This window comes from Phytoactinopolyspora limicola, assembly GCF_011320225.1.
Lineage (GTDB): Bacteria > Actinomycetota > Actinomycetes > Jiangellales > Jiangellaceae > Phytoactinopolyspora > Phytoactinopolyspora limicola.
Window position 1 is genome coordinate 171,685 of the sequence record NZ_JAAOEN010000009.1, and the last position, 56,600, is coordinate 228,284.

48 protein-coding genes (1 of these 48 running past the window's edge) are annotated in these 56,600 nt (G+C 67.1%); 32 read left to right on the forward strand and 16 right to left on the reverse strand.

Going from position 1 to position 56,600, the window contains the following annotated elements; translation table 11 throughout:
- Positions 1-1,148 carry the 5' portion of an acyl-CoA dehydrogenase family protein gene (locus G8760_RS20140; protein ID WP_166354506.1) on the reverse strand. Its footprint begins 43 nt before the window's first position, so the window shows 1,148 of its 1,191 coding nt (coding positions 1-1,148); its start codon is at positions 1,146-1,148; the stop codon falls past the left edge of the window.
- Positions 1,149-1,287: 139 nt separating this feature from the next.
- Between G8760_RS20140 and G8760_RS20145 the strand changes: the two genes are divergently transcribed.
- Positions 1,288-1,923 (forward strand): TetR/AcrR family transcriptional regulator, encoded by a 636-nt coding sequence (locus G8760_RS20145; RefSeq protein ID WP_207782534.1) that lies wholly within the window; start codon positions 1,288-1,290, stop codon positions 1,921-1,923.
- A gap of 196 nt (positions 1,924-2,119) precedes the next feature.
- Here the strand turns inward: G8760_RS20145 and metH are convergent, their stop codons facing one another.
- From metH to rfbA, 5 genes are all read right to left on the reverse strand, one after another.
- A complete protein-coding gene (gene metH, locus G8760_RS20150) occupies positions 2,120-5,746 on the reverse strand; it encodes a methionine synthase (protein ID WP_166354510.1) in 3,627 nt (1,208 codons plus the stop codon).
- 161 nt (positions 5,747-5,907) lie between these two features.
- The gene (locus tag G8760_RS20155) at positions 5,908-7,275 is read right to left on the reverse strand and encodes an HNH endonuclease (protein WP_166354512.1); all 1,368 of its coding nucleotides are present in this window, start codon (positions 7,273-7,275) and stop codon (positions 5,908-5,910) included.
- A 517-nt stretch (positions 7,276-7,792) separates the two neighbouring features.
- The gene (locus G8760_RS20160) at positions 7,793-8,374 is read right to left on the reverse strand and encodes a dTDP-4-dehydrorhamnose 3,5-epimerase family protein (protein WP_166354514.1); all 582 of its coding nucleotides are present in this window, start codon (positions 8,372-8,374) and stop codon (positions 7,793-7,795) included.
- A 1-nt stretch (position 8,375) separates the two neighbouring features.
- Entirely contained in the window at positions 8,376-9,386 is a 1,011-nt protein-coding gene (gene rfbB, locus G8760_RS20165; protein WP_166354516.1) for a dTDP-glucose 4,6-dehydratase, read from the reverse strand.
- A 40-nt stretch (positions 9,387-9,426) separates the two neighbouring features.
- Entirely contained in the window at positions 9,427-10,326 is a 900-nt protein-coding gene (rfbA, locus tag G8760_RS20170) for a glucose-1-phosphate thymidylyltransferase RfbA (RefSeq protein WP_166354518.1), read from the reverse strand.
- A 274-nt stretch (positions 10,327-10,600) separates the two neighbouring features.
- Between rfbA and G8760_RS20175 the strand changes: the two genes are divergently transcribed.
- The 20 genes from G8760_RS20175 to G8760_RS20270 all read left to right on the forward strand — a co-directional run bounded on the left by G8760_RS20175 (position 10,601) and on the right by G8760_RS20270 (position 29,346).
- Positions 10,601-11,608: a ParB/RepB/Spo0J family partition protein gene (locus tag G8760_RS20175; RefSeq protein ID WP_166354519.1), complete on the forward strand. Its 1,008-nt coding sequence runs from the start codon at positions 10,601-10,603 to the stop codon at positions 11,606-11,608.
- A 180-nt stretch (positions 11,609-11,788) separates the two neighbouring features.
- The gene (locus G8760_RS20180; protein WP_166354520.1) at positions 11,789-11,938 is read left to right on the forward strand and encodes a hypothetical protein; all 150 of its coding nucleotides are present in this window, start codon (positions 11,789-11,791) and stop codon (positions 11,936-11,938) included.
- Between the two features lie 108 nt (positions 11,939-12,046).
- On the forward strand, positions 12,047-12,904 hold the full coding sequence (locus tag G8760_RS20185) for a phosphotransferase (protein WP_207782535.1): 858 nt from the start codon (positions 12,047-12,049) through the stop codon (positions 12,902-12,904).
- The gene (locus tag G8760_RS20190; protein WP_166354524.1) at positions 12,894-13,799 is read left to right on the forward strand and encodes a T3SS effector HopA1 family protein; all 906 of its coding nucleotides are present in this window, start codon (positions 12,894-12,896) and stop codon (positions 13,797-13,799) included. The genes G8760_RS20185 and G8760_RS20190 overlap by 11 nt, the downstream gene beginning before the upstream one ends.
- On the forward strand, positions 13,796-14,428 hold the full coding sequence (locus G8760_RS20195; protein WP_166354526.1) for a flavoprotein: 633 nt from the start codon (positions 13,796-13,798) through the stop codon (positions 14,426-14,428). The genes G8760_RS20190 and G8760_RS20195 overlap by 4 nt, the downstream gene beginning before the upstream one ends.
- A complete protein-coding gene (locus G8760_RS20200) occupies positions 14,394-14,966 on the forward strand; it encodes a GNAT family N-acetyltransferase (protein ID WP_166354528.1) in 573 nt (190 codons plus the stop codon). Before G8760_RS20195 ends, G8760_RS20200 begins: the two co-directional genes overlap by 35 nt.
- Positions 14,963-15,421, forward strand: coding sequence for an ester cyclase (locus G8760_RS20205; protein ID WP_166354530.1), 459 nt, complete (start codon positions 14,963-14,965; stop codon positions 15,419-15,421). The genes G8760_RS20200 and G8760_RS20205 overlap by 4 nt, the downstream gene beginning before the upstream one ends.
- Complete coding sequence (locus G8760_RS20210) at positions 15,418-16,377, forward strand: 3-oxoacyl-ACP synthase III family protein (protein WP_166354532.1); 960 nt, start codon at positions 15,418-15,420, stop codon at positions 16,375-16,377. Before G8760_RS20205 ends, G8760_RS20210 begins: the two co-directional genes overlap by 4 nt.
- A gap of 10 nt (positions 16,378-16,387) precedes the next feature.
- Entirely contained in the window at positions 16,388-17,512 is a 1,125-nt protein-coding gene (locus tag G8760_RS20215; RefSeq protein WP_166354534.1) for a quinone oxidoreductase family protein, read from the forward strand.
- Entirely contained in the window at positions 17,512-18,354 is an 843-nt protein-coding gene (locus G8760_RS20220; protein ID WP_166354536.1) for an SAM-dependent methyltransferase, read from the forward strand. Before G8760_RS20215 ends, G8760_RS20220 begins: the two co-directional genes overlap by 1 nt.
- A complete protein-coding gene (locus G8760_RS20225; protein ID WP_166354538.1) occupies positions 18,351-18,911 on the forward strand; it encodes a DUF6624 domain-containing protein in 561 nt (186 codons plus the stop codon). The genes G8760_RS20220 and G8760_RS20225 overlap by 4 nt, the downstream gene beginning before the upstream one ends.
- Before the next feature lie 35 nt (positions 18,912-18,946).
- Positions 18,947-20,095, forward strand: coding sequence for a glycosyltransferase (locus G8760_RS20230; protein WP_166354540.1), 1,149 nt, complete (start codon positions 18,947-18,949; stop codon positions 20,093-20,095).
- Entirely contained in the window at positions 20,064-20,951 is an 888-nt protein-coding gene (locus G8760_RS20235) for a phytanoyl-CoA dioxygenase family protein (RefSeq protein ID WP_166354542.1), read from the forward strand. The genes G8760_RS20230 and G8760_RS20235 overlap by 32 nt, the downstream gene beginning before the upstream one ends.
- A gap of 31 nt (positions 20,952-20,982) precedes the next feature.
- The gene (locus tag G8760_RS20240; RefSeq protein ID WP_166354544.1) at positions 20,983-22,446 is read left to right on the forward strand and encodes an NDP-hexose 2,3-dehydratase family protein; all 1,464 of its coding nucleotides are present in this window, start codon (positions 20,983-20,985) and stop codon (positions 22,444-22,446) included.
- Entirely contained in the window at positions 22,443-23,402 is a 960-nt protein-coding gene (locus G8760_RS20245) for an NAD-dependent epimerase/dehydratase family protein (protein ID WP_166354546.1), read from the forward strand. The genes G8760_RS20240 and G8760_RS20245 overlap by 4 nt, the downstream gene beginning before the upstream one ends.
- Positions 23,399-24,511, forward strand: a complete 1,113-nt coding sequence (locus G8760_RS20250; RefSeq protein WP_166354548.1) for a DegT/DnrJ/EryC1/StrS family aminotransferase — start codon at positions 23,399-23,401, stop codon at positions 24,509-24,511. The genes G8760_RS20245 and G8760_RS20250 overlap by 4 nt, the downstream gene beginning before the upstream one ends.
- A 29-nt stretch (positions 24,512-24,540) precedes the next feature.
- Complete coding sequence (locus G8760_RS20255) at positions 24,541-25,773, forward strand: class I SAM-dependent methyltransferase (RefSeq protein WP_166354550.1); 1,233 nt, start codon at positions 24,541-24,543, stop codon at positions 25,771-25,773.
- 11 nt (positions 25,774-25,784) lie between these two features.
- Positions 25,785-27,044 (forward strand): activator-dependent family glycosyltransferase, encoded by a 1,260-nt coding sequence (locus tag G8760_RS20260; RefSeq protein WP_166354552.1) that lies wholly within the window; start codon positions 25,785-25,787, stop codon positions 27,042-27,044.
- Positions 27,041-28,396, forward strand: a complete 1,356-nt coding sequence (locus G8760_RS20265; protein ID WP_166354554.1) for a cytochrome P450 family protein — start codon at positions 27,041-27,043, stop codon at positions 28,394-28,396. The genes G8760_RS20260 and G8760_RS20265 overlap by 4 nt, the downstream gene beginning before the upstream one ends.
- A complete protein-coding gene (locus G8760_RS20270) occupies positions 28,393-29,346 on the forward strand; it encodes an LLM class flavin-dependent oxidoreductase (RefSeq protein WP_207782536.1) in 954 nt (317 codons plus the stop codon). Before G8760_RS20265 ends, G8760_RS20270 begins: the two co-directional genes overlap by 4 nt.
- A 7-nt stretch (positions 29,347-29,353) precedes the next feature.
- Here G8760_RS20270 and G8760_RS20275 read toward each other — a convergent pair whose 3' ends face one another.
- The 7 genes from G8760_RS20275 to G8760_RS20305 all read right to left on the reverse strand — a co-directional run bounded on the left by G8760_RS20275 (position 29,354) and on the right by G8760_RS20305 (position 38,029).
- Complete coding sequence (locus tag G8760_RS20275) at positions 29,354-30,328, reverse strand: zinc-binding dehydrogenase (RefSeq protein WP_166354556.1); 975 nt, start codon at positions 30,326-30,328, stop codon at positions 29,354-29,356.
- Positions 30,329-30,352: 24 nt separating this feature from the next.
- On the reverse strand, positions 30,353-31,171 hold the full coding sequence (locus G8760_RS20280; RefSeq protein WP_166354558.1) for an ABC transporter permease: 819 nt from the start codon (positions 31,169-31,171) through the stop codon (positions 30,353-30,355).
- The gene (locus tag G8760_RS20285) at positions 31,168-32,160 is read right to left on the reverse strand and encodes an ATP-binding cassette domain-containing protein (RefSeq protein WP_166354560.1); all 993 of its coding nucleotides are present in this window, start codon (positions 32,158-32,160) and stop codon (positions 31,168-31,170) included. Before G8760_RS20285 ends, G8760_RS20280 begins: the two co-directional genes overlap by 4 nt.
- An 87-nt stretch (positions 32,161-32,247) precedes the next feature.
- On the reverse strand, positions 32,248-35,115 hold the full coding sequence (locus tag G8760_RS20290; protein WP_207782537.1) for a DEAD/DEAH box helicase family protein: 2,868 nt from the start codon (positions 35,113-35,115) through the stop codon (positions 32,248-32,250).
- 595 nt (positions 35,116-35,710) lie between these two features.
- Positions 35,711-36,436: a GntR family transcriptional regulator gene (locus G8760_RS20295; protein ID WP_166354564.1), complete on the reverse strand. Its 726-nt coding sequence runs from the start codon at positions 36,434-36,436 to the stop codon at positions 35,711-35,713.
- Complete coding sequence (locus G8760_RS20300; RefSeq protein ID WP_207782538.1) at positions 36,436-37,122, reverse strand: N-acetylmannosamine-6-phosphate 2-epimerase; 687 nt, start codon at positions 37,120-37,122, stop codon at positions 36,436-36,438. Before G8760_RS20300 ends, G8760_RS20295 begins: the two co-directional genes overlap by 1 nt.
- A gap of 7 nt (positions 37,123-37,129) precedes the next feature.
- Positions 37,130-38,029, reverse strand: coding sequence for an N-acetylglucosamine kinase (locus G8760_RS20305; RefSeq protein WP_166354568.1), 900 nt, complete (start codon positions 38,027-38,029; stop codon positions 37,130-37,132).
- 210 nt (positions 38,030-38,239) lie between these two features.
- Between G8760_RS20305 and G8760_RS20310 the strand changes: the two genes are divergently transcribed.
- The 5 genes from G8760_RS20310 (at position 38,240) to G8760_RS20330 (ending at position 42,990) form a co-directional block, all read left to right on the forward strand.
- Positions 38,240-39,565, forward strand: coding sequence for an ABC transporter substrate-binding protein (locus G8760_RS20310; protein ID WP_166354570.1), 1,326 nt, complete (start codon positions 38,240-38,242; stop codon positions 39,563-39,565).
- 8 nt (positions 39,566-39,573) lie between these two features.
- Positions 39,574-40,449 (forward strand): carbohydrate ABC transporter permease, encoded by an 876-nt coding sequence (locus tag G8760_RS20315; RefSeq protein WP_166354572.1) that lies wholly within the window; start codon positions 39,574-39,576, stop codon positions 40,447-40,449.
- 3 nt (positions 40,450-40,452) lie between these two features.
- On the forward strand, positions 40,453-41,343 hold the full coding sequence (locus tag G8760_RS20320; RefSeq protein WP_166354574.1) for a carbohydrate ABC transporter permease: 891 nt from the start codon (positions 40,453-40,455) through the stop codon (positions 41,341-41,343).
- Positions 41,344-41,427: 84 nt separating this feature from the next.
- Positions 41,428-42,339: an NADP-dependent oxidoreductase gene (locus tag G8760_RS20325; protein ID WP_166354576.1), complete on the forward strand. Its 912-nt coding sequence runs from the start codon at positions 41,428-41,430 to the stop codon at positions 42,337-42,339.
- 42 nt (positions 42,340-42,381) lie between these two features.
- Complete coding sequence (locus tag G8760_RS20330) at positions 42,382-42,990, forward strand: mycothiol-dependent nitroreductase Rv2466c family protein (RefSeq protein WP_166354578.1); 609 nt, start codon at positions 42,382-42,384, stop codon at positions 42,988-42,990.
- Between the two features lie 32 nt (positions 42,991-43,022).
- Here the strand turns inward: G8760_RS20330 and G8760_RS20335 are convergent, their stop codons facing one another.
- On the reverse strand, positions 43,023-45,185 hold the full coding sequence (locus G8760_RS20335; RefSeq protein ID WP_207782539.1) for a hypothetical protein: 2,163 nt from the start codon (positions 45,183-45,185) through the stop codon (positions 43,023-43,025).
- Between the two features lie 264 nt (positions 45,186-45,449).
- Here G8760_RS20335 and G8760_RS20340 point away from each other — a divergent pair, with 264 nt between their 5' ends.
- The 5 genes from G8760_RS20340 to G8760_RS20360 are packed head-to-tail and all read left to right on the forward strand — an operon-like array spanning position 45,450 to position 51,002.
- Entirely contained in the window at positions 45,450-46,640 is a 1,191-nt protein-coding gene (locus G8760_RS20340; protein WP_166354580.1) for an ROK family transcriptional regulator, read from the forward strand.
- On the forward strand, positions 46,637-47,902 hold the full coding sequence (locus tag G8760_RS20345) for a Gfo/Idh/MocA family protein (RefSeq protein ID WP_166354582.1): 1,266 nt from the start codon (positions 46,637-46,639) through the stop codon (positions 47,900-47,902). Before G8760_RS20340 ends, G8760_RS20345 begins: the two co-directional genes overlap by 4 nt.
- Positions 47,903-47,959: 57 nt before the next feature.
- Complete coding sequence (locus G8760_RS20350) at positions 47,960-49,216, forward strand: ABC transporter substrate-binding protein (protein WP_166354584.1); 1,257 nt, start codon at positions 47,960-47,962, stop codon at positions 49,214-49,216.
- A gap of 2 nt (positions 49,217-49,218) precedes the next feature.
- Complete coding sequence (locus G8760_RS20355; protein ID WP_166354588.1) at positions 49,219-50,163, forward strand: carbohydrate ABC transporter permease; 945 nt, start codon at positions 49,219-49,221, stop codon at positions 50,161-50,163.
- Positions 50,160-51,002 carry a carbohydrate ABC transporter permease gene (locus G8760_RS20360; RefSeq protein ID WP_166354592.1) on the forward strand — a complete coding sequence of 281 codons (843 nt, stop codon included), beginning with the start codon at positions 50,160-50,162 and terminating at the stop codon, positions 51,000-51,002. The genes G8760_RS20355 and G8760_RS20360 overlap by 4 nt, the downstream gene beginning before the upstream one ends.
- Here the strand turns inward: G8760_RS20360 and G8760_RS20365 are convergent.
- The gene (locus tag G8760_RS20365) at positions 50,992-54,156 is read right to left on the reverse strand and encodes an AfsR/SARP family transcriptional regulator (RefSeq protein WP_166354595.1); all 3,165 of its coding nucleotides are present in this window, start codon (positions 54,154-54,156) and stop codon (positions 50,992-50,994) included. The two genes, G8760_RS20360 and G8760_RS20365, sit on opposite strands and share 11 nt — an antisense overlap.
- A 155-nt stretch (positions 54,157-54,311) precedes the next feature.
- Between G8760_RS20365 and G8760_RS20370 the strand changes: the two genes are divergently transcribed.
- On the forward strand, positions 54,312-54,950 hold the full coding sequence (locus G8760_RS20370; RefSeq protein ID WP_166354598.1) for a LysE family translocator: 639 nt from the start codon (positions 54,312-54,314) through the stop codon (positions 54,948-54,950).
- A 310-nt stretch (positions 54,951-55,260) separates the two neighbouring features.
- Here the strand turns inward: G8760_RS20370 and G8760_RS20375 are convergent.
- Positions 55,261-56,600 (reverse strand): DUF222 domain-containing protein (locus G8760_RS20375; RefSeq protein WP_166354600.1); only part of this gene is annotated, 1,340 nt, incomplete at its 5' end.

Consider the following 56,600-nt stretch of genomic DNA (forward strand, 5'->3'; position numbering starts at 1 on the left):
ATCGCCCACCGGTGGGTCTCCGACGGGCCGTCGTAGATCCGGAACGGCCGTACCTCCCGCAAGAAGCGGCCGAGCGGCACGTCGGCGGAGATGCCGAGCGACCCGCATATTTGGATCGCGCGGTCGACTACTCGCCAGATCGCCTCCGCGCAGAAGGTCTTGGCAATCGCCGTCGACTGTGCCGCCGAGCGGCCCTGGTCGAGCTCCCAGCATGCCTGCAGGATGAGGCCACGGCAGGCGGCGATGTCGATCTCGTTGTCGGCGATCATCTGCTGGGCCATGCCGAGGTCGGCCAGCCGGGAGCCGAACAGGTCTCGGCTGGTGGCCCGCCCCACCGCGATGTCTTGTGCCCGGCGGGCGATACCCAGCCAGCGCATGCAGTGGGTCATCCGGGCCGGTCCGAGCCTGACCTGGGCGTAGCGGAATCCCTCGTCGACTTCGCCGAGCACGGCATCGTCGGGCACGACACACTCGTCGAAGAGGATCTCCATGTGCCCGCCGTAGAGGCTTTCGTCCAGCGTCTCGATGTGCCGGAGCTGTTTCATTCCCGGGTTGTCCGCATCGACGAGGAACATGGTGGCCCCGCCCAGGTCTCCCGGCTGGCCGGACGTTCTCGCCATACAGATCGCGAAACCCGCGCCGTCGGCTCCGGTGATGAACCATTTACGTCCGTCGATACGCCAGCCACCGTTGACTCGCTCCGCGCGGGTGGTGAGAGCGCTCGGATCCGACCCGGCCCCTGGTGCGGGTTCGGTCATGGCGAAACACGAACGGATCGCCCCGGCGACGAGCGGGCGTAAGTAGCGCTCTCTTTGATCGTTGGTGGCCACGGCTTCGAGCAGGTGCATGTTGCCTTCGTCGGGCGCGGCGATGTTCAGCGCGAGCGGACCGAGCAGAGAATATCCGGCTTCCTCGAAGACGGGGGCCCGGCTGCGCATATCCAGCCCGAGCCCGCCCATGTCGGTGCCGGCGTGTGGCGCGAGCAGGCCAGCCTCTCGGGCTGATCGTTGCAGGGTGCGCCGGATCTCCTCCGAGCGCACGACGCCGTTGTGTTCGTCCTCGACCGGGAGCACGACGTCTCGGACGAACTGTGCCGTGTGTTCGGCCAGGCGGGCGACGGCTGGCTCGTGGGTGAAGTCGACGGCCACGGATCGGCTCCTTCGGCTAATGGTTATTAGCCAAAAGGCTAGTGTAAAAGACTACGTAGAGCAACTACGTGAAGACCATGGGTGGAATGGGTGCGAGAATCAGGCTAGTCATCGATAGCCGAGCCGGTGAGGGATGGGCATGAGTGAAGCAGTCGAGCGAACCCGATCAGCCCGGATGGCCGAAATTCGGTCCGCCGCGCTGGAGCTGTTCACTCAGCTCGGATATCCGGCGACCACGATGGCTGACATCGGTGCGGCTGTGGGGATGAAGGGGCCAAGCCTCTACAAACACGTAGCATCCAAACAGGACCTGCTGGTGGACATCATGACCAGCACCATGACGGACCTGCTGGACGCGCACCAAGCGGCCGTCGCAACCGCCAACCACCCTGCTGAACGGCTTCGTCGTGCCACCGAGGCGCATGTGCGCTACCACACCAGGCATCGGCTGGAAGCGTTCGTCGGCAACCGGGAGTTGCGCAGTCTGGTCGAACCACATCGGTCGCACGTGCTCTCGTTGCGCGCCGATTACGAGGTAGGGTTTCGCCGGCTGGTCGCCGACGGCGTCGACTCGGGTCATTTCCAGGTGACGTCCACGCGCCTGGCGTCATACGCCATCCTGGACCTCGGGATGGGCGTGTCGTCGTGGTATCGCGACGACGGCGACCTGAGCGAAGACGCCGTCGTCTGGCAGTACGGAGAACTCGCGTTGCGAATCGTCGGACTGTGTCCCGGCGCGAGCGCTGGCACCGTGGTCACGCCGCCGGGGCCGTAAGTGGCGGTTTGACCGATGCCCGGTGATCGTTAGCGGTTCTCCGCCCCAACCCCCGGTGATCGTCGGCGGCATTTGGTCGCAATAGCGACACTGCTACGGCAACGATCACCGGGGAGGAGGGCGGAAATTTGCTGATGATCACCGGGGGAGTGGGGTCGGTGACGTGCCCATGGGTTGGGTTATGGGTGGTGGGCGGTCACTGAGGGTCGTAGGCGAGGTTAGGCCGCAGCCAGCGCTCCACTTCGGCGATGTCGAGACCGCGCCGCTTCGCGTAGTCCTCGACCTGGTCTCGCCCGATCCGTCCCACCGTGAAGTACCGCGAATCCGGGTGCGCGAAGATCAGGCCGCTGACGGCGGCCGCGGGTGTCATCGCGTAAGACTCGGTCAGCGCGAGCCCGACGGCGTCGGCGTCGAGCAGGTCGAACAGATCACGTTTGGGACTGTGATCCGGGCAGGCCGGGTACCCAAGTGCTGGGCGGATGCCGCGGAACCGTTCGGCGTGTAGGTCGCCGATAGCGGGTGTGGCGTCCGGCTCGAACCATTCGCGGCGCGCTTGTAGGTGGATGTACTCGGCGAACGCCTCGGCAAGCCGGTCGGCAAGTGCCTTAACCATGATGGCGCGGTAGTCGTCCTTCGCTTCCTCGTATGTGGCCGCGAGGTCGTCAGCGCCGTGGATCACCACGGCAAAACCGCCCAGGTGGTCACCTTCCGGGGCGACGTAGTCGGCGAGGCTGCGGTTAGGACGGCCCTGCGGCTTCTGCGTCTGCTGGCGCAACATGGGGAACCGCACGCCGGCGTCGTCGAGGATGATGTCGTCTCCGTCGGCGTGTGCTGGCCAGAAGCCATACACACCGTGTGCCCGGAACGAGTTGTCCGAGATGATCTGATCCAGCAGCGTGTTCGCGTCGTCGAACAGCTCCCGGGCCACCGGCTGGTCCAGGATGGCCGGGTACTTGCCTTTGAGTTCCCAGGCCAGGAACAGGAACTGCCAGTCGATCATTTCGCGCAGGGTGGCGATTTCCGGCTGGATGGTGCGTATGCCGGTGAAGCCCGGGGTGGGAAGGTCGTCGAAAGTGATGGCTTCCCGGTTGGCCCGCGCGTCGGCGATCGTCAGCAACGGCACCCGTTGTTTGGACTCGTGCTGTTCGCGGAGTCTCTCCTGCTCGGCACGGTTGGCTGTGTCGAGGTCCTTGGCGCGGTCGTCGTCGAGGAGATCCGACACCACACCAACGACGCGTGAGGCGTCGAGAACGTGCACCGTGGTGTTGTTGTAGGCCGGAGCGATGCGGACCGCGGTGTGCTGGCGTGACGTGGTCGCACCACCGATCAGCAGCGGCAGCGTGAGCCCGCGTCGCTGCATCTCTTCGGCGACGGCGACCATCTCGTCGAGCGACGGCGTGATCAGCCCGGACAGCCCCACGGCGTCCGCGCCCTCCGCAACCGCGGTGTCGAGGATCTGCGCCGCCGGAACCATCACACCGAGGTCGACGACGTCGTAGCTGTTACACCCAAGCACCACACCGACGATGTTCTTGCCGATGTCGTGGACGTCGCCCTTGACGGTGGCGAGGACCACTTTTCCGTTGCCGCGGTCGGCGGTGACATCGCCGGCCAGCCGGGCCCGCTCCTTCTCGGCCTCCATAAACGGTTCGAGGTAGGCCACGGCGCGTTTCATCACCCGGGCGCTCTTGACCACCTGCGGCAGGAACATCTTCCCGGCGCCGAACAGGTCGCCGACAACCTTCATGCCGTCCATCAGCGGACCTTCGATGACGTCCAGGGGTCGGGCCGCGCGCTGACGGGCCTCCTCGGTGTCGTCCTCCACGAAGTCCACGATGCCGTGCACCAGCGCATGGCTGAGCCGCTGCTCGACGGGAGCCTCGCGCCAGGACAGGTCGACGGTTCGTTTGGTGGCCGACCCGCTCACCGTCTCGGCGAACGACACAAGCCGGTCGGTGGCGTCGTCGCGCCGATTGAACAGCACGTCTTCGACAAGTTCAAGCAGGTCAGCCGGGATGTCTTGATAGACCGTCAGCTGCCCGGCATTAACGATGCCCATGTCGAGTCCGGCCGGAATGGCATGGTAGAGGAACGCCGAGTGCATCGCCTCGCGCACGACGTCATTGCCGCGGAAGGCGAACGACAGGTTCGAGATGCCACCACTCGTGCGTACCCCCGGGCAGCGCTGCTTGATCAGCGGGAGCGCGTCGATGAACTCCTTGGCGTAGTTGTTGTGCTCAGCGATCCCCGTGGCGACGGCCAACACGTTGGGGTCGAACACGATGTCTTCCGCAGCGAACCCGACCTTCTGCGTCAACAGGTCGTAAGCCCGGGCGCAGATCGACACCTTGCGCTCCGTCGTGTCCGCCTGCCCCTGCTCGTCGAAGGCCATGACAACCACGCCGAAACCGTGATCGCGGATGTGCCTGGCCTGCTCGAGGAACTGTTCCTCACCTTCCTTCAAACTGATCGAGTTGACGACACCTTTACCCTGCACGCAGGTGAGGCCCGCACTCAGCACACTCCACCGGGAGCTGTCGATCATGATGGGTATACGGGCGACCTCGGGCTCGGTGGCGATCAAGTTGAGGAACGTCGTCATGGCTCGCTCGCTGTCGAGCAGATCGGCGTCCATGTTGACGTCGAGCAGGTTTGCTCCACCACGTACCTGTTCAAGGGCGACGTCGGCGGCAGCCTGATAGTCGTCGGCCTCGATGAGCTTGCGGAACCGGGCCGAGCCGGTCACGTTGGTGCGCTCGCCGATCATGACGAAGCCGGTGTCGGGGCCGATCTCGAATGGTTCCAGCCCGCTGAACCGAGTGGCCGGTACCGGTGCCGGGAGCGCCCGCGGCGAGATAGTGGCGACGGTAGCGGCGATCTCCTTGATGTGTGCCGGAGTGGTGCCGCAGCAGCCGCCGACGATGTTGACCATGCCCGAGTCGGCGAACTCGCGGAGCAGGCCGGCGGTTTCCCCGGGGGTTTGGTCGTAGCCACCAAAGGCGTTGGGCAGCCCAGCATTCGGATGCGACGAGAGATAGCTATTGGACAGTCGGGCAAGCTCGGCCACATGCGGGCGCATCTCCGCGGCACCGAGTGAGCAGTTCACCCCGACGACGAGCGGCTCCGCACCCTCGATGGAACGCCAGAACGCCTCGACGGTCTGACCGGACAGCGTGCGCCCACTCAGGTCGACGATGGTCACCGAGATCCACAGCGGCAGGTGCGGGGCGGCCTCTCGCGCGGCCATGATGGCGGCCTTGGCGTTCAAGGTGTCGAAGATGGTCTCGATCAGCAGGAGGTCGACGCCCCCCTCGGCAAGCCCCCGGATCTGCTCGGCGTACGCGGCCTTGACCTGCTCGAACTTCACCGCCCGATAGGCGGGGTCCTCAACCCGCGGCGACAGCGACAGCGTGACGTTCAGCGGCCCGATCGAGCCGGCGACGAAACGTTCCCCGAACTCGTCGGCCGCCTGGCGGGCTAGCTGCGCGCCGAGCACGTTCATCTCGTGTACGTAAGACTCGAGACCGTAGTCGGCTTGGCCGATGCTCGTCGCGGTAAACGTATTGGTGGTGGTGATGTCGGCACCCGCTGCCAGGTATTGCCGATGCACGTCGAGAACAACATCCGGCTTGGTGAGGTTGAGCAGGTCCGGATCGCCGGTGACGTCGTGGGTGTGGTCGGTGAAACGCTCACCTTGATAGTCGGCCGTGGTGAGTTTGGCGTCCTGCAGCATGGTGCCCCATGCGCCGTCAAGCACGAGGATGCGCTGGTTGAGGAGTTCGCGGAGACGATCCGTGCTCCCCGAAGCTGCGAGCGTATCCATATCTGCCTAGCCACCTTCCGTCGGAAGGCGCCCTTGACTGCGGAGTCCAAGGAGTCGAGCGTGGCGGGTTGTTACCCGTTGCAGCGCCTCTCGACCTGACACCGACCCTAACGACCGGCCGCCGTCGACCTCAAATTCGCGTCCACTGAGCGGGATCGCTTCTAGGCGGCGTGGGGTTGGGTTCCGGGTGCGGGTGGGGGGTGTGAGGTGTATCGGTGTCCGGTGGGGGTGGTGGTTTCGACGGTGTGCCGGTAGGGGTCGACGAGGCGGATGGTCCATCCGGGCATTTGTTTGATGTAATTGCCTCGGGCGCAGGTGCCTCGCCCGTTGGTCGGGGTGGTGGGCCCGCCGTGGGTGTAGGGATGGATGTGATCGAGGTGCCGGATCGGTGCGTCGCAGTAGGGGTCGCGGCAGGTGCCGCCGTCGCGGTAGGTCAACAACCGGGCCAGAGACCCGTCGAAGCGGCGCCGCCGGGGGTCACAATCGACCACGACCCCGGTGACCGGGTCGGTGAACAACCGCCGCAGGAACACCCGGGCTTGGTGCTCGTCACCGCCTTGGCTGTCACCGCGGTGGTTGTCTGCGCCGCGGCGGGTGATGTCGCGGGCGGTCTCGGCGGGGATGGGCCCGTACCCGAGCAACTCCGCAGCCTCACCACCACCACCACTGCCACCGGCGCCGCCGCTGTTGCCGCCGAGCAGTGAGGTGTCGGTCATGACCAGCCCGATTTCGGCGGTGACCGCGTCGGCGCTGGCTTGTCCGGTGAGGCGTTCGACGAGGGTGTCGGCCATGATCTGATCCCGGGAGCGCCCGTCCCCGCCGGCGGCGACGATCGCGTCGGCGTGGCGGCGCAGCGCCGCGTAGGCCGCGACGCCTTGTTCACAGGGCAGCAGCGCGGACACCACGGTCATGGTGTCCGGGGCGGGGCGCACACCGACCCGGCGGTCTTTGCGGGCTCGGGCGGCCCGGGCGACGGCGGCGGCGGGGTCGGCTTCGATGGCGTAGCGCCGGGCCAGGCCTTGAACCCGCCGCGGCCCCACCCCGACCACCTCGCCGGCGAGGCGGGTGTCGACCTGGCGGCGCTGCTCGGGGTCGAGGTGGGAGGTTTCGTTCACGATGATGGTGGCGGCGAATTCGGAGATTTCACCGGTGCGTAGCAGGTCGAAGGTGGCCGGGAGGTGGCAGGTCAACGCCTGGGCCCGGCTGAGTTGGCGGGCCGCGGCCGAGGGTGAGGTTTTCGTGGCCAGCCCGATCTGTTCGGGCACCCCACGGGTGGCGTGGCGCTCAGCGAATCCCATCCCGCGGCGGGCTGCGCGTTGGGAGGTGGCGAACTGGACCATCACCTCGTACTGGGTCGCCGCGGCGGCGGCTTTGAGCCGTTCCAGCCCGGCGAGCAGGTCGATGCGGGCCGCGTCATCAACGACGGTGGTGGGTAGTTCGGCCAGCCGGGACAGCATCGAGGCCAGCTCACCCACCACCGTGTCCCGATCGTCCACGTCCGTGGAACCGTCCACCACCTGCTCGTTCATACGTTCGATTCTACCGCTCTAACAGGCTCCAACACAACCAGTCACACCATCCCAGCCAGCCACCCCACCCCAACCCACCACCCCAACCCACCACCCCAACCAACCAGCCCAACCAACCAGCCCAACCAACCAGCCCAACCAACCAGCCCAACCAACCAGCCATCCGACCGCCCCAAGCCCGGTGATCGAAAACGCGATCCGGTCGCTATAGCGACACAAAACCAGCGACGATCACCGGCACATATGGCAGCGGCCTCGTGGCCCGGGAACCGCACAAACCCGACCCCAACACAACCGGCCACCCCACCCCAACCAGTCACACCATCCCAACCAGTCACACCATCCCAACCAGCCACCCCAACCAGCCACCCCATCCCAACCCACCACCCCAACCCACCATCCCAACCAGCCACCCCACCCACCACCCCAAGCCCGGTGATCGAAAACGCGATCCGGTCGCTATAGCGACACAAAACCGGCGACGATCGCCGGGGTAAATGGCAGCGGCGGGAAAGGCTCATGTCGAGCGGGATATCACCCGCGCGGGAAGGATCCCCAAGGTGAGCGCTTCGGCGAGGGTCGGAGCGTTGGCGTCCCGATCGGACAGTACGGGAGGCTGGTCTTTGGGTAGGGGGAGCGCGAGGGCGGGATCGCGTGGGCTGATGGTGTACTCGAGGGTGGGGTCGTATGAGGAACTACACAGGTATGCCAGCACAGTGAAGTCTTGGCGGGCAACGAATGCGTGGCCGAGCCCTTCTGCCATGTATACGGCGCGGAAGCTGACGCTGTCGAGCTGGACGGCCTCCCATTGGCCGAACGTGGGGGAGTCAACTCGAAGGTCGACGACGATGTCGGTGAGCGCGCCGTGCGGGCAGTAGACGTACCGGGATTGCCCGGGCGGAGTTCGGGTGAAGTGAACGCCCCGGACGGTTCCCCTTCTGGACACGTTGATGTTGGTCTGGGCGACGGTGAAGGGGTGACCGATAGCGGCCACGAAGGCTGGCTCCTGGTAAGGGGCGACGAAGACTCCCCGTTCATCCGTGAAGGGTGTGGGAACGAACTCGTAAGCACCGGAGATCCCTAGCGGGTGGATATCCACTTCATGCCTCCTTCGCCCCGGACCTTCCGGAGCCGCTTGGGGCGTGCTTCAGCGGTTCCCACCAGGGTCGGTTGTCTCGATACCAGGCGACGGTCTGGGGGAGGCCTTCGCTGATCGGGGTGAGGGGCCGAAACCCGAGCTCCGTACGGATCTTGGTGGTATCGACGCTGTACCGGTGATCGTGGCCGGGCCGGTCCGCGACGTGGCACACGGCGTCCCAGGTGAAGCCGAGTAGATCGAGGAGAGACTGGGTGAGTTCGATGTTGGACAGCTCGGTTTCAGCACCAATGTTGTAGACCTCGCCGACTCGGCCCGTGGTCCGGACGAGTTCAACTGCTCGGCAGTGGTCATCGGCGTGTAACCAGTCGCGGCGGTGGCTGCCGTCGCCGTAGAGAGGCACGGGGTTCCCGTCGAGTAAAGAGGTGACGAAGAGCGGGATGGCCTTCTCCGGGTACTGGTACGGCCCGTAGTTGTTGGAACTGCGGGTGACGATGACCGGGACACCATGGGTCCGGTGATATGCCTGAGCGAGCAGGTCTCCGGCTGCTTTGCTCGCGCTGTAGGGGGAGCTGGGTTTGAGGGGGGAAGTTTCGTCGCAGGAGCCTCGCGTGATCGAGCCGTAGACCTCGTCGGTGGAGATGTATAGGAATCGCTCAACGCCGTACTGGAGGGCGGCATCGAGGAGGACCTGAGTGCCGTCGACGTTGGTTCTCACGAAGCTGGAGGCATCAGCGATCGAGCGGTCGACGTGGCTCTCGGCAGCGAAGTGGATCACCTCGTCCACCCTCGCGGTCAACGCGCGGACCAACGTGGCATCGCGGATATCGCCGGGTACGAACTCCAGGTGAGGCGAGCCGATGACGGGTTCCAGGTTGGCCAGGTTCCCGGCGTAGGTCAGCTTGTCAAGGACGACGAGGTGCGCACCAGCGAGGGACGGGTATTGTGCGGTGAGCGCGGAGCGGACGAAGTGGGAGCCGACGAAGCCGGCGCCACCGGTGATGAGGATGCGCATGGGGGCGTACTCCTGGCGGCTGTTCGGTGGTGGTCGACCATCATGAGGCGGCGACATGGACCAGCGCCCGGGGGTCTGTGGTGGGGAGATCCATCAGGTAACGGCCGTATGCCGAGTTCGCCTGCTGCTCGCCGAGGCGGTAGCAGTCCAGGGCGCTGATGAATCCCATGCGCCACGCCACTTCCTCGAGACAGGCAATCCGGACACCTTGGCGTTCTTCTAGCATTTGGACGTATTCGCTGGCCCGAAGTAGCGATTCATGTGTTCCGGCGTCCATCCAGGTGAATCCGCGGCCGAGGTTGACCAGCGAAGCGTGGCCACGTTCCACGTAGGCCTGGTTGACGTCGGTGATCTCGAGTTCGCCTCGGTCCGACGGCTTCAGGCGGGAGGCGATTTCCACCGCATCGTGGGTGTAGAAGTAGAGTCCGGTGACCGCGAGGTTGGACGATGGCCGGCGTGGCTTCTCCTCCACCGCGATGAGCCGGCCACTCTGGTCGAGTCTGGCGACACCGTAGTGACGTGGATCCGACACCGCGTACCCGAACAAGACGCAGCCATCAACCGTGGCGGCTTGTTGTTGGAGCCGCTCAGAGAAGCCTGGCCCGTGAAAGATGTTGTCTCCGAGGATCAGGGCGAGATTGTCGTCGCCGACGTGCTCAGCTCCTATGATGAGCGCCTCGGCCAGCCCGTTCGGGTCGGTCTGGTGGGCGTAGCTGAAGTGCACACCGAGCCAGGATCCGTCGCCTAGGAGCCGCTGGTACAGGGGTTCGTCGCGCGGTGTCGTGATGATCAGAATGTCGGAGATCCCGGTGAGCATCAGAACGGACAGCGGGTAATACACCATCGGCTTGTCGTAGACCGGCAAGAGTTGTTTGGACACTGCGACTGTGATGGGGGAAAGCCGAGTACCACTGCCACCGGCCAGTACTATCCCTTTCACCTATACCTCCACGCAGTCAAGATCTCGGCAAAGACCTGCTCACCGGCAGATGCATCGCAGATGGTTATGGGCGCATATTCCGCTGTGATCGAAGATCCGTAGGGCCGCTGCGATAAACGTAGGAGGTGCCGCCGGCAGGTGTCGAGCGGACAAGTGGTACGGGTTGACCTTCAAGATAGTCATCTAGAGGATGAATGGCAGGGCTGGAGGCAGGGTCGGTGGGGACCCCCTAGGCGGCTTGTGCGAAAGCCATGAGCAGGGGGAAGGACGGCAATTGAGTAAGCAGCACAAACATTGGCGCGGCAAGGTTGCTGGCGGCTCGCCGCAAAAGGTTGACAGATCAACTCAGCTAGTAGTGGTCGATCAGTTGGCCGGGCCGGTTTTTCCTAGAGTAATGGGAGTTTCCGAAAGTCATGCCAGGCTCCTGGCTGAGGTGTTTGACAGGTTGCCGCCGGTGCTCGTCCAGAGAGATACGCTGCGGATTATCGACGGTATGCATCGGGTGCGTGCGGCGGCTATTCTTGGGCAGTGTGAAATTGAAGTAGAACTATTTGACGGTACCGAGGAAGAAGCCTTCGTTCGAAGCATAGCCGATAATATCTCGCACGGAATGCCGCTCTCGCTTGCTGATCGCCGTAACGCGGCGCTGCGGGCGTTGGCGTCGCAGCCCGAATGGTCTGATCGGCGAATCGCCGAACTTGTCGGCCTCTCCGCCAGTACCGTCGGCGCGTTGCGCGGCACCAGTTCGCCACGGGAGAGCGTCCAGGCCAGGGTGGGGAAAGATGGCCGCGCGCGGCCGTTGAACTCGGAGCATTCCCGGCGCCGGATTGTGGAGATCTTGAAATCCAGTCCTGGCGCTTCTCTGCGCCAGGTGGCTCGGGCGGCCGGAGTTTCGCCCGCCACGGTCAGAGATGTTCGGGAGCGCCTGGAACGTGGGGATGATCCGGTCCGGCTTCAGTCGAACAACGCGCCATCCGTTGCGGATGATGGCGCATCCGGGGATCGGCCGACGGCGCACACCACAAGAATAGACTGGAATGCGCTCGACCGGCTGAGCCGAGATCCCTCTGTAGTAAACACAGAAATCGGCCGGCGAGTTGTCAGGTTTTTCCATGCGGTACGGCGGATCGACTCGGATGAGCTGCTGCGAAGTCTTCCAGAACACTCTTACCAGGCCGTCTCTGAGACAGCGAACGCCTGTGCCAGTCAATGGCAGCTTCTTGCTGGTGAGCTGGAGAGAAGGTCGCGGATAGTGGACTCCGCTGAATATCGACGCGATTGATCCGTATCGTGCCAAGGCGTGATGTGTTGTGTTCAACCGGGTGAAGTGGTCAGTTGAACGGTGCCAACTCGGTGAATAGATACGCATGTGTGGCATTGGGATCTTGACGGAGATATAGATCCGGGATTCTCTAGTGGAGACGGATCCGTCGTCACGTTCACCCATGAAGGAGGGCCACCAATGGTCACCAAGGAAATGGAACTAGAGGACGTTCTCGGAACGTTGCTGGAAGGCGAGACGACTGAGTCGATCGCCGATCTGGAGATCGACCCGATCCAGATGCCAGTTGCCAAGAGTTCGATCACTTACACGATCGTTATTCACTGCTGATCGGGTGCGGCGGGCGCTTTTTCGCGTCCGCCGTCCGGTTCCGCCATTCTGAGGTGCCTTCCCACTGAGGAGTCTTTGCGGTGCCGTTTGCGCAAGGAAAGGGAAATGATGTCGGTAGTTCATAGCTGGGCGGTCGTTACGGAGGTCGCCGAGGTCGATATCGCGTTGGCAGCAGCGCAGTTGACCACGGTTAATGGAATGCCGATAGCTCCGGCTGTCATGGGGGACAACGATGGGCGGCCGGAGTTGTCCTACATTCCTGGGCCGCGGCTGGACGTCTTGGTGCAGAAGGACTCAGAACCCGGCGGTTGTTTGGGGACGGTTGGCCGGGTGCTCGCGGCACTCCACGGCGCCCGGCCGCCGTCGAGCCTTGGTCCCGCCCGGATCGAGGCGCCTCCATGGGAGCCGTTGACCCCATCGACGTGGTTAGGGCTTTCAACCGTGCAGCGGAGGTTGGTCGGTGTACTCCACACCGACGATCCCGTGCGCGAGCAAGGACGACGTACCCGGGATCAGCTACTCGACGGGATCACGTGGATTCACGGTGACGCCCGGACGAACAACGTCTGTGTCACCCCCGCCGGCCAGCCGCGGCTGATCGACTGGGAGGTGGCCGGCATCGGCCGGGCCGAGGCTGACCTGGGTGCGATGTCCGCGTCGCTCATGGCGGATGGACTCCTGGCGGTGACGGCGCCGGCCGGGCCCGCCGCGAAAGCGGCCCTCACCAGGGCTGTCACGGTGGCCACTGGCCGTATCCGCGCGGTTCTCCGGGGTTATCGCGCGGGCACCGCGCAGCGCCTGGACCCGGAGCTGCTCGCGGCGGCCGTTGGATGTGCCCTGCTCACTAGAGCATTCATGCGCACCTCCGTGACGAGCTGGGACCGTCTGGCGAAGGCGCAGTACGAGATTGGGCGGGGTCTCTTGCTTGATCCGCGACGGTGGAGGGCGATTGATCATGACGCCTGAGTATCCCGGGCTGCTGGAGATCGATGCCCTGGTGGCCAGCGTGTTGCCGGAGCCCGACGACCGGCCCATCGGCGCGGCGGTGAGGGACCATCTCGTCGAGCAGGTGTATACCGTCGTGCACACCCGCAGGCCAGCGACCGAAGGCAGCTTCTCGGCGAACCGCGCTGAGTTCGTGGAGATGGCCCGCGAGATATCCCAGCAGCTGTCCGGACTGACCTACCGGCAGCCAAGTATGCGGCTGGTTCAGGCGCAGGAGGACAGCGTAGTCGTCCGTTGTCCGGCGGGTGTCGAATTCCGTGTTTCGCCTACTGATATCGAGCCGGAATACCTGGGATACGTGACTTTGCAGGTGAGCGGGCTGGCTTGTCCGGCGGAGGGCCGGTGGCTGCATTGGCGCGGGCCGGACGTGTCGGGCGCCAACCTCGACGCCCGGATCTATCTGAACCTGGGGGTGGAGTCGGCGGTGCCGTCGTGGGCGGCGATTGTGCGGGCGTTGGCGGCCGAGGCGGTGGAGTTCACCACGAAGCTGGGCGGCTCCCGCACTATGTTGCGCCGGGCCGACTCGGCGGTGATCTACGTAAACCTGGCCCAGCTGCCGAGGGTCCTGCGGCTGCTGACCACGCTGGTCTCCGAGAGCGACGTCGAAGAGCCGGTTGCCGGGTTCAGCTACCGAGTGTCGCGGGGGATCGGCGTAGCCCGAGCGCCTGTCGGCTCCAACGGGGCTGCGTCTGCGAGCCGACCCGCGTCGACGCTGGTCAGCGTCGGTCTTCATTGGGCGAATGTGCTCGTCTCGCAATGGTCCGCTTCGGGATCCCTGGAGGAGATGTACGCGGAGCTGGCTCGTTCGTGGGAGTCGATCGAGCTTCACCTGCGGACGGCGGGAGCGGGCGTATGAGCGACGGGTTACCAGGATCGATCGGTGTCCGGAAGGTGCTGGTGATCGGCACCGGAGCGATATCGGTCTGTCATCTTCCGACGTTCGTCACGTTGCTGCGACAGCACTACCGGGTGGACACCGCGGTCTGCCTGACCGAAGCAGCCAGGGCCATGGTGTCGCCAGCCGCGTTGGAGGTGCTGAGCGGCCGGCCGGCTATTCCACCGGGTTGGTCGGCCGGTTCCGGTCCGATCCACGTGGAATGGGCGCAGTGGCCCGACGCGGTTCTTGTGTGGCCGGCCACCCTCCACTTCCTTGCCTCCTGTGCACTAGGACTCACCGCCGACGTTGCGACCAGCATCGCGGTCGCGGCCACCGTCCCCGTGGTATTCGCGCCGTCGTTGGCTATGGGGGTGACAGCCAGTGGTCCATACCGACGCGCCGCGGCGGCGCTGCAGGCAGACGGCCGGCATCTGGTTGGCCCAATCGCCGGCCACGGCGTGTGGACCTGGCAACTCAGCGATGGCGCGTGTGCACCACCGGATGCGGTCCTGCGGGAACTGGCCCGGATCTCCAGCGGACCAACCGAACCCACTCACCACGCGAAGGAACATCATGACCACCACCGTGTCTCGCGTACTTCCCAGTGAACTCGCCGTCCGTCCGATCACCGAGACCGATCAGGACGTCGTCGACGCGTTCTTGTCCGCCGACCGCATTGGTGAGATGGCGGACTCTGGATTCACCGCGGCCGACGACGAGACGAGGCAGCACATCGTCTCGTTCATCAGCGCGGGCACGGCACGCGGCTGGTTTGTTGAACTGTCTGGTTACGGCCCGCTATGTATCCAGCTCTATATGCCCTTCGGAATCCCGGGGGTGTGGAGTGGCGACGTGATCAACGGCGTCGAGGCCGCCCGGGTCGGCCGGCGTGGCGTCGGAACCGCATGTATGGCGGTTGTGCTGGATGAACTGTTCGGCGGACCGGATGTACACCGGCTGATGGGATTCGTTTCGGTGACCAACGAGCCGTCGCTGCGAATGTGCGACCGGCTCGGCTTCACCCGCGAAGGTATCGCCCGTGACCAGATGCCTAGCCCGGACGGACGGGTGGACGCGGTGATGATGGGGTTGCTGCGCGACGAGTGGCAGGGCGCTGCCGCGATCGAAAGGCGCCTGGTCGGATGATGAGGAGAGCTGCCCAGCGGACCGACCGTCATGCCTTCGTCGAAAGATTCGTCGACGACATCTGGAACCACCGTCGCTTTGAGCGGCTTCCCCAGTACCTCCATCCGGACTACCGGCAGGTCGACGAGCGATCCGAGGTGATCATCCGCGGGTACGACGAGTTCGCGCGAGCGGTGCGATCGATGCTGGAACTCATCGAACACGCCCGGATGCGGGCGACACATGTGGTGAGTTCGGGCGCTGACCTCGCCTACCGATGGGAGCTGGTCGGGTGGGTTACCGATGCCGAAGTCCTTGGTCCGGCGTTACGGATCATGGCGGATCAGGTTCCTGAGTTGCGGCTGATCTCGGTGAGTGGCACGAACATCGCGCGGATGGTGGACGGGCTCATCCTCGATGAAGTCAACGAACTCGATCAGCAGTCCGTGGTGCAGCAGATGGGGTGGTGGCAATGAGCGCCGCGTCCTGGTCCGGGTTTGGTGTCATGGGCCTCGGAATGTGCCTGCCCGGTCCTGCGCTGGGAAACCGAATCGTGGCTGAGCGGTGCGGAACCAGCCCGGAATGGGTGGCGGAACGGACCGGAATAATCAGTCGGCACCATAGGGCGGCAGGCCAAGGCACCGCCGATCTAGCGGTGAGCGCCGCGGAGGCCGCCATCGCCGACGCGCAGGTCCGGCCGGACATGGTGGTGCTTGCCACCGTGACGCCGGACCGTCCAGTTCCGGCGACGGCCAGCGCTGTGCAAGACCGGCTGGGGCTACACGGGGCACCCGCCGTCGACGTCAACGCCGCCTGCTCCGGTTTCGTGTACGCGGTGACGATGGCGTGGGGGGCGATGGCCACGGGTATCGCGACCACGCCGTTGGTGATCGGCGCGGACGTGTTCACCCGGCATGTCGATCCCGGTGACCGCCGCACCGCTCCACTGTTCGGAGATGGGGCCGGAGCGATCGTCCTCGGTGCGGTACCACCTGGCTTCGGGATCCTGGCCGTGGAGCTGTGGGCGGATGGTGCGCTGCAGGAACTCGCCCATGTGCCCGCGCCCGAGGCGGGTTCACCCTCCTGGTTTCACATGGACGGCCGAGGTGTGCGCGACGTGGTGCTGGACATGGGGCCGAAGCTGCTCGACTCGGTGCTGAGCGCGGCCGACCTACCGATAGATCAGCTTGACCGGGTGATCGTGCACCAGGCGAACCCGAAGCTGGTCCAGACACTGGCTGAGTCGGTGCGGCTCGACGACCGCATCGTGCCGTTGTTCGGAAAGCGCACCGGCAACACGGCGTCGGCGTCGCTGCCGGTGTCGCTGGCCTTCGCCCATCGGGAACGGCCACTTCAACGGGGCGCGTACGTCGCCCTGGTCGCGGTGGGCGCCGGGATGACCGCTGGTGCGATGCTGATCCGCTGGTATTAGGAGAGATGCGGTGAAAGTACTGCTTTGCGACGAGGTGCGGACTGACGAGCCGCCGGGACACTGGCGGGAATGGGCTCGGCACTCGGTACGTGGCACACCACTGTGGTTCGGCCTCACCGACGTCGAGGACACCCCGTTTGATCCAGCCGCGGATCACAACCGAGAGTACGTTCTAGTGCGGGTGCTTGGGTTCTCCCTGAACTACCGGGACACCTCCCTGATCTTGGGTGAACAGCCGGAGATGTTGTTCGACCGGAGTAGGGGAATTGGTTCCGATTTCGTCGGTGAGATCGTCGCGACCGGATCATCGGTTGCGCACCTGGCAGTGGGGGACCGGGTGATCCCCACCATGGACTGGCCGCCCACACCACCCGACGCGGTTTCCGCCGGTGTGCTGACCAATAGCGCATCACGGGAACTACAGCGGCTCCACCATTCCCGCCTGCTGCCGGTACCGGAGACGATGACCACCGCTGACGCAGCGGCTTTCTCGGTTAGTGCGCAGACCGCGTGCGCGATGTTGCGCCGCGCCGAGGTGGCTGCGGACAGCACTGTGCTGATCACCGCCGCCACCTCGACCACCAGCGTCTTCGCGGCCAGCGCTGCTTCGGGTCGCGGCGCCCGGGTCTGTGCCTTGTCGCGGCGGGACCAGCGCTACGACAGGCTGCGCGGGCTCGGTATCGAGCGGGTCTTCCATCCGGACAAACCCGACGACGTCATTGCGCTGGCCGCCCTGGCCCGCGAGGTACAGGGCTTCGATGTGGTCGTGGATCCGTTCTGCGACAGCTACCTGCTGCCCGCCATGAAGCTACTCGGATTCGGTGGGCGTTATGTCACCTGCCGGCTTATGGGTGGCCCGCACGAACACCCGGAAATGCCAGGGTTGTCGTCGGGCACGCTGATGCAACTGCTCACCAGCATGGTGGCGAAGAATGCCACCATCCACGGTCAGTGTCTCGGCCAGCGCGCCGATCTCGAGGCCGCCCTGGCCGACTACGCGGAAGGTCGGCTCGAGGTGGTGCTGGACTCGGTCCATTCCGGTGCGCAACTCGGTGACTTCGTCCGGCGCAGTTTCTGCGGTGACCGTTTTGGCAAGGCGGTCTATCTGTACGCCGCCGACGCGGTGGAGGCGTGATGTTCGACAAACGTAGCCTCTTCGGGCCATTCGCGGAGATCGAGCGGCTCGCACTTCCGGAAACCACACTGAGCACACCGTTCGAGGGGTTGCTCGGGCTTTTCTACACGACCCTCGTGACCCGAGCCCACGACGATAGCTCGTGGTTCGCCGACCACGCGGGACCACCAGGAGCGGCAGGTGCACTCGACCTGTGTTGTGGCGGCGGCCGTTCAGCGCTTGAGCTGGCCAGGAAGGGTTGGCAGGTCACCGGAGTCGATCAGTCGGCGACCCAGCTGGGTGCGGCCCGGCGGCTGATGCGTACCGCGGAGTCCGAGGTGACCGATCGGATCTCCCTCGTCCGCGGCGACATCCTGACCCTCGACCTCGACAGCACCTTCGACGTCGTGGTGATCGGTGGGCTCAGCATGACACTTTTCGAGCCTGAGCAGCGGATGAAGACCTATGCCGCCGTGCGTCGGCATCTCGGTGCCGGGGGCCGGTTCCTATTCGACTACATTCCGTACCACCCCGGTGAATCCGAACGTGAAGCGGTGATCGCGTTCCCGATCCGTTCGCAGGGACGTCGGGGTTTCGTTTTGGTTGGTGCCCGGCGAGACCCAGTTCAACAACGGCAAGTCACCAACATGTACGCGGAGCTGGTGGGCGCCGAGGGTGGCACCCAGCGCACGCTGACCGGTTTCGAGTTCCGGCTCGACGAACCCGCGCAGCTGATGGCTGAGCTGGCCGGGAACGGGTTCAGGCTCCGGCACGGCGAGCGGTGCGTCACCGACGAGGGCGACGCGGACGCGGAGACGCCGTTCGGGTCCCGCGAGTACGTCGTGGCGGAGGTCGCGGGATGACCACTACGCCGACGTCGCCGGAGCTGGCCGCGGAGCTCCGCCGACGGGTGGAACTCGACCAGCGGGTGCGGGCCGACGGCGGCGACACCGCGGAGAAACTCGCCGTGTGGCGCCGGGTCGACGACGCCAACGCGGCATGGATGTGGACGGTTCTCCGCACGACCGGATGGCCAGGCCGCCACCAGGTGGGCAGCCAGGGGGTCGCTGACGCCGCGTTGCTGGTGCAACACGCCGACCGAGACCGTCTGCTCCAATGTTTCGGGCTGCAGCAGCTGGTGGAGGCGGTGGACGGGGGCCAGGCGGATGCCTGCCACGTGGCATACCTGATCGACCGGATCCGTACGCATCGCGGCCGGCCGCAACGGTACGGAACCCAGTACACCCGGGCGGCCGGAGGTGGCTATCACATGCTGCCGGTTGATGATCCGGACGGCCTGGAGGACCGGCGGCGCGCTGTAGGGCTTGGCTCGGTCACGAGGTTCGAGCAGGAACTGGTCGCGTTGCATGGCGCTGCGGTACTCGCCGGGACAGCGCAGCGCGCTGGGGGAGCACGATGACGGCGGGTGGCGGGCCGGCCGGCAAGGTGCTGGCGGTGAGCAGTCCGGCTCTCGGCCACCTCTACCCGATGGTGCCGACCCTGTGGGCGCTGCGGGCCGCCGGATGCGACGTCCGGGTGGCAGTGCCTGCGTACTTCGCCAGAGCGGTATTGCAGACCGGCCTGGCTGTACTGGCATGCACCCAACCCGCGGCAGAGAGTGTCGTCGTCCGTGACGAGGACTGGACCGACGAATTCACCGAAGATGTCCGCACCCTGCGGCGGTTTGCCCGCATATCCGAGGCCATGGGGCCAGAGCTCGCCGAGATCGTGGCGTCGTGGCGGCCCGATCTGGTGCTCTCCGATCAGATCGACCTGGCCGGGCGGCGGACCGCCGCGGAAGCCGGCGTGACTTACGTCGAACACCGGTGGGGTTTGTCGTTGCCCGACCGGACGCGCAGCATGGCGGCGGCACAGGTGTTCGGCGATTCTTGGCAGGACTGGCCCGGGCTTGGCCGGCCCGCCGCGTTGACCGTGGATCCGTGCCCGCCGTCGTTCCAGATACCGGGTGCGCGGCCTGGAGTACTCACGCGCTACCTGCCGTTCAACGGCCCGTCGTTGCCACCCCAGTGGCTGGCGAGCCCGCCGCACGGCAAGGCGCGCATCCTCGTGACGTTCGGCACCGTCTGGCTCGAAGGCGGGCAGCAGACGGCGTTGCTGGACGCCGCGGTGAACGCCGCGCTGAGCGCCGGCGCGGAGGTCCTCGTGGCCGCGGACCGAACGACAGTGCCCCGGCGGGTCGTGGAGCGGGTGCGCGCCGTTCGCTGGATTCCGGTGGGGCTCGCGGCGCACCACTGCGATCTGGTGATTCACCACGGTGGATCCGGCACGACGTTGTCCGCCATGGCCGCCGGCACACCACAGGTCCTGTGTCCGGGCTCCTTCGACGAGCTGGACAACGCACGCCGGTTGACCGAGCTGCAGGCAGGAGTGTCCGTGCCCGGCGCGGCGCCGGAGCCGGATGCGCTCCTGACTCAGGCGGTGACCGACGTACTCGGCCACGCCGAATATCGCGTCGAGGCGGAGCGGCTACGTGCCGAGATAGCCGCCACCCCGGCGCCGTCGGTCACCGCCGGCATCATCACCGAACTCATCACCCCGGAAAGGAGCCGCCATGTGTACCCACACCATGCCCGGCCTGCGTGACTCAGAGATCCAGCGGTTCCGGGACGACGGGTTTCTGTTCCCCGTGGATGTGCTCACCGAGGTCGAAGCCGCCGAGCTTCTCGACGACGTCCACTCCCACATCCGCGACTCTCGGGCCGAGGGGGAGCTGGCCGCCTCCCTGATGTACGGACCCAAGATCCACCTGGTGCGGCGCTGGGCGGACAGGCTGACCCGGCATCCCCGGCTGCTCGCCGTCGCCGGCAGCCTGCTAGGGCCGGACGTGATGGTGTGGGGCACCAATCTCTTCCTCAAGGAGCCCAACGGCCAGTCCGACTTGGCATGGCATCAAGATGCGTTGTCATACGACCTGACTGGGACACAGGAACGAGCCTTCCGGGTCTGGCTGGCGTTGACCCCGACGGGGCCGGAGAACGGCACCCTGCGCTTCGCCGCCGGCACCCACCGGCTTGGTGTGTTGCAGCACCGCCGGAGTGCGCAGCTATCGGATCGCCAGCGCGGTGACGAGGTCTGCCTCGATCTGGATGGCTACGCCACCCATGATGTGGTGCTCCGGCCAGGTCAATGTTCGCTGCACAACATGCTGATCGTGCATGGGTCCGGGTTCAACCGAACACGGCAGACCCGGATCAGTGTGGCTATCGACTACATCGCCACCTCCGTACGGCCGGCCGGTCACCGGCCCGATAGTGCCCTGCTGGTTTCCGGGCGGGATGAACATCGCAACTTCGAACCCGAGACCAGCCTGGCCGAGCTTCCAGCTGGGCGGGCCGGGGAGGAGTTCGAGCGTGCGGTGGCGATGCGGTTCGACCGGGTCAGCTCGGCGATGCGGGCGCAGCAGAAAGCCGGGCTGATTGTGCCGGACCCTCAGCGGTGACGTGGCTTCGGGAGCTGAAAGGAGCAGCACGGTGACATCCTTCCCAGCTTTGTCCCGCGACGACGACCGCCAGGTGGATGCCACCCGGATCGCCCGTGCCGTCCGCACATCGAGCGGCACCACCCATGACCTGGATGAGATCGGCCGCTGGATCGATGAGCAGCGGCCCGGAATGTCGACCGACGCCGAGATCGTCCCGCTGGGGCAACTCGCCGGATGGCGGCTCGATCCGGCGTCTGGTGTGCTTGGCCACCAAAGTGGCCGGTTCTTCACGGTCGAGGGGCTGCGGATCTCTATGCCGGGCAACGCGGTACCCGAATGGGATCAGCCGATCCTCAACCAGCCGGAGATCGGCATCCTGGGTCTGCTGGTGCGGGAGGCAGGTGGGGCTCTCGAGTGCCTGGTCCAGGCCAAGGCGGAGCCCGGAAATCGCAACGGTATTCAGATTTCCCCCACGGTTCAGGCAACGTCGAGCAATCAGGCCCAGGTGCATGGTGGTGCAGCCATTCCGTACCTCGAGTACTTCGTCGACGCCAGGCGGCACAGGGTGATCACGGATGTCCTGCAGTCCGAGCAGGGCGCCTGGTTCCTCGGCAAGCGCAACCGCAACGTCGTGGTAGAGGTGGACGACCCACTGGAGCCGCTGCCCGGGTTTCGCTGGCTGCCGGTTGGCCTCCTACACCAGTTGCTCGCGGTGGACGATCTGGTGAACATGGACACCCGCACCGTGCTGTCCTGCCTCCCGTTCGCCGCCTCTGATGTCGCTGTCCGCCGGGAGGCGCCCGGCTCAGGGTTCCCCCGGTCGGTTCTGCGTTCCGGTGACGAACGTTCCGGGTGTCTGATCCCCACGGGAAAGATCCTGAGCTGGATCACTGAGCGACGGTCGGCCTGCCGGATCGAGCGCACCCCGATGCCGCTGACGGAGTTGTCCGGCTGGCGTTTCACCGATGCCGCGATCGTGCACGAAACCGGGCAGTTCTTCGAGGTGATCGGCGTTGACGTCCACGCCACCGGACGTGAGGTAGCTCGGTGGTCGCAACCGATGCTGGCCGCTAGGGGCACCGGGCTGGTGGCGTTCTTGGTGCGGCAAATCTCCGGAGTGTTGCATGTGCTGGTCCAGCTGCGCCGCGAGCCGGGAATTCCTGGCGGCGTCGAGCTGGCCCCAACGGTCCAGTGCACGCCGGACAGTTACGCACACGTGCCGGAGCTACCCCGCCCGCCATTTCTGGACGAGGTCCTTGGCGCGCGGCCGGAGCAGGTTCGGTTCGACACATTCCTGTCCGACGAGGGCGGCCGGTTCTTCCATACCCGCAGCCGCCATTTGATCGTCGAGACCGATATGGCGTATGACCACCCGGACTACCGCTGGATGGCATGTCATCAGCTCGACGCCTTGCTTAGGCACAGCGACTACATCAATATGCAGGCCCGCAGCTTGCTTGCCTGCCTGCGCAGCCAGGCGGTGTCCGACGGGCCGCGGTGGAGGCGCGGATGAGGGCCGTCGCCGGCCGCGGTAACCGGCCGCGGGTAGTTGTGTTGGGAGCTTCCGGCCCCGTGGGCTCCGCCGTAGCGGGAGCGCTGGCCAGCCGTGGGATAGCGCTCCGGCTCGTCGCGCGTCGCCCCTGTCCACCGCCGCGTGGGGCCGCCGCCGACGTCCGTGCCGTCGACCTTACGGCCCCCGGAGCGCTTGCTGGCGCCGTCGCCGATGTCGACGCGGTGGTGCACCTGGTGGCGTATACCACCGACGCCCGGTCCTGGCGGATCGCGTTGGATGACCCGGCAGGGTACCGGGTGAATGTCGAGCTGGTCGACGAGCTCGTCACGGTGCTGGGCCGCACCCGGCCGGCGGCGACGGTGGTGCTGGCCAGCACCACAGCGCACACCGACGCACCGGCGTCGGCCTACGTGCAACAGAAGATGCACGCCGAAGACCTCCTCATGGCGGCGACCCGGGCCGGTGTGCTTCGCGGCATGGTGGTGCGGCTGCCGACCATCTACGGACTATGTCCCGGGGAGCGGATACGGGACCGGGGGGTCGTGGCGACGGTGGCCCGTAGGGCGCTGGCCGGTGCGCCGATCACGATGTGGACCGACGGCCGTGTCGACCGTCATTTCCTGCACAGACGGGACGTCGGTGCAGCTTTCTCCGCATCGCTGCGGCATGCCGGTGCGCTGGTGGGTGGCTGCTGGTCCTTGGGGGCCGACGAGAGCACACCGCTCGCCGAGGTCTTCTACGCCATCGCCGACCTGGCGGCCACCCACACCGGGAAACCGCCCGTGCCCGTCATCAGGGTTGAACCGCCAACAGGAGCGGTCGCCGAAGACCTGGTCGGCGTGGCCGTCGACAGTTCGGCCTTCCGGACGGTCACCGGCTGGTCCCCTCAGGTCCCGTTGCGTGAAGGACTCAGACGCACAGTGGCCGCCCTCGCGGCTGAGATGGAGGAACAGTGAGCACCCGAGTCTGGACTTATCTGCCGGAGTATGAGCAGGAGAAGGACGACATTCTGGACGCGGTGCGGACGGTGTTCGAGTCGGGGCAGCTCATCTTGGGCAAGAGTGTGCACGGATTCGAGCAGGAGTTCGCCGCCTACCACGGGATGGCACATTGTGTTGGCGTCGACAACGGAACCAATGCGTTGGTGCTCGGCCTGCGGGCCCTCGGGGTTGGTCCTGGCGACGAGGTGATCACCGTCGCCAACACCGCGGCCCCCACCGTCGTCGCCATCCAGGCGATCGGCGCGGTCCCCGTCTTCGTGGACATGACAGCCAGCGACTACCTCATGGATGTCGAACAGGTCGGGGCCGCGATCACGCCGCGGACCAGTTGCCTGCTCCCGGTTCACCTGTACGGCCAGTGTGTGCCGATGGCTGCGCTGCGGACCCTGGCGCACCGCCACGGGCTAACGATTCTGGAGGACTGTGCGCAGGCCCATGGCGCGACCCATCATGGTGAGCGAGCTGGTGCCATGGGAACGGCGGCCGCGTTCTCGTTCTATCCCACCAAGGTGCTCGGCGGCTACGGCGACGGCGGAGCGACTCTCACCGACAACGGCGACGTCGCACACCGCCTGCGCCGCCTGCGGTACTACGGGATGGACGAAGGCCGGTACTACGTCGTCGAAACGCCGGGCTACAACAGCCGGTTGGACGAAGTACAAGCGGAGATCTTGCGCAGGAAGCTGACCCGGCTGCCGACCTATCTCGAGGGCCGGCGTCGGGTAGCCGAGCGCTACGCCGAAGGCCTCCGAGACACGGACCTGATCCTCCCCTCCGTGAGCCCGGGAAACCAGCACGTCTACTACGTCTACGTCGTGCGCCATCCACGCCGCGACATGATCATGGCCGCGCTGCGTGAGCGCGGAATCGACCTCAATGTCAGCTATCCCTGGCCGGTACATCTGATGAGCGGCTTCGCCCACCTCGGCTACCGGCCCGGATCGCTTCCGGTGACCGAAGCGGCGTCGGCGGAGATCTTCTCCTTGCCGATGTACCCCGCCCTGCCGCCAAGCACACAGGACACGGTGATCGCGGCGATCCGCGACGTGTTGGGCGTGCGGTGAGTTGCGGTGAGAGTGAAAGGAGCGCAGCCGTGAACCCATCCGAGAGCTTCCGCTGCCGGATCTGCCGCGGCCCGGTGTGGCAATTCCTCGACCTAGGGCGGCAGCCGATCTCGGATGCCTTCCGAACTGCCGGAGATACCGATCCGGAGTTCTTCTTCGACCTCGCGGTGGGCCGGTGTGCGGCGTGCACGATGATCCAGCTGACCAATGCGGTGCCACGGGAGCGGATGTTCCACGCCGGCTATCCCTATCTTTCGTCGGGATCGGCGGTGATGCGGGAACACTTCGCCCGGACCGCGGCGTCGTTTCTCGAGACCGAGCTGCGTGATGACGGGTCCTTCGTGATCGAGATCGGCTGCAACGACGGAGTCATGCTCGGCATGATCGCCGAGGCGGGCCGCCGCCATCTCGGGGTGGAGCCATCGGCCGGGGTAGCGCGGATCGCCGAGGACGCGGAGGTACGGGTCCGCGTCGCGTTCTTCGAGGAGTCGACCGCCCGAGACATAGTCGCCACTGAGGGCCGGGCCGACCTGGCCTATTCGGCGAACACGATCTGTCACATCCCCTACCTGGACTCCGTATTCCGGGGTTTGGACGCGGTGCTCAAACCGAGTGGGATCTTCGTCTTCGAGGATCCGTATTTCGGAGACATCGTGGCCAAGACGTCATACGACCAGATCTACGACGAGCACTTCTACTACTTCACGGTGCGATCGGTGCGGGAAATGGTCCGCCGGTTCGGCTTCGAACTCGTCGACGTCGCGCCACTCGCCGTGCACGGCGGCGAGCTCCGGTACACCGTCGCTCGGGCCGGTCAGCGCACCGTCACGCCGGCCGTCGCGGAGTGGCTGGCTGCCGAAGAACGCGCGGGCCTCGCCGAGGCGATCACCTGCTCCCGGTTCGCGGCCAACGTCGGGGCGAACCGTCGGGCCCTACGGGGGCTGTTGGAACGTTTGCACGAGGCCGGCCACTCGGTGGCTGGCTACGGAGCCACCGCGAAGAGTGCCACGGTGACCAACTTCGTCGGGATCACCCCGGAGCTGGTGTCGTACGTGTGTGACAGTACCCCGGCCAAACAAGGCCGGCTTACCCCCGGAGCGCACCTGCCCGTGCTGAGCCCGGAACGATTCCGCGAGCCGTATCCGGACTATGCACTGCTGTTCGCCTGGAACCACGCCGAAGAGATCATGGCGAAAGAACACGAGTTCCGGGACCACGGGGGCCGGTGGATCACGTACGTCCCGGACGTCGCCATCCGGTGAGGACGTCGGCCATGCGGGTGTTGTTCGTGCCTTATCCAGCCAGAACCCATATTCACCACCAGGTCCCGCTGGCCCGGGCGTTCCTCACTGCTGGGCACGACGTCCGGGTGGCGGTACAACCCGAATGGATCCCTGACATCGTGGCGGCAGGACTTCCGGCGGTCAGAATCGGCGATCCGATGGCGTGGTGGAAGATATTCGACAACCTCCCTTCCGCCGACCCAGCGGTGACCGGGCTTGACCTCAGCGAGTTCCGGCCCGGTGGTTGTTCATTCCAGTATCTGTACACCCGCTTCACCGTGATGGCCACGTATCCGCTGCACGAGGTGAGTGTTCAGCCGGTGGTGGACGAACTCGTCGCCGTCGCTCGGTCCTGGCGGCCGCACCTGGTGCTGTGGGACGAGGCGATGTTCGCCGCACCGATCGCGGCCCGGGCCTGTGGTGCGGCCCATGGTCGGCTGTTGACCAGCCTTGATCTGCTGGGGCAGATGCGCGTCGACTTCCTGGCTATGCTGGCGTGCCAGCCTGCCGCACGGCGGCACGATCCGTTCCGGGAGTGGCTCGGCTGGAATCTGCAGCGGTTCGGGTGTTCGTTCGGCGAGGACGTCGTCGTTGGGCAGTTCTCGTTGAACACCCATCCACCGTCGTTGCAGTACCCGCTGCCGAACCAGCTACAGCTCCGGTACGTGCCTTACTACGGCGGTGCGGAACTGCCCCGGGATGGTCAACCCCCCGCCCGTCGCCGCCGGGTGTGCCTGACGTTCGGCTTGTCCTTGCGGGACGCCACCGGGACCGACGCAGAGAACGTCACCGATCTGCTGGACGCGGTGGCCGGGGTGGACGCGGAGGTGGTGGCCACCCTGAACCTGGGCCAAATGGACCCCGCACCCGTGGTACCGGGAAACGTCCGCATCGTCGACTTCGTGCCGATGAACTCGCTTCTTCCGACGTGTGCGGCGATTGTCCACCACGGTGGCGCTGGCACCGGTCTCTGTGCGGCGCTCCACGGTGTCCCGCAGATTCTGATCCCCGATGGATCGTGGGACACAACACCCCGCGCCGAGGCGATGCGCCAACTCGGCGCCGGTGGACACCTCCGGCGGCAGACCTTCCGGCCCGAGGATCTCCGGGGCGAGCTGAACGCCGTCCTCGATGAGCAGGCCTATGTAGCCGGCGCGGCCACCCTGCGTTCGGAGATGTTGTCCGCACCGGCCCCAGCTGAACTCGTGCCGAGGATTTCCGAGTTGACCAGGAAGTTGGGTACCTCGTGACCGGATCGGATCGGGGCGCCGCCACAGCTCTGGCCGGGTTGGGCCGGCACCTGATGACCCTACGGAGCTTGCAGTGGATGGTGGGCGAGTCGGGGGACCCTTATGCGCTGCTGCTGCGTGGTGACGCCGGGCAGGTGCCCGTACTCCGCAACCGTGGTCCGGTGTGGCGCAGTGAGCTGGGCACCTGGGTGATCACCGAGGTGGACCTGGTGGCTCGGCTGCTCAGCGATCCACGGCTGGGGGCGCGGCATCGGGGGTGCTCCGGTCCCCAGGTACATCCGATCCAGGGCGGCCGCTGGCGTCGTCCGTCGTGCCATCCGCTGCCACTGGAGGGTGCGGCGCTTACCCTGTCGGGCGCGGAGGTTAGCCGCGTCACCCACCTTGCCGCGGCGGTATCAGCAGACGGGGCGGTGCCGACAGTCGGGGCGGCGACGACAGACGGGGCGGCGACGACAGGCGGGGCGGCGACGACAGACTGGGCGGCGACGGCGGAGCGGGTATCGGCCCAGCATGCCGACCGACTGACCGGCGCGTCGGAGGTGACGGTCGACGGCAGTACCGAGGTGATGGCCGGCTTTGCCCGGCCGGCCGCCGGCCAGACCCTCGCGGTGCTTCTTGAGCTGCCGGCGGCGTTGTCGGAACAGCTCGCCGAGGTCGGCGCCGACCTCGCACCGGCTCTCGACGCCGGGCTGAGTCCGCTGTGGCTGGACACCGCCGCGCGGGTGGTGGTTGCCGCGCCCCGAATCCGCCGGCTGGTGACGGATGTCGTCGGGAGTGGTGCGCCGGGCGGCGGGCTGATCGAAGAACTCCGCGGGGCGGCGCGAAGTACCAGGCTGGATGTGGACGACGTCGGAAACGCCGTGGCTTCGTTGGCGGTCGCCGGAGTCGAGATGGCCGTGCAAACCGTCGGGAAGACCGTGGCGCGGTTGCTCACGACGAACACCTGGAGCCCGGAGTTGGTCGAGGGCGCGGTTGAGCACACCTTGCGGTACGACCCGCCGGTGCGGCTGGTGAGCCTGGTCGCGCAGGAAGCAGTGGAGGTAGCGGGCGGGCAGATCGGCGCCGACGATCACGTGGTGCTTCTGGTGGCCGAACCCGAGCATCGAACGGCATCGGCACGGGCATCGGCGCCCGGGTCGGCATCGGGTCCGCCGCCGCTGTGTCTGAGTGGGGGACCGGCGGTGGGGCTGGTCGCGGGTTTCGTCCGATGCCAGGCGACGGCGGCGATTCGGGTGCTGGCGACCCGGTTTCCGGAGGCGGTGCTGGCCGGAGACGTCGTGTACCGCCCGTTGGCGCCGGTCACCGGTGGCCTGCTCGAACTGCCGGTGATCCTGGGAAGGAGTGCTCGGTGAGGTATTCGATCTTCTTACCGGTGATGCCAACCAAGCTGGAACAACTGCTGCCGTTTGCCGGCCTCGCACAGTGGAGCCGAGCTGAGCGGATCTGGCTGGGCCACAACCTCACTGTCGACACCCATCAGGTGTTCAGTGGTATCGCGGCGGCCGGGTTCCGGATCCCGATGGGGGTAGGGGTGACGCTGACCCCGATGACGCATCCGTTCGCCGCCGCGCTTCATGCACGTTCCGTGGCGGCGATCTCCGGACATCCGTTCGTTGCCGGGTTCGGACCGGGCGCCCCGGAAGTCCAGCGGGCCGTCCTGGGCGCACCTTATCGACGTCCACTCGTGGCTATGCGGGAGTATGTGACCGCGGTTCGGGACTTGCTGGCCGGAAACGCACTCGACGTCGAGGGAGACTACATCGTCGGGCGGCTGCGGCTACCTGTGGTCGCCACGTCACCGGTGGAGGTGGGGTTGGGGGTGCTGCGGCCGGGCATGGCGAAACTGGCTGGTGAGGTTGCCGACGTCGCGATCACCTGGTTGACCCCGGCCCGGTACGTCCACGACGTGCTGCTGCCGGCCATGCGCAAGGGCGCCGCCGAGGCCAGCCGGCCCTGCCCACGTATGGTGGTGATCATCCCGGTCTGCTGCACCGAGAGCGGCCGGGACGTCGCGGAGGTGGTGCAGGCGACGTGCGGGCTGCACCTCGCAGCACCGCACTACCGCACGATGCTGCTCCAGGCTGGAATCGAGGTGGCTGCGTCGAATCCGGCGGTGACCGCCGAACGGCTGCTGTCCGGTGGGGCTTTCCTGGCCGGCACGGCGGACGAGTTGGCTGGGCAGGCGGCCGAGTTCGCGGCCGCGGGGGTGGATGAGCTAGTGCTGAACCTCAGCGGCGTGCAGGATCGGTACGGAACGCGGGCCACCCTTGCCGACCTGGCCACGATCTTGTCCGTGGAGTGAACGGCCGCTAGCCGCCAACCGTAAAGACGATCTTTCCGAACACTTCTCCACGAGCTAGGGCGGCGAAGCCGCTGCGGGCGTCCACCAGGGGGACAACCCGGTTCAGTGGCGGATATACGCCAGTCTGGCCACACAACCGCACCAGGTCCTCCAACTCGGCGCGGGTGCCCAACTTTACCCCGATGATCGACAGCTGTTTCATGAAGATATGGCGTAGGAACGCAGCCGGCATCGCGCCGCTGGTTGCCCCGCTGACCACGATCGATCCGCCGGGACGGGTGGCCTGGATCGAGTGTCTCCAGGTGTCCTGGCCAACCGTCTCCATAACCGCGTCCACCTGCCTGGGCAGCCGCGTTCCGGTGGCGAAGGCGGCATCGGCCCCCCGTCTCAGAGCGTTCTCTCGCTTGATTTCGCTGCGGCTGGTCACCCAGATCCGGTGTCCGACGGCGGTGCCGAGGCACACCAACGCGGTGGCCACTCCGCCGCCCGCTCCCTGTACGAGCACCGTGGACTCGGGGGGCAACCGCACCGCTGTGAAGAGCATCCGATACGCGGTGAGCCAGGTGCCGGGCAGGCAGGCGGCGGCCACGAAGTTCAGGTGGGTGGGCTTCGGAATAAGGCAGTGCCGAGGCACGGTCACCAGCTCGGCGAAGGTGCCGTCGTGGCTTTCGCTCAGCACCCGGTGCCGCGGGTCGAGTGTCTCGTTGCCCGGATAGGTCCGGGCCTCGTTTATCACCGGGTAGACGATCACTTCGTTGCCTTCGTGATCGATCCCCGCGGCCTCGCTGCCAAGGACTACCGGTAGCCGCTGGCCAGGTGGTGTGACACCACGCAGCGTCCAGAGGTCATGGTGGTTGAGCGATGTCGCCTTGACCCGAACCACGGCCCAGCCGGGTGGCGGGTCGGGATCCCGGTACTCACCGAGACGAAGGTGGTCAAGCGGCCGCCCGGCATCCGAACCGGTGGCAAACACGGCGAACAACGCATCGCCCTCCCGTCGTCCGGGTCAATCCGCGTTCTTCTGGAACCGCATGACGGCCAAGGGAATGCAGATGGCGAGGATCACCAGCGCGGAGCCGACGGTGGCGAGCACCGGGTTGGCGATAGGCCAGGTGGTGTCGCCGAACGGCACACCCGGGTTGCCGAACAGGTCACGGCAGGCGGTGACGGCCGCGCTGACCGGATTCCAGTCGGCCACCACCTGCAGCGCTTTCGGCATCCCCGCGGTGGGCACGAACACGTTGGAGATCATCACTATGGGTAGGGCTAGGGTCATCAGCCGGGTTGCCGTCTCCTCGGTGTCCACCAGGCTGCCAAGGAGGGCGCCGAGCCAGGAGACCGCGTAATAGAACAGCAGGATCAGGCCGAAAGCGCCCAGAGTAGGGCCGATTCCGTTGTGTGCCCGCCAGCCGAAGATGAGCCCGACCGCTGACATCACCACCAGGCCGACGATCCCGATCAGCAAGGTCGCGGCGGTCTGGCCGAACGTCACCGCCCAGCGCGCCATCGGCATCGAGCGGAGCCGGTCCATGACACCGAGGCTGTTGTCTCGGGCGATCGCGGTGAGTGTGCTGAGCGCGCCGAGCGCTGCACCCATCACCAGCAAGCCGGGCATCAGGTACTCGATGTAATTGTCACCACCGTCGATCGCGATAGCACTACCGAAGATGTAGCCGAACAGCAACACCATCATCACCGGCACGGTCAGCTCGGCGATGATCTGGCCGGGTTTGTGCCGGAGTTTGCGTAGGTTGCGATTCATCACGGTGACGCCATCGGCCAAGCCGCTGGCCAGGGTGGACGCCCGCGGGAGGGTCTGTGTCATCGATGGTGGCTCGCTTCCAGATCGGTTGGCGCCGGGGTAAGGCCCTGGTGGCCGGTCAGTCTCAGGAACACCTCGTCCAGGCTGGGGTGGCGGATCCCGACGTCCAGGACCTCGATGCCGCTCGTGTCGAGATGCCGGACCACCTCGGGCAGGGTGATGGCGTTGGCGGCCACGGCGATGCTGATGGTCCGGCGGTCCGGGTCCACATCCGGCTCGGTGTTGTTGGCCGCGATGGTCGTCAACGCCGCCGCTGCCTCGGTCAGGTCTTGGGCCGGTTGGAGAACGACGTCGACCCGGCTTCCGATGCGCGCCTTGAGGTCGCGCGGGGTACCACGTGCGACGATGGTGCCGGCATCTATCACCGCGATCTGGTCGGCCAACAGGTCCGCCTCTTCGAGGTACTGCGTGGTCAGCAAGACAGTTGTGCCGCCGTCGACCAGCGCCCGGACGGTGTCCCAGATCTGCAGCCGGCTGCGCGGGTCCAATCCCGCCGTCGGCTCGTCGAGAAAGAGGACCTTCGGGGAGATGATCATGCTGGCGATCAGGTCGAGGCGCCGCCGCATACCTCCGGAGTAGGTCGTGACCAGCCGGTGGGCCGCGTGGCTCAGGGCGAACTCGTCGAGGAGTTCGTCGGCGCGCTGACGGGCCTTGCGACGCCCGAGACGAAACAGCCGGCCGAAGATGTACAGGTTCTCCCACCCGGTGAGGTCCTCGTCGACCGCGGCGTACTGGCCGGCCAGGCCGATCTGATGCCGGACCTGCTGTGCCTCGCGCACCACGTCATATCCGGCCACCCGAACCTCACCGCCGTCTGGGCTGGTGATGGTGGCGAACACACGTATCGCTGTGGTCTTCCCCGCGCCGTTGGGGCCGAGCAGGCCATAGCAGCTACCCGGCGGGACGACGAGATCCACGCCGGTCAGCGCGTGAACCTTCCCGAATCGCTTGGTCAACCCGTGTGCCCAGATCACCGCGTCCTGGGCCGTCATATGTACACCTTCGCCATGGACCTAAGTAGAAACCTTGACGCCACGACAAGGTCAAGCGGTGAAGCCGCCCGACAGGTGAGGGTGTCGTCAGCTCCACGCCACGCGGAGGCGAGTGGTCGCCGCGAACGGGCTCTGGCCGCGGTGGGTGGCCAGGATGCCTTCCCCTTCCGGGGTGGCGGTCCGTACTGGGTCTCCGGCGCTGACCCACCACCGCCACGACGACACGAAATAGGCAACCCGCGCCGCGTTGACCGCCAAGACCGATGGAACGGCGTGGTAGACGACGGCGTTGGCCGGGCGAGCGTCGTCCAACCAATCCCGGCCTGCGCTCCGCAGCACATCGTCGTCGTCTGGTAGTTCGGGTGCGATGTAACGAGGAACGACGTACCGGGGTGTGGTAAGCGGCGCTAGGACCTCGTCGAGTGCGGTGGTGAACAACTGCGACGTGGCGGTGTCGACGCCGTCGAGCACGATCCGGTACGAGCCGTCGGGTTCCACGGTGGTCCCGACGCCGGCCGAGCCACGTGAGGACAGGCCGGCGTTGTTCAACGCGTCGGCGACCGCGCAGGCGAACGCCAGCGGTTCGGGGCCGCGACCCAGGTCCGCGAGCCGCCGTCCACCGGCGAGGAGGATCCGGTCGCGTCGCCGTCGCCAGTCCCACCACGAGAGCGCGGCGCCACCCACCGCGAGGCCGGTCAGCCACCAGAAGCCGGCAACCACCAGCGCAACCGTGAGTCCGCAGGCCAGAACGGTTGCCGTCACAGGTCGGTACAGCGCCGGTAGCCGTAGCCACTCCGGCCGGCGGGCAGCGGTGGGGCCAGGCACGGACGACGGCACCGTGGGCCGGGCGAGGGGGCCCGGCACGATCCGTCGGCGGTCCTCCCGAACCGGCAACACCCGGATCGTATGGACCAGTTCGTCGCGGTACGGCTCGCCGATGTTCCACAGGGTGCGTACCCGGGCGCGGTCCGCGGCCCGGTCCAGCATGCCGGCGTTGCGGTCGTCGAACTCCGTCACCGGTGGCGGCTCGTAGGGGGAGAGCGTCGGGTCGACGTGGCCGACCCCGGACGAGATCTCCCCGGCATCGGTGACGCCGAAGTAGCCGTGGTGTTTGCGGACGAACCGGTCCCAATCGCTGGTGCCGCCCGGGTGTTCCTCGGAGACACACACCACGGTCCATGTGTTGGCTACCTTCTCCGGCCAGGTGGGATCGACCCGCAGGGCACGGCCACGGGTCTGCACCACCGACGTCGGTGTGGTGGCCGTGGTCAGGTCGACGAGGGTGTTGACCCCCTGGGCGTCCCAGCCCTCACCCAGTAGGGCACGGGTACCCACCAGGATCCGGGCGCTCCCGGCCTCGAAGAACCGAGTGACCAGCGGCACCCACTGCCGTGATCGCCACCGCCCCGTGAGTTCTACCAGTCCCGTCGAGCCGGGCGGGATCTCGTCGAGCTCGATACTCGGCGCCTGCTCTGCGACGAACGCGGCAAGCTTGCGTGCGGTGTGAGCGCTCGCCGCGACCGTGCGGCCGGTGACCAATACCGGTTCCAGGGCCGCCGTGCGGTGATCGGCGAGCAGGTTCGAGAGCACCAGGCGCGCGGATCCGGCCTGCGCGTCGAGCACACCCTGCAACCTGGCCGGCAGGGTGGCGGTCGCCCGTTCGTGGTCGCACAGGATCAGCGCACGGAGGCGGTCCCGCAGGGTGTCCGACTCGGCGGCCAGGATCTCCACCGTGCCGGTGGTCTTCGCCTCGCTGCGGGCTAGCACCCGGTCGACGGGGGAGCGGCCGCGCCGGATACCGCGCCTGGTCAGCTGAAACCCGACACTGGGGAGCGCGGTGCGCATCTCCTGCAGCAGGGTTTCGTCCCGTGGGTCCGATGAGGGCAGTAGGCAGCCCCGGACGTAGTCGTTGAGCAGCGCCACCCAATCGTCGGCGGTGGGCCGGTGCCGGTGTTCCTCGCGGAGGACCGCCCCCTCGGGGAGCTCGAGGAGCCCGGCGTGGTGGAAGCGCAGCGCCGCGGCGGCGAGGTCTTGGTCGCTGCGCTCGAGCCGAGACCACTCGAGGCTCAGCGCTTCGGCGCCGGCGGGGACGTCGTCGTCCGTCTGGATCTGCCGGCTGACGAATCGTTGGTCGAGCCAGGTGAGGAACCCGGTGCTGGCGGTACCGGGTTTCAGCAGGTCGGTTTGGAGCTCGGCGAAGCGTTCGGCCTCGCTGGCCAGCCAACCCGCCTCGGTGGGAGTCGGGGTGGTGAACCAGGCGAGTTCGGCGAACGGCGCCAGGTGCCCTTCTCGGACCACCGATGGGATCGACGTGCTGTATAGCGGGGTGCCGAACAGCTGGTCTACCAGGGCCGCTTGGTCGGAGCTGAGGGTATCCGGGGGAGTGCCGGTCAGGCCGATGACATTGGCGTTGGGTAGGTCGTCGAGGAGTTCGGCCAGCAGCCTGCCCCAGACCTCCAGGAGGTGGTGGCATTCGTCGAGGACCAGGGTGATGGGGCCGGCCTCTTCGAGCGCGGTGACCAGCGCCCGGCCATTGGGGTGCAGGCGATCCAGCAGACTGCCGCCTCGTGGCCGCCTGCCAACCTGGGCGACGTGGGTGTGGCCTTCCTCGTCCACTTCGGCGTCCGGGTCGAACGTCGCTAGCGACTGATAAGTCAGAGCGGTGACGGGTGCCGACAGGTCGCGGCTGGTACCGGCCGGGATGGTGGCCGGGGTGAACGTGCGCCACTCGGCGAGCCACTGAGCCTGGATCGCGGTGTTTGGCCCGAACACGACGATCGGCTGGCCCAGCCGTCGGCCCGCTTCCAGGCCGACGACGGTTTTACCGGTGCCCGGTGGCAGTACCACCCATGCCCGGGTACCGCCGGCGTTCTTGGCGGTGCCGATGGCGTCGAGCGCGTGTTGCTGGTGGGTGCGTAACGGAAACGGGTAGTGGACCGAGTTCCATGCAGGCACGGCCACATCATCGCAGAACGCGACGCCGAGGTGCTCAGCCCGTAGGCCCGACCTCTTGCTGGTTTCTAATGACGGATGGCGGGGCGTTTCTGACTGCTATCCGTCATTAGAAACCAGGACGTCCCGAGCCGGCCGCACCTGGTCAGGCCGACCAGATAGATGGTGCCTGGAGGTTGGCCCGGTACACATTGACCCCCGCAAGCTAGCGTTCCGGTCCGGTGCCACAACCGCCGGCGGGTCACCAGGATCACCGCGAGGATGGTGACCACGATGCCGATGGCGTCGGCCCACATCATTTCAGAGCTGGTCAGAAGCCGCCGTGCGATCTCTTGCTGGCTTCTAGTGACGGATGGCGGGGCGTTTCGGGCTGGTACCCGTCATTGGAAGCCAGGAAGTCCTAGACGGGGTCCAAACACGAAGCGAGGCCAGGATGCTGACCACCATCATGTACGTGACGGTCTACGCCACCGATCCGTACCGCGTGCTGGTTGACCACCGTGGTCGGCCGGATCAGCTTGGACCTGCTGAGATCTCGTCGAACCCCCGAGCGGGCGCCTGTCGATTTCCCTGTCCGCACCGGCTTGAGCGCGGTGGGTTAGCGGCCGTCGCGCCGGGCCGAGAGCCGGAAGTCGTAGCGGTCGCCCCGGTAGACCGACTCGGTGCGCTCGATCAGTCGGCCGCGCTGATCGCTGCTGACCCGGTTGACCAGCAAGACGGGGCTGCGCGGCCGGACGCCGAGCAGGTCGGCCTGGGCTTTCTTGGCAAGCGCGGCGGTGATGCGCTGCTCGGTGTTGGTGATGCTGATCCGGCCGTGGGTGCGGAACAGCTCGTAGATCGAGCCCGTCAGTGGTAGTTCCAGCAGGGTGGGGAAGAACGACGTGGGGGTCTGGAAGGTCTCCAGGCACATCGGTACGTCGTCGGCCAACCGGATCCGAACGATCTCGAAGACGGTGCGGCCGTCGTCGAGCTCGAGGTCATGGGCGGTGTCGGTGTCCGGGGTGATCTCCCGCGCCGAGATCACCCGTGACCTGGGCGTCAGCCCTCGCGCCTCCATGTCTTCGGTGAACGAGGTGAGTTTGTCGCCCTTGGAGATGTGCGGCCGGGCGACGAACGTCCCTTTGCCTTTGATGGAGTAGATCCGACCGGCGGAAGTCTGAAGTTGCAACGCCTGCCGAAGGGTCTCCCGGCTCACCGAGAACGTCTCGGCCAGCTCCAGTTCCTTGGGGAGCAAGGTGTCCGGCTCCATATCCGCGATCATGGCGGTGAGCTGGTCGTTGATCTGCAGGTATTTCGGCGTACGGGTCCGGCGTTCGGTGCCCATCAGGCCTCCGGGTGGTTCTTGGCGGTATCGACGAAACGTTGGGTGGACAACCAGGGGTTGGTGATCGCGGTGCCGATGACGGCGGCGTACGCACCCGCGTCGAGCACCGCCGTGAGGTCGTTGGTGGTCCAGATCCGGCCCTCGGCGATGACCGGGCGATCGCTGATGGCGACGAGGTCGGCGATGAGATCGATGTCGACGGTGTCCGACTGCCGGTGACCGGTGTATCCGGACAGGGTGGTGGCGAGGACGTCCACGTCGCATCGCAGGGCGAAGCGGGCCGACTCGACGGAGTCGACGTCGCCCATCACGGGCCGCTCGAGGTCACGGTGGATCCGGTCGACGATGGTGTCCAGCGTCTCCCCGCCGGGGCGCGGCCGCGGTGTGGCATCGAGCGCGATGATGGCGGCTCCGGCGCTGGCCAGGTCGTGTGCGTCGCCGAATGACGGGGTGATGAACACCGAATCGTCGCCGTGTGTCACCTTGCGGATGCCGATCACCGGGATGGAGGTGGCCTGGACGATCGCGGCGACGTCGGCCCGCCCCTCGGCCCGGATGGCGACCGCTCCGCCGAGTTCGGCCGCGGCGGCCATGGCGGCCATGTGCTGAGGGCCGCGTAACGGAGAGTCAACCGGCGCCTGGCAGGAAACGATCACGCCGCCGCGAGGGATCAGGCTCTCGAGCATCGTTGGGTCATCCATCCTCTCGTTCGATCGTGGAGACGAGTGCCGCGATCTCTGCGGGAATCTCATCGTGCAGCAACCGGGTCACCCCGTCGAGTGGGGTGCCAGCGGCGGGAATCACACGTGCGTGGGGGAGGGCATGCCGAAGCTCGCCGATGAGTGGTTCGACGAGGATCGGTCCGGCGTCGAACAGCGCGCCGACCCACGAGACCTGCACGTCGGCAGGGGCGTCAACCGCCGCCGCGCCGGCCACGATGGTTCTGGCCAGCAGCGCACCGGCCTCGTTCCAGATGGCTCGGGCCACCGGATCCGCGTTGTGTGCCGCGGCGGCGACGTCGGGGCAAAACCGCGCGATGTCGGCCGTGGGTGTGCTGCTGTCCTGCACCGTGCGCGGTAGCGAATCGAGCTCCCCGAACCGCTGGGTGGCCAGCCGGGACAGTTCGGTGGCCGGTCCACGCCTGTCCCGGTGTCGTAGTGCGGCGGCCAGGCCAGCGCGTCCGATCCAGTAGCCGCTGCCGTCGTCGCCCAGCAGGTAGCCGACCCCGTCCACTCGTGCCGAACCACCTGGCCCGGTCGCGAGCGCCACACTTCCGGTTCCCGCGGAGAGGACGACGCCGTCGGAACCACGCAGTGCGCCGAGGTGGGCCGTGGTGCCGTCGTCGGCGACGAGTAGCCGGTGCACTCCGTAGGCGTTGCTCCACCGGGTGAACACCGTGGTCAGGTCTAGTTGCCGGCCATGCAGCCCGGTGGCCCCGATGGCCACGGAGTGGAGTCCGGCATCGGGTGACAACCGTTCGGTCAGGTGGTTGATGAGGTGCGTCGATAGGCTCTCGGCAGGCGCGCTGCCAGGGCCGACGCCGGGCAGGTTGATGACGGTGGGCTCGGCGGATCCGTCGTTGTCGATGCGCACGCGGCACCCGGATTGCCCCAGGTCTATCGCGAGGCGTCGTGGCTTCGCTGCCGGTCTCGCCGCTGGGTCGGCCAACGTTCGCTCCTTCGTACCCCGGGTCTTGACGTCCCTGGACGTTATCAACTACGGTCCCACAAGTCTAGACTTGATAGTTACAAGTCTAGACATCAAGCTTCCGCGGATACGCGGAGACCCCCATGAGGAGTGAGTATGAGCAAGCGGTCGCGTGCAGTCAGTGCTGCGTTGATTACCGGCGTACTCGTTGCCGCGTGCGGCGGAGGTGATAGTGACTCGGCCTCCGACGGCACCGTCAAGATGGTCCTCTGGCCCGGGCCCGAAGGTGAGGCGATGCAGCAGGTGGTCGACGAATACAACACGGGCCAGGGCCAGACCGACGGCGTGCGGGTCGACATGACCCTGCTCAGCCGCAGCGACACCTTCTCCAAACAAGCCACCCTGATGTCGCAGTCGTCGTCGGAGTTCGACGTCTACTTCACCGCGAGTTACCTCATCGCCCAGCATGCCCCCTATCTCGAGCCGCTGGATGTCGACGTGTCGGACTACTTCCCGGTGGTCACCGAGTCGCTGACGGTCGAGGACACGACCTATGCGCTTCCGCTCGACGTCAGCAACCACTTCCTGATCTACCGCACCGATCTCATCGACAGTCTCCTCGACGACGAGTCCGCGCACGACGTCTACGGCGACCTCGCGGAGCAGCTGATCGGTCAGCGCATGACTCCGAAGCACCCCGATGAATGGGACTGGGACGACATGATCGTCGCGGCCGCTTACTTCACGCAATCGCACAACCCGGACTCGCCCACCCGGTACGGCACCGCCCTTCAGGCGCGGAACCTGCTGTTCAACACCATGATCTGGAACAACGTGTTGTGGTCGGAGGGTGGTAGCTGGCTCGATGACGGTGGCGCTCCAGCGCTGTCCAGCGACGCCGGGCGGCGCGCCGTCGAGGTCTACCGGACCATCTATGACAAAGGCCTGACCTCACCGGACTCGTCGCAGGCGGAGTTCCCCGAAACTCAGGCGGCGCTGACGTCGGGTAGTGCCGCGTTCGCCATCCAGTGGTCGGCCGCCTACGCCGAGCTGGACGACCCGGAGCAGTCGCCGGAGACGGCCGGGCGGATCGGGATCGCGCCGGTTCCGGGGCCGGAGCACCGGACTCATGTGCACGCCCTGGCCGTCGGCATCAACAAGGACTCCGACCGTAAGGACGCCGCGGCGGCGTGGCTGGAGTACCTGGCCACCGACGAGGCGATGAGCGCCTACGCCGCGGCGGGCGCCATCCCGTCGAACCCGTCGATCCTGGAAGCACACGCCGATCAGAACCCGATCTTCCCCTACATCGCCGATCACCTGGACGAGTACGGCTACTCGCCGCCGGCGCTGCCGCGCACCTACGACATCTACGTCGCACTAGCCGACACCCTCAGCGCCGCCTGGGTGGGGCAGGGTGATGTCGACGCCGCGCTCGCGGCCGCCGACGATGCGATAGCCCAGCTTGTCGACGCGGGCTGAGCGGACGTATGAGTCAGCTGGTACGGCCGAACCGGGCCAGCCGGTCCCGGTGGGTACTGGGAGCACCGCTGCTGATCTTCCTGGCGGCGGTGGTGCTCTTCCCACTCGGTTACGGCCTGTTCGTGGCCGGCCAGGACCGGTCGTTGCTGAACCCCGACCCGTCCTGGATCGGTCTCGACAACATCGCCGCGGTGGTGCAGGACAGCTCGTTCTGGCGGGCGGTCCGGTTCACCGTCATCTACACCGTCGTGGTGACCTCGGTTGAGCTGATACTGGGTTTCCTGCTCGCGCTGCTGTTCAACCGGCGGTTCCCCGGGAAGCGGCTGCTGCTGAGCCTGACGATCCTGCCGGTGATGATCGCTCCGGCGCTGATGGGCATCATGTTCCGGCTGCTGCTGAACCAGGACATCGGGCTGGTGCCCTCGGTGCTGAGCGTGTTCGGCTGGGAGATCTCGCTGTTCGGCACCGACGCCGTCGTTCCGATGTTGTTGCTGCTGGATGTGCTGCAATGGACGCCGTTCGCGTTCCTGCTGTTCTACGCGGGTATGCAGTCGGTTCCCGACGAGCTGTACGAGGCGGCCTCGATCGACGGGTCCGGCTACTGGAGATCGGCGCTGGCCATCACCGTGCCGCTGCTGCTGCCGGTGGCGGTGGTCACGGCGTTCCTACGGGGTGTCGACGCGTTCCGCACGTTCGACGTCGTCTACGTCCTCACCGGCGGCGGGCCAGGTGACTACACCACCAACGTGAGCATCTACATCTACAAGGCGTTCTCCAGTGGCAACTTCGGTATCGCCGCCGCGGCGTCGGTGGTGGTCTGCCTGATTCTGTTGCCCGTTGTGCCCGTCGTCGTCCGGCGACTGGCGGATCCGGCAAGGAGCTGAGAAGTGGCGCTGGAAACCATCTCCGACGGTCGCGGGACGACGGTGACACCGCCGCGCACACCGGTGGTACCCCGTCGCCGACGGCGGGCCTGGGGCGTCACCGCCGCGGTGTCCGCGATCGCCGCCGTGCTCAACCTCCCGTTGTTCTTCGCCCTGCTGACCAGCTTCAAGTCCGACGCGGACATCGCGCGGTCGGCGTTGCGGGTGCCCGACACGTTGACCCTGGAGCACTACGCCAACGCGATGGGCCAGGCGGGTTACGACTTCCCGCGGTACTTCCTCAACAGCACCCTGATCTCCATCGGCACCGTGGTCACGATCCTGGTGATCTGCGTGCCCGGTGCGTACGCCATGGGCCGGCTGGGGCTGGGCCGGGGGCATCTGCTCAAAGGCATCGCCGCGTTGCGGCTGATCCCGGTGATCTTCTTCGCGGTGCCGTTCTTCCTGCTGTTCAGCCGGACCGGGCTGTACGACACGATCCCCGGGATGGTCACGGCCAACACGTTCATCTCGCTGCCACTGGGCACGTTGCTCGTCATGAGTGCCATCCGGGAGGTGCCGCACGAGATCGAGGAAGCGGCGAAGCTCGACGGTTGCTCGGACTACCGGATCGTCGCCCGAATCGTCCTTCCGCTGCTGGCGCCGACGCTCGCGGCGGTGGCCGTGCTGGTGTTCATCACCGCGTGGTCGGACTATCTGTTCGCGGTGATCCTGACCTCCAGCGAGGCCACACCAGTGACGGTGGGCGCGGCGAACTTCGTCACCAGCACCGGGATCCGCTGGGGAGATATCTCGGCGACGACGGTCCTGTCGGTGCTGCCGCCCTTGGTGTTCGCTCTGTTCGCCCAGCGCTACCTGGTCCGCGGGCTCTCGGCGGGGGCGATCAAGGGCTGACCTCACCTCGGAATGCGACCACCTTGACATCAAGTGGACTTGATGTAGCAGGGTGGCCGGTGCGCCCAAGGAGAGGAGAATTCGGTGAAGGTCGCCTACGTCACGACCCCCGGGGGCCCGGAGGTGCTCGAACTACGCGAGCAACCCGACCCCCAGCCCGGCCCGGGACAGGTACGGGTCCGCGTCCGAGCCGCGGGTGTCCAGCCGATCGATCTCGCGATCCGATCCGGATGGCGGCCGGGGTATGTCACCGATCCGCTGCCACCGGTGCCGGGTAACGAGTTCGCCGGGGTGATCGACGCGGCCGGCGACGGTGCCACCGAGTGGCAGCCGGGTATGGAGGTGCTGGGCTTCAACTTCATGGGCTGCTACGCCGAGCAGGTGGTGGTGGGGGGAGACCAGATCGTCCACAAGCCGAAGACGATGCCGTGGGAGGTGGCCGGTGGGTTCACCGCTGGTGCCCAGACCGCCGAAATGGCCTGGGAGGAGCTGGCGCCGACGGCCGATGACGTCGTCCTCGTGCATGCCGCGGCCGGCAACGTCGGTGGGTTCGCGGTGCAACTCGCCCGGCTCCGTGGCGCCCGGGTGATCGGCACGGCCCGCCCGGAGAACCACGACTACCTGCGGGAACTCGGAGCCGAGCCGGTCGACTACCGCTCCGGCCTCGTGGATCAGGTGCGGGCGCTGGCGCCTGGCGGAGTGGACGTCGTGCTGGACGGTGCCGGTCGCGAAGCGCTCGATGCGACGGTGGAGCTGGCCAAGGACCTGAGCCGGACCCGCACCCTCTACGAACACGAGCGGGGCCCGAAGGTCGGCGTCGCCACGTTGTCGGGGGCCCGCTCGGCTGCCCGGCTGGACCGACTCGTCAGGTTGTACGCCGATGGTCGTCTCACCGCGCTGGTCCGCTCCACGTATCCGCTTGGTCGGGCCGCCGACGCCCACCGTGAACTCGAGGCCGGGCACGGCCGTGGCAAGATCGTGCTCACCATGGCATAGCAGGTCCGGTGGCATAGCAGGTCCGGTGGCATAGGGGGTTCGGTGACGTCGGGGCAACAGCCGGGGCAAGAGTGGACGGTCGACTTCTGGCTCGACCCCTCATGTCCGCTCAGCCGCAATACGGCTCGGTGGATGGTCGACGTTGCGGCACGACGTCCGGTCGTGGTGCGGTGGCGGGTCATGAGCCTGTCCATACTCAACGCGGACAAGGACGTCGACCCCGAGGGCGACGAGTCCGGGTATTTGTGGATTCCGGCCCGGGTTGCCGCAGCCGTGCAAACCGAACATGGGTCAGCCGCGTTGGGTGCGTTCTACGACATGTTGTGGACCGACGCCGACGGATCGCAACGGGAGTGGATCGGCGACTTCGACGACGCTTTACGCCGGGCCGGCCTACCGACGACGCTGGCCGCTGCCGGCGACGGCACCCACTACGACGACGCGCTGTTGGCATCCCACCGTGACGGCATCGGGCAGGTTCAGGGTGAGGTCGGAACACCAATCCTCGCCCTCGCCGGCCCCGGCCGCCCGCCCCGGGCGATCTTCGGGCCGGTCCTGGCGGACGTGCCCGGGCCGGAAGATGCGCTGCGGCTCTGGGAGGCGACGGTGCTCCTCACCGCCGTCTCCCAGTTCCGCGAGCTGAAGGCCTGACCGCGTTCTACAGCCGGGCTGACCGGGTGACGTCAGGCCACGATCATGGTGCCGCCGTGCTGAACATGATCGGCCTCGTCCGGCAGCGCGGCCCGATCGACCCCACGTTCCACGCAGTTCGCGTGGAGCAGGTGGGAGCCGTCGCCGAACGCCCCGGACTCCAGCCGGAGCTGTCCGCCGGTGAACGACGAGCCGACGCTGACGTAGCGGTTGGTGCCCGCCTCCAGCCGCACGTGCGCGACGTCGTCCGATCCAGCCGTACTGACCACACCGGACAGGTCGAGCGTGAGGACACCGTCGCCGTCGCCACGGGACACGAACACCTGCGTGGAGTTGGCGCCGCTGATCCGACAACCACCACCGATCCGCACGGATTGATCGTCATCGGCCAGCGCGGTGATCCCGGTGTCACGGAGCTCGCCGCCGGTGATGGTGAGGTCACCGGCCACGGTGCACGGCGCGGATTCGGCGGACCCGGCCAGGACGGAGTCGGTGACGTGGAGCGGTCCGCTGCCGCTGAAGGTGTGCCCGTCGAGACCGCGCAGTTCGCTGCGGACGATGTGCACGGGCGCCGACACGTTGGCCCGGATGATGTCGCTGCGTTCCCGCAGCCGGAACGTCGATCCTTCGATGATGTTCGCCCGGGACGAGAGCGAGGATGCCTGCGAGATGATCAGCGTGTCGTCGGCCTGGCACCCGCGTAGCTGGACGCCGTCGGCGTTGACCCACATCATGCCGGAACCCGACAGGCCGGCCTTACCGATCACCTGGACGTCCTCGAGGGTCAGGTCGGTGACCCGGACGCGGGCGACGAACCACGAACACACGTGTTTGCGCACGGTGATCCGTTTGGCCGCGGAACCCCACGCGGCGCCGCTGTTGGCGAAGGTCATCAGCCCGGAGTTCCCGGTGTAGACGAGGTCGTGTTCGTACTGTCCGTGGGTGACGAACGGGCCTTGGTCGTCGCCGTCGCCGTGGCAGTTCTCCACGTAGCAGTACGCGGACGCGGTCCAGTCGTTGAGGTGCCGGGCGTTGGACGTCGTGCAGTCGACGACGTGCCCGTACAGGCAGTAGATCTGCTGCGTCAGATACCCGGCGCCGCCCCAGGTCACCGAGGCGGGATTGGTCAGCGTGCATTGTTCGGTGCGGAAGTAGGTGCACCAGCGGCGCTGGATCACCGGCCAGAACGTTCCCCAGGCGTCGACCCCCGAGACGTCGCAGGAGACCGCGTATTCATAAGCGATCGGGTGTGACCCGGTGAACTGGTCGCCATCGGCGACCCCCTCGAAGCGCATGTCGCGGATGTGGACCCGCTGCACCGGCTCGATCCTGGTCCAGGTCAGGGTCCGTCCCGGTTCCAGCTCCCAGCCGTTCTTGTAGTTGACCCGGACGTGGGTGCCGTCGACGATCTCGGTGATCATCACGAGCCGCTGTAGTTCCCGCTCCCAGCGTCCGGCCAGCGCGTCGACCTCGAGTGCGTACCATTCGCCGACGGCGAACGCCGACGAGTCGGCGACCTCGAACACGTCGAGGAGGTCGGGCATGGTCGCGGTAAGACTGACCTGCTGGACGTCGTCGGTGACGTCGCCGCGGAAGAACATCACCGCGGCGAACGGGTCGTTCTCGGGTGCGTCTTCGATGCCGTCGGTGGTGACGGTGTGCCCGCCGAAGTCGAGGACGAGGTCGCTGCGGGTGAACGTATGCCGGCGGACGAAGTTGAGGTCGGTGTGTGCCTCGATCCGGTGCACGGTGGCGTCGCTGACCAGGGCGTCGAGGGCGTCGTCGGCGGGGGAGTCCGGCCCGGTCAGTCCGAACCAGCGGAAGTCGGCCACGCCGGAATGCAGGACGTGCCACCGGCCCTTGGCCGGACTGGAGTCCAGGGCGATGACGGTACCGCCGTTGGGTTCGGCCGTGCTGGCCGCGTCCCAGCGGATCAGCCGGTGGCCACCGTCGCCGGCGTCGTGGTGTCCGTCCACGTGCATGAGCGTCCCGTCATCGAGGCGCTTCGGGTCGAGTGCGCTCAGCTCGGCCACGGTGGGCACGTGCTGAACGGGCTGCCCGGTTTTCGGCGGTGCGGCGGCGGCGGGCTGACTGGCCAAGGTGCCGCCGGCGACGGCCAGTCCGCCGAAGGCCGAAGCCCGCAGGAATCGCCGACGGCCGGTCGACTTCGGGTGACTGGAGACGTTCTGGGTCATGCGTCGATCACCTCTCACGTGCGGTGGGGGTCGATCGGTGGAGCATTCGGCTATAGATGCGGCCGACCCGATGCCCAATTTTCGTGGACTTCATGAAAATAGCCATGCATTCGACATCGGCGCAAGTCCCATTTTCGGTGATCATCAGCAAGGTTATGGCGATGTAACGGTGCGAGCTTGGTGTTGATCGTCGAGTGTCGGGGCTTGACGTTGGATTAGTTTTCATGAACTCTATGGATATTCAATCCGACGACGGGAGTAGCGATGAAACGGCAAGCGGCTGGCGTCGACTTGAGCCGGCTCCGGCGGATGAACGCTCTCAGCGCCCTACATGCGGTGCGCGCCGCCGGGATGCCGCTGACGTTGACCGAGCTTGCCACCCGGACCGGGTTGTCGCGCGCATCAGTTGAGGACCTCGCGGCGGAGCTGCTCACCCAAGGCTGGATCGCCGACGTCCCGCCGGCCGCCGGCACGGTCGGTCGGCCCGCGCGGCGAGTCCGTTTCCGGTCGGAGGTCGGATACGTCGCGGGTCTCGACGTTGGACTTCACCATGTCCGTGCGGCCGTATCCGATCTCAGCGGCAACGTCCTCGCCGCGACGCACACCGCTGTCCAGCCGGAGACGCCAAGAGAAGAGCGGCTGGCCGCGCTCGACCACGTCCTGGCCGAGTGCATGCACACCGCGGGAATCGACGCGACCAGCCTCTGGGCCATCGGCGCGGGAACCACCGGCGTTGTCGACCCGGCCGGAACCGTCACTCTGTCCAACCTGGCCGCCGGCTGGACCGGCGTCGACCTGGCTGGACATCTGCGCACCCATTGTCAGGGGCCGGTTGGCGTGGAGAACGACAGCCGGGTGGCGGCGCTGGCCGAACACCGCAAAGGCGCCGCGCAGGACATCTCCGACGCGGTCTACGTCCACGCCGGTCTCCAGGTCAGCGGCGCGCTGATCATCGGTGGCCGGATCCATCGTGGATTCGGTGGTGCCGCTGCCGAGATCGGCTTGCTGCCGATGGCCGCCTGGGAATCCGCGCCGGACCACCTCACCCGCAGCCCGGCGGTACCGGATGGTGCCGCCCCGCAGGACGCTGCCGGGCTCGTGCTGGCCGCGGCCCGTCGGGGAGACACCCAGGCGATCCTGTCGGTGGACCGTTTCTCATCCGACCTCGCTGCCGGAACCGCCACCATGGTGGCCACCCTCGACCCAGAGATCGTGGTGTTGGGCGGCGGACTGGCGAGGTCGGCCGACATCCTGCTACCGCGGCTGGAAGCCGGGCTGCGGTCGATGTGTGTCCGGGTTCCCGAACTGCGCCCGTCGCCGCTGGGAGACGAATGCGTCGCGTTGGGTGCGGTTCACCTCGCGTTGGACCGGGTAGACCAGACGCTCTTCGAAACCGACGGGGAGCTGCGGTCGCCCGCGGTTCCGGCGGTCGCGGGCCACAAGGCAACCACATGAGCAGACCCGAACCGGTGCGGGTGGCGTTCGTCGGCGCTGGCCACCGTGGCCGGGCATACAGCCCCTGGGTGCGCGAACATCCCGAGCGGGCCCGCATCACGGCGGTGGCCGAGCCGCGGACCCATCAGCGGTCCATCGTCGCCGCGGACAGTGGCGCCGCCGAGTTCTCGGACTGGCGCGAGCTGCTGGCCGCGGAGAATGGTCGGCGGCTGGCCGACGCGGTGGTCATCACCACCCAGGACCGCCACCACGTCGAACCTGCCCTCGCGTTCATCGAGGCGGGATACCACGTCCTGCTCGAGAAACCGGTAGCCCCGACCGAGGCGGAATGCCGGGAGGTGCTGCGGGCCGCCGACGGCGCGGACGTGTTGTTCGGCGTGTGCCACGTCATGCGGTACACCCCGTACACCGACCTGGTGAAGTCCGTCGTCGACAGCGGCGTCCTCGGCGACATCGTCGACGTCCAGCATCTCGAGCCGGTCGGCTGGTGGCACGCGGCCCACTCCTATGTCCGCGGGCCGTGGAGCCGGGAAGCCGAGGCGACCCCGATGCTGCTGGCCAAGTCGGTCCACGACCTGGACTGGCTCACGTATGTCACCGGCCTCGGGATCCGGACCGTCGCCAGCTTCGGATCGCTGCGGCACTTCCGGCCGGAGAACCGGCCCGACGGCGCCACCGAGCGGTGTCTCGACTGCCCGGTGGAATCGTCGTGCCCGTATTCCGCGCCCCGGCTTTACCTGGGCACGCTACGGGAACGTGGACCGGTCTGGCCGGTCGACGTGATCACCGACGCCGACGACGAAGCCGGCATCATCGACGCGCTGCGCACCGGACCGTTCGGCCGGTGTGTGTACGCCGGCGGCAACGACGTCGTCGACCACCAGGTGGTCGCCATGGAGTTCGACGGCGGAGCAGCCGGCACGTTCACCATGACCGCGTTCAGCGAACAGACCCATCGCCAGACCCGGCTCTTCGGCACCCACGGGTGCCTGGAAGGCGACGGCGAACAGGTACGTGTCGTCAACTTCCGCGACGGCTCGGTCCGCCACACCGACGCGGGAATCCGGGACGGCATGAACGCGGGGGAGGGACACGGTGGCGGCGACGCCGGCGTGATGGAGGCCTTCGTCCGCGCGGTAGCCACCGGCGATCCAACGTACATCCGCTCCGGTCCACTGGAGTCACTCGAGAGTCACCTCGCCGTCTTCGCGGCGGAGAAGTCCAGGAAGAACGGCGCCGTGGTGCAGGTCCCGCAGCCGTAACCGGTGGACAGCCACCACACCCATCATCCGGTGTCACCAGACATGAGGAGACCGATCATGAGACGACGCACTACGAGACTTGGCGCCCTGACGGTGGTGTCCGGCCTCCTGCTCGCCGCGTGCGGCGGCGACGACGCGGCCACGGGCGACGGCGGCAGCGGCGACACCCAGGAGATCACCATGTGGATGTACCCGGTGATCTTCGACGAGGCTGACCACAGCGCGTTCTGGGACGAGCAGGTCGCCGCGTTCGAGGCGGACAACCCCGACATCGCCGTCAAGGTCGAGATCTACCCGTGGGCGAACCGGGACGAGGCGCTCGGGACCGCACTCGCCGGTGGCACCGCCCCCGACGTCGTCTATCTGATCCCGGACCAGATCCCGCAGTACGCACACACCCTCGCACCCGTCGACGAGTACCTCGACGACACGGCGCTGGCGGCCTACCGGCCCAACGCGGTGGAGTCGGTGAGTATGGATGGGCAGCTGCTCGGCGCGCCGATCCTGATGAGCATCAACCCGCTGGTGTGCAACAAGGCGGCCTTCGACGACGTCGGCGCCGACTATCCAGAGAGCTGGGACGACCTGCTCGCCCTGGCGCCGAGTTTCAAGGACGCCGGGTACGACGTCACCAACTACTGGGGATCGGTCGACGCAACCCTCAACACCTCGTTCTACCCGCTGCTCTGGCAGGCCGGCGGCGACGTGTTCACCGACGACGGCTCCGCGGTGGCGTTCAACAGCCCAGCCGGGGTCGCCGCGCTGAGCCTGCTCGTCGAACTCGCCGACGGAGGTTACGTCGAACGGGATCTGCTCACCACCATCCCGGCGTTCGAGCAGACCAACACCGCCAAGGGGCAGATCGGCTGCACGTGGCAGCAGGTTCCCGCCGACCTCGAACCGTTCTGGGGTGAAGAGAACATCGTGGTGCTGCCCCCGCTGCGCCAGCGGGAGAGCATCGCCTACGGCACCGTCGGCGCGTTGTCGATCATGGCCGACCCCGGCGACGCCGCTGCCGACGCCGCCGGCCGGTGGGTGTCGTACGTCAGCAGTGAGGCAGTGACCAGCGAGTACGTCGTCGCCTCCGGCTACTTCTCGCCGTACGCCCTGGACGACTCCCTGTATGCCGACGACACCCGGTACGCGGAGATGGAGACCCACCTGGATGCCGCCACCGCGGGGACACCACACGAACATGCCCGCCAGGTGATGGGCCTGCTCGCACCCGAGATCCAGGCTGCCCTGACCGGCCAGAAGACGCCCGAGGCGGCGTTGGCGGACGCCGAGAACGCGGCCGCGAATCTGTTCGACTAACGATGACCACCACACACCCACACGATTCCCGGACCCGGCCGGTGACGCCGTCCGATGAGCCGTCGCGGGCTCGCACCGCGCAACGGGTGCTCGCCCGGCGCGAGGCACGCATCGGGCTGCTGTTCGTGTTGCCCGCGTTCATCGTGTTCCTCGCGTTCCGGTTCGGGCCGGCGATCGCCAGCATGGCGCTCGCCTTCACCGACTACACGATCGGCGCCACCCCGAACTGGCTCGGGCTGGAGAACTTCCGCCGGATGCTGGACGATCCGGTGTTCTGGAGCGCGCTCAAGGTCACCGTGATGTTCACGGTCATGACGGTGCCGGTGTCGCTGGCGATGTCAGTAGGTATGGCGCTGCTGGTGCGGCGGGCCTTCCGCGGGGTCGGCCTGTTCCGGTCGATCTTCTTCCTGCCCGTCGTCACCAGCCTCGTGCTGGCCGCGACCGTGTTCACCTGGATCTTCTCCAGCAACGGTCCGTGGTCGTCGTTGATGGGACGGCTCGGCCTGCCCGAGGAGACCTGGCTGGGCAACCCCAACCTGGTGCTGCCGGCGCTGGTGGTCGTGGCGGTGTGGTCGCGGTTCGGCTACGGGATGTTGATCCTGCTGGCCCGGCTTCAGGACGTGCCCAGGGAGCTGGAGGAAGCCGCGCTCACCGACGGCGCGAACGCTTGGCAGCGCTTCCGCTACATCGTGTTTCCCCAGCTCCGGCCGGCGCTGTTCTTCCTGGCCGTCATCGAGACCACCGCGTCGTTCCAGGTGTTCGACCTGGTGTACGTGATGACCGGTGGCGGCCCCGCCCGGGCCAGCTACACACTCGTCTACGAGCTGTACGAACAGGGTTTCCGGTACTTCAACCTCGGCTATGCCAGCGCTATCGGGGTGGCGTTGTTCGTCATGACGTTGGTGGTGGCGCTGATCCAGCGCTGGGTGATCGGGAGGGACCGATGAGGCGGCGGGCATACCAGGCGCTGGAGCCATCGCGGCGGGGCAAGGTGGCCCGCGGCGCGCTCCTGGCGGTGGCGAGTGTGGTGACGCTGTTCCCGTTCTACGCGATGGTGGTGCTCAGCCTCAAACCGGCCGCCGCCATCGAGTTTCCGGGGAGCCTGCTGCCGTGGAACCTCGCCACCGAAGCATACGACCGCGTGTTGTCCGGCCAGAACCTACTGCAATGGACCTTCAACACCGCGGTGTACTCGCTGGTCAGCGTGGTAGGTGTGCTGCTGATGTCGGCGATGGCCGGATACGCGTTCGCCAAGAAGCGCTTCCCTGGCCGGGAGGCGATGTTCTGGACGTTCATCGCGATGGTGATGGTGCCGTACCACGTGACGCTGATCCCGACCTTCGTGATCATCGCCCAGGCCGGTGGTGTGGACACCTACTGGGGTCTGATCTTGCCAACGCTGGCCAATGCCCAGGCGGTGTTCCTGATGCGGCAGTTCATCGGTGGCCTGCCGGACGAACTGTTCGAGGCGGCGAAGATCGACGGTGCGTCCGAGTGGCGGATGTTCACCACCATGGTGCTCCCGCTATGTAAACCGATCCTGGCCACCTTGGGCACGTTCGTCTTCCTATGGCACTGGAACGACTTCCTGTGGCCGTTGATCGTCGGCCGAAGCAACGACATGTGGACCTTAACCGTCGGTATCGCCTCGTTGCATCAGCAGAACGTCCCGCTCAACGTGGTACTCGCCGGGTCGGTGGTGGCGTTCGTGCCGATCTTCGCCGCCTACCTGGTGGGGCAGCGGTACTTCCGGGAGGGCGTCACCATGTCCGGTATCAAAGGCTGACGTCGAGACTGGCGAGCTGCGCGCGCATGGCAGGGGCCGTGGCCTCTTCCTCTTCGGAGTGCTCCGTGCCGAGGTCGGCGAGGATGTCCAGTGCCTGCACCCAGTACTGACGGGCCAGTTCGTCGCCGCCAAGAGCGCGGTGGGCCCGGGCCAGGCCGTCGTAGGCGCGGACCTGGTCCAAGAGCTGGTCGAGATCGACAGCGAGGTCGAGCGCCTGTTGATGGTAGATGAGCGCCTGATCGGCGTCTCCGTCGGCGTGGTGGAGACGGCCCAATCCTTGCGCGGCCTCGAACTGCCAATTGCGGTTCCCGACCAGGCCCGCTTGGTCGAGGCCCTGCCGGAAACAATCCACCGCCTCGCGGCGGCGGCCCTCCCGCCGGTGAACGTCGCCCAGACACATCAGGGCGCGCAGCTCGTTCACGGCGTCGCCGGTGCTCCGCACGATCCGCAGCGCCTGCTCGTAGTGGTCGAGGGCGAGCTTGGGCCGGCCCAGAACCCGGTGGATGTGGCCGAGGCCCAGCAGCGCGTTGGTCTCGCCGGAACGACCGCCGATTGACCGAGCCTTCTCGAGCGCCTCCTGGCCGTGGTCGAGAGCCAGCTCGCACTGGTTGAGCTGGCGGTAGATGTCCGCCATAGCGGTGAGGGTGTCGACCTCGCCGATGAGATCACCGATGTCGCGAGCGATCCGCAATGCCTGGTGGTAGTGATCGATTGCCTGCTCGTGTCGGCCCAGCAGCCGGTGCAAGTGCCCAACCCCTCGCACGATGTCGAGTTCAGCGGCGCGGTCACCCGCGGCCGCGGCGATGTCGGCCGCCCGCTGGTAGTGATCCAGCGCACGCTCGTGATGACCGACGGCTCGGTGGGTATGGCCGAGACCGCGCAACGCGTCGAGTTCAGCCGCCTGCTCGCCAAGGTCCGACGCAAGATCGAGAGCCTGCTGATGACGGTCGACGGCCGCCTCGAATTGACCCAGGAACCGGTGGGCGTCGCCGAGCCCCAGCAACGCGTCCAGCTCACCGCGGCGATGGTGGGCAGCGCGGGCAGCTGACAGCGCCCGTTCGTGCAGGGCCATCGCTTCGGAGTGGTGGCAGCTCGTGTGCAGGTGCCGGCGGAGGATCCCCGACAGGTCTATGACGTGTGACGTTACGTGCCCTTCCGGGCTGCTCCGGGCCACCGCCATGAGGTTGGGCAGCTCGGTGTCGAGCCAGGTGGTGGCCTGCTCAGTGGTGGTCAGGGCGGGGATGGCGACAAGTGGATCCGGTGGGGGAGCCGGCGGACGCCGATCACATTCATGGGGATAGGCGACGTCCATGGCGGCCGCCGCGGTGCGAAGGTAATAGTCGAATAGCCGGCCAAGCGCGGTGCGGCGCGCAGCGGCGGAAATCGACTCGATGGCGAGCTCCGCGGCATAAGCACGGAGCAGGTCGTGCGGCTGGTATCGATGAGCCGGGGTGTGGTCGATCAGGTGGGTACGGACGAGAACGGCGAGCTGGCGGCGGGTGGTACGCAGATCGGGGTTGCCGGCCAGGGCGGTCAGTGCATGTACGTCGATGTCCGGTCCAGAGTGCACGCCGTAGAACCGGAACAATGTGGCCGCATCGGCGGAGAGCTGGCGGTACGACCACGAGAAGACCGCCCTGATGGCGGTGTGTGCGTCGCCATCGGCGTCGAGCAGGTCGAGCCGGGTTTCTTCGTCGGCCAGCTCGGTGACGAGGTCCGCGATATCGCCGCCGCGTTCGCGGATCCGTTCGGCGGCGATCCGCAGCGCCAGGGGTAGCCGAGCGCAGCGTTGGATCAGGTGGTGTCGTGCGTCCGGATCGGCGACACCGTCCTCGTCGAGCACTTCGTCAAGGAGATGGTGCGCCTCGTCATGGCTGAGCCGATCCACGTTGATCCGGTCGGCGCCGTCGCGCGCGGCGAGACCCGTCAGAGAGTCTCGGCTGGTGATCAAGGTGAAGCACGATGAGGATCCGGGGAGGAGCGGCCGGACCTGTTCTACGCTGCGCGCGTTGTCGAGCACGATCAGCATCCGCCGGGTGTCCACCAGCGACCGGAACCTGGCGGTGCGCTCGGACAGGTTGGCGGGGATCGCCGCACCGTCCATCCCGAGCGCCCGGAGGAACCCCGCCAGCGCGTCGTCGGCCGGCACGGGAGCGTCTGGTCCGTAGCCGCGAAGGTCTACGTAGAGCTGACCGTCGGTGAACCGATGACGGGCCCGGTGTGCCCACCGCACTGCGAGTGCGGTTTTGCCGACTCCGGCGGTTCCGGTCAGGGTGGCGATCACGGCGGCGCCATCGGCCTCGACGAGTTGGTCGAGGGTAGTGAGCTCGCTCGCCCGACCAACGAAGTGGCGGGTGTCCGGTGGGAGCTGAGCAGGGACGACGTCGATGTGGTGGCCACGGCGCTGACCCGCGCCGTCCAGATCTACCGGCTCACCGGCGAGGATCCGTTGTTCAATGGCGCGCAGCTCGAGACCGGGCTCCAAACCGAGTTCGTCGACGAGCGACTGACGCGCCGCGCGATACGCCGCCAGCGCGTCGGCTTGGCGTCCGCCCCGATACAACGCGGTGATCAGCAACGCGTGCAGCCGCTCCCGGAACGGATGCTGTAGGACCAGATCCTGAAGCTCGCCAATAACCTGAGCGTGCCGGCCAGCGGCCAACTCGGCGCTGAAGACCTCTTCATAGGCGACCAGCCTGCGTTCGTTCAGCCGCCGAATAGGGCTACTGAGTTCGAGATAGTCCAACCCTTGGTAGGCCTCACCTCGCCACAGCCCCAGGGCCTCACGCAGCACCTCGACGGCGCGGTCGGGCTGTGCCCCGCGCAGCTGAACACCCCGGTCGATGAGTGACTCGAACAGCTCGGCGTCGAGCTCGTCCGGCAAGACGTTGATGACATAACCGCCCGCGGCGAACACCAACCGGTCTGGTTCGGCGAGTGCCGCGCGCACCTTGGACACGTGCATGTGGAGCCGCGGCACCCGTTTCGGATCCGGAGCCGAGCCCCACAACGCCTCGGCCAGCGTGTCGACCGGGACCGGCTCATTCGCCCGGGCGAGCAACAGGCCGAGCAAGCCCTGCCGGAGCGCGCCGCCCAAGGGCACATCCTCGCCGCCCCGCCGGACCCGGACCGGACCAAGAACCTGAAACTCCATCGACCTTCCCGACGCACCAGCACTTCTTGACGTTCAGCTGAGTATGCCGGAAGTCCTGCTCTCATACCGGGAGCGGCGATCAGCGGGAGTTAAGCCGATGTATAGCGGCCGCCAGCAGGCTGGCACTCGAACGAGCGCAAGCCGGAGGAGCCGTCGTGCCGACATCGACAGAGTGGCTGATCTACCTTGGCGTCACGATCATCATCGTGATCACACCGGGGCCCGGGATGATCTACGTCTTGGCCCGAAGCCTCAACGGGGGACTCCGAGAGGGAACTCTCTCGGCGTTGGGTAACGCACTCGGCGTTCTAGTCCACGTGGTGGCCGCGGCGCTTGGCCTGTCAGCGCTGCTGGCGGCTTCTCCGGTGGCGTTCACCGCGGTGAAGCTGGCTGGTGCCGGATACCTCGTCTACCTCGGGGCACAGGCGATCCGGCACCGAAACGTCGGGTGTGGCGCGGGATTGTCCGCCGGCCGGCACGCAACGCGTGGCACCGGCACCCGGTCCGCGGTCCGGCAGGGCGTGGTCGTTCAGGTGCTTAACCCGAAGACCACGCTGTTCTTCATGGCGCTGCTGCCGCAGTTCGTTCACGCCGAACGTGCGGCGCCGGCGCTGGTGTTCACCCTGCTCGGGGTGGTCGCGGTGATTCTGGCGTTGACTGTGGAGCTTATGGTCGCGGTGGCCGCCGGGCGGGCGCGTGATCGGCTGATCGGCCGTACTGGTTGGCAGGCGCGACAGCGGACTGTCGGCGGCTGTCTGATGATTGGGCTGGGAGCATTCGTAGCGATGGCGTAACCGTTAGAACGGGGGTGCATCGGGTTTGTCGGGTGCATCGGGTTCATCGGGTTTGTCGGGTCTATGTGGTGCGTCGGGGGCGATGCGGGGGAGGGTGACCATGTGTGTGTGGCCGGTGGGGCTGGTCCATTGTTGGCGGCCGTTGCCGAGGTGTTGGATGGTCCATCCGGCTCGGTGTTTCTGTATGTGGCAGGGTTTGCAGAGGGCTGAGCAGTTGCAGGCTGAGGTGGGGCCGTTGGGCCAGGGGGTGCGGTGGTCGATCTCGCATCGTTGGGCGGGGTGGTGGCAGCCGGGTGCGATGCATTCACGGTCACGGAGGAGGACGAAGTCCACGAGCTCTTGGGGTGGGGTGTAGCGGGTGGTGCCGTAGTTGAGGGCGTGTCCGCCGGCGGGGTGGGTGCCGACCCAGCGCCAGAACCCGGTGGCGGCGAGGGTGCGGGTGGTGTCGGCGTCGATGGGGCCGTAGCCGTCGAGGTGGGCGGGGTGTTCGTCGAGGCCGAGCAGGGTGGTCATCGGTACGGTGATGTTCACGGTGACGGGGCCGCCCGTGGGTGTGGGCGAGGCGGGCACCGGCCACCGAACCGCATGAAACGCATACCTGGCCGCCGAGGTGTCCGGTGGTCAGCGACATCCACCCGAATGAGGCCAGCGCGTCGGCGCGGCGTTGTGCCCGTGACCGCCGGTCCCGACCCCGCTCCCGGCCTTGCTCTCGGGTCTGGCCCCGCTCCCGGCCTTGCTCTCGGGTCTGGTCCCGCTCTCGGGCTTGCTCTTGGGTCTGGTCTCGTTCCCGGGTCGGGTTCTGCTTTGAGTGCGGGCCCGGCTGGTGGTCGGGGTCTGGGTTGTGGGGGTGGTCGGCGGCGGCGTTGAGGGCGGTGAGGATGGCGGTGGCTTCTTCGGCGGGGAGGTAGGCGATCAGCCAGGCCATGCCGTCGTCGCCGGGTTGTAGCCATACGTCACGGCGGTCGCGGGCTTGGCGGTGGCGGCGTTTCGCCCCAGCCGCGTCGAGTTCGTGGAGCAGCTCGTTGATGACCCGGGATAGTTTCACGTCGGTCCAGCCATGGACGAACGGGAGGACCGCGTTCTGGATCAGCTCGGCCACATCGGTGTCGCATTTGGTGAGTGCGCGGGTCAGGATCCGCGCTTTCACCATGTCCAGGCGGCCGTCGCGCAACGCGTGGTGGACCCTGGGGTAGTCCTCGACCAGAGTGACCGCGTGATCGACGAGTTTCTCCGCTTGGGGTTTCGTCCACGGTCGTACCGCGCACAACGCTGCCGCGGTGACCGGGACCGGATGCAACGACGCGAACCGGGCACCGTCGTCGTCGGGGCTTAGCTCGTCGCGGCGGGTCAACTCGGTGGCCGCGTCGGCCTGGCGGGCAGCAGCCCAGGCGATGATCCGTTCCCACCCCGCGACCGTGTCAGCGAGCTGGTGCACCCCCACCTCGGCCAGGGCCAGTGTGTCCAGCACCACCGCCAGCCGGGTTCCGGGGAGCATGCCCGCGATATCGGACTCATCCACCCCGGGTACGTCACCCAACGCCTCGAACCCACCCGCCAGACCACCTACGCCCACACCCGGGTCAGCAGCTAACGACGCCGTGATGGTTGCGTGCACGTACTCCGGGTCATACCCCTGAAACTCGCCGTCCC

Coding starts and splice junctions, on each gene's coding strand:
- G8760_RS20145 (WP_207782534.1), top strand. CDS start 1,288: ATGAGTGAAGCAGTCGAGCGAACCCGATCAGCCCGGATGGCCGAAATT.
- metH (WP_166354510.1), bottom strand. CDS start 5,746: ATGGATACGCTCGCAGCTTCGGGGAGCACGGATCGTCTCCGCGAACTC.
- G8760_RS20155 (WP_166354512.1), bottom strand. CDS start 7,275: ATGAACGAGCAGGTGGTGGACGGTTCCACGGACGTGGACGATCGGGAC.
- rfbB (WP_166354516.1), bottom strand. CDS start 9,386: ATGCGCATCCTCATCACCGGTGGCGCCGGCTTCGTCGGCTCCCACTTC.
- G8760_RS20180 (WP_166354520.1), top strand. CDS start 11,789: ATGGTCACCAAGGAAATGGAACTAGAGGACGTTCTCGGAACGTTGCTG.
- G8760_RS20185 (WP_207782535.1), top strand. CDS start 12,047: ATGTCGGTAGTTCATAGCTGGGCGGTCGTTACGGAGGTCGCCGAGGTC.
- G8760_RS20190 (WP_166354524.1), top strand. CDS start 12,894: ATGACGCCTGAGTATCCCGGGCTGCTGGAGATCGATGCCCTGGTGGCC.
- G8760_RS20195 (WP_166354526.1), top strand. CDS start 13,796: ATGAGCGACGGGTTACCAGGATCGATCGGTGTCCGGAAGGTGCTGGTG.
- G8760_RS20200 (WP_166354528.1), top strand. CDS start 14,394: ATGACCACCACCGTGTCTCGCGTACTTCCCAGTGAACTCGCCGTCCGT.
- G8760_RS20205 (WP_166354530.1), top strand. CDS start 14,963: ATGATGAGGAGAGCTGCCCAGCGGACCGACCGTCATGCCTTCGTCGAA.
- G8760_RS20210 (WP_166354532.1), top strand. CDS start 15,418: ATGAGCGCCGCGTCCTGGTCCGGGTTTGGTGTCATGGGCCTCGGAATG.
- G8760_RS20220 (WP_166354536.1), top strand. CDS start 17,512: ATGTTCGACAAACGTAGCCTCTTCGGGCCATTCGCGGAGATCGAGCGG.
- G8760_RS20225 (WP_166354538.1), top strand. CDS start 18,351: ATGACCACTACGCCGACGTCGCCGGAGCTGGCCGCGGAGCTCCGCCGA.
- G8760_RS20235 (WP_166354542.1), top strand. CDS start 20,064: ATGTGTACCCACACCATGCCCGGCCTGCGTGACTCAGAGATCCAGCGG.
- G8760_RS20245 (WP_166354546.1), top strand. CDS start 22,443: ATGAGGGCCGTCGCCGGCCGCGGTAACCGGCCGCGGGTAGTTGTGTTG.
- G8760_RS20260 (WP_166354552.1), top strand. CDS start 25,785: ATGCGGGTGTTGTTCGTGCCTTATCCAGCCAGAACCCATATTCACCAC.
- G8760_RS20280 (WP_166354558.1), bottom strand. CDS start 31,171: ATGACACAGACCCTCCCGCGGGCGTCCACCCTGGCCAGCGGCTTGGCC.
- G8760_RS20285 (WP_166354560.1), bottom strand. CDS start 32,160: ATGACGGCCCAGGACGCGGTGATCTGGGCACACGGGTTGACCAAGCGA.
- G8760_RS20295 (WP_166354564.1), bottom strand. CDS start 36,436: ATGGGCACCGAACGCCGGACCCGTACGCCGAAATACCTGCAGATCAAC.
- G8760_RS20300 (WP_207782538.1), bottom strand. CDS start 37,122: ATGCTCGAGAGCCTGATCCCTCGCGGCGGCGTGATCGTTTCCTGCCAG.
- G8760_RS20310 (WP_166354570.1), top strand. CDS start 38,240: ATGAGCAAGCGGTCGCGTGCAGTCAGTGCTGCGTTGATTACCGGCGTA.
- G8760_RS20315 (WP_166354572.1), top strand. CDS start 39,574: ATGAGTCAGCTGGTACGGCCGAACCGGGCCAGCCGGTCCCGGTGGGTA.
- G8760_RS20335 (WP_207782539.1), bottom strand. CDS start 45,185: ATGACCCAGAACGTCTCCAGTCACCCGAAGTCGACCGGCCGTCGGCGA.
- G8760_RS20340 (WP_166354580.1), top strand. CDS start 45,450: ATGAAACGGCAAGCGGCTGGCGTCGACTTGAGCCGGCTCCGGCGGATG.
- G8760_RS20345 (WP_166354582.1), top strand. CDS start 46,637: ATGAGCAGACCCGAACCGGTGCGGGTGGCGTTCGTCGGCGCTGGCCAC.
- G8760_RS20350 (WP_166354584.1), top strand. CDS start 47,960: ATGAGACGACGCACTACGAGACTTGGCGCCCTGACGGTGGTGTCCGGC.
- G8760_RS20355 (WP_166354588.1), top strand. CDS start 49,219: ATGACCACCACACACCCACACGATTCCCGGACCCGGCCGGTGACGCCG.
- G8760_RS20360 (WP_166354592.1), top strand. CDS start 50,160: ATGAGGCGGCGGGCATACCAGGCGCTGGAGCCATCGCGGCGGGGCAAG.
- G8760_RS20365 (WP_166354595.1), bottom strand. CDS start 54,156: ATGGAGTTTCAGGTTCTTGGTCCGGTCCGGGTCCGGCGGGGCGGCGAG.